Genomic DNA, 44,013 nt, shown 5'->3' on the forward strand with positions numbered 1-44,013 from the left:
CTCTTGGCTTCCTGCTCGGCGAAGAGGCAGGCGGTCTGGGTTGCGATGGCCGTAGCCCCTACGCCGCCGACGCTCCCGATCACCGATACGGTCTTGCCGTCGCACTGCCTGGCGTCGCGCGCCGCATCCAGATCCTTTCGAAGCTGCGCGAAAAGTGCGGTCAGATCGTCGGCCGCGAGCGGCAGCGCGACCACATCCTTCACCCCTTCCCGCAGCAGCGTCCTGATCTGCGCGAGCGATGGCTCGCGGATCGCAGCGACCACCAATGGACGCCCGGGCAGCTGCGCCGCCGTGGCGAGCCGACCGACCGACGGCGTGCAATCAGGGTCGACTTCCAGCACGATCACCGCCACCTCGCCAAAGCGGTCGCGGTCGACAGGCGCCCGGACGTCGCCCGCCGCCAGCGCGATCGTGAAGCCGGCGATCTGCGGCTCGGGAAGAGCCGTTCTCTGCGCTTCCTCCGATGACAGCAGGATGATGGCCTTCTCGCCCGGCACGGTGCGAAGCCCAGGAGAAAATCTTCCGCCTTTCACGTCCATAATACCCACGCCAAATGCCCCTTCACTAATTCGAGGTGCTTCCGCTGCTGTCTTCCATCGTCAGTGCCGCGCTGAAATCCGGCAGGGTGAGCGATGCGAACATCGCTGCGAACCCCGGGGCAAACGTCATGTCGCGCAGTCGCACGGTGACCAGGGGTGAAATGTCCGGGCCGTTGGGATCGCCCGCGTAACCGAGCCCGACAGGCTGATATATGACCTGAACATTGGCGGGCTGGATTTCAGGCATGAACGCCTGCATGCGCTGCACGATGTTGTTGAACGCCGTCGCGTCATAGCCATAGCCGCTGCAACCGCCGCTCTGGCAGGTGATCTGGGTGCTGAAAGCGCAGGAGCCGGCGCTGCTCACCGGAATATTTGCTCCCTGCGCGCAATTATAGGGCGAACTCATGAAGTTGATGGCTGCCAGGCCGGACGGCACGAGATCGGTGACCACGGCGAAGCGGACGCCCATCTGCGTCGCCTTTTCGGCCCGGTTAAAGGTCCACATCAACGCGCCGGCATAGATGATGCCGATCAGGAACAGCAGCAGCAGCGGCAGGACCAGCGCGAATTCGGCGGCGGTCGCGGCGTTGGTCGACCGCGCGAACCGGGTGAGGAAGGCGTTCATATCCCCATCACCGCGCTTTCGGAGCTGGCGCTGAGCGCCAGTCCCGTCGTATCGAACCCCACCAGGCCGAACAGCGAAACATAGGGCACAGTGGCGCTGACCGTCACCACCGGCGCGCCCATCGCGACACCGTCATAGATGCCCTTATACGTGCCGCTGGTGTCGCAGGCGACGCTGACCGTGACGGTGGCCGGGCTGGTCCAGTAGCCCAGCCGGGGTGTCGTCCCGCCGAGCACGCCTGTCCGCGTAATGTCGCGGATGGCCTGTTGAGCGCCCGCCGAGGCCGTCGCGCAGGTGAAATCCGCGAAATTGAGACGGCCCGCGAAGCGCGCGCCGTCCCGAACCGCCTTCACCACGACATGCTCGTCGAGAAAATAGCGGGCCAGCTCGAAGCTGCCGAACATCAATATCATCAGCAGCGGCGTGACGAGCGCCATCTCGGCAGCCGCCACTCCGCGCCGATCGGTCCAGAAGCGGGAAAGGAAGCGGGGAGCGCCCATCATTCACTCCACCAGATAGGGCTTGTCGCGGCTGACGAACTGGGGCTGGTTATCGCCGCCGGTGGTCGTCTTGCCGACAACCTCGATATAGACTTGGTCCGTCGAGGTGCGGGTGCGCGCTATCGACGGTTCGACAAGGAAAACCTCGATCCAATCCTTGACCTTTACGTCCTTCGACGCGCCGTTGACGCCTTCGGCCTTGCAGTTGATGACGGCCACGGCAGCCCTGCGGCGGTCGGCATATGCGGGCGGACCGACGCCGCCGGCCGGGTCACAGACCGGAGCCTTGTACGAGGCAAGCGCCCCGACGGCCCGCTTGGCAAGATGCCCGCTCGAAATTTCCCAGTCATAGGTTTCGGCTCGGGTCGGATTGGTCATGCCCGTCGCTGCCTGCCACGCAGCCCTGGTGGCATAGCCGTGATTGACCTTGAAATAGATATCCCGGTCCCAGTTGCCGTCACCGATGACGCCCTGGGGGCAATCGCCATTGGCGCTCACCGCATGGCAGATGTCCCGCGGATGCCCCATTGTCGTGACGGTTGTGTCCTTGCGGGTGATCGGATCCGGCAGATAACGCTGCGATGAATCGACTTCCCGCCAGCCCGAGCCGGACAGGTTGCAGCTGTTGTTGCTGGCCGGAGCGTCAGGCCGGACGAGATCCTTCACCGTGTTCAGGGCCGGAGGACAGCCGGCCGGGCCGCAATTTCTCGCCCAGCCATTTTCGTAGATGTCGAAGCGCGTGTTGATGGCGTCCGAAACCGAGCTCATGTCGCCCGGCGCGGTATTGACACCCGTTCCCTTCACGCAGTCGAACGACGTATCGACATGTCCGAACACGTCGCGCAGATTGTTCGCGCTCGGGCTTGCGCCGACCTCCAGGAATCCGAAGTTCCCCGGGGCCCAGGCGCCCCCCCCGCCGGATTTCGCCACTATCCCCTTTCCAACATAGTCATCGACGTTGAAATCGGTGTTGAGGGCCGTTTCCGCGGGATTGCACATCATCAGCGGCGGCACCTTGCAGATCGCCGATTCCAGGCCCGCGACCGCCGTGGCGTTGATGCTGCCGGAATTGAGCGCGCCCACAATTGGGGTAAGCGCATAGACCGCCTGTCGCGCGTCGACGGTCACGCTCACGAAGCGGGCGTCGGTACTGCTCGCTGCGGGCGTGAAGGTCGTTTCATTCGTGTAGGATTGATAGAAACGGATCTTGCCGGTTGCGTCGCAGGCGGGCTCAGCGGTGATGGTGACGGCCGGCCCCTTCGCGTCATTGGCAAAGCGCGTGTCATTGGCGACGAACGAGACGGCCGCGGCGCTCGCACGGCCGCACTGGTCCGGCGCGCCATCCAGCTGCGTCGCCGCCGCCAGCGCGGCCTGGTCCGCCGCGCCCTGAAGCTCGCTGTCCATCGTGGCGAGCCGCGCATAGTCGAAGGCGAGGCCGCCAGCCGCGATCAGGGCGGTCATCGACAGGGCGATGGTCGGCGCGACCGCGCCGCTCGTCTCCATCGCCCACCGCTTGCATCTACGCAGCACCATCGTACTTGCTCCTTTGAGCCGTTTCTCAGCGGGTGCTGCCTCCGGCGGACCCGACGCTGGACGTCTTGACCGACACAAGCTCTTTCACCTTGCCTTCGCGGTAGCGCTGGACGGCGGCCGCGGCGCGCTGGCCATCACCACCTTCCACAAGCTCGGTCGTCGCCACGGGATCGGGATTGATGACCTGGGCGACCTTGTAGCGATGGACGGACTCGCCAAAGCCGGGGTCGACGGGTGCACAGCCTGTGGCGATCAGCCCGGCGGTGGCGATGAGGAAAAGGGTCGCGCGCATGGTGATCACCTCACAATATATCCGGTTTCGCCGTCGATTCCGGTCTGCTTCTGGTCGGGTGCAGCCGGCTTGGGCGCGGCCTGGGCCGACGAGGCAAGCGGGTTGTTCTTCATCGCGCTGTCGGTGCGCCCGGCGAGGAACAGCTCCAGCTCATGCGGCTCGCCCACCCTCTCGGTTGGTAGCGACGCCACCTGATCGCCCGACATCGGTCTCACCAGCCGGGGCGTGACGATGATCACCAGCTCGGTTTCCTCCTTCTGGAAGCCGGTCGAGCGGAACAGCGCGCCGATGATCGGGATCGACCCGAGTACCGGGAATTGCCGCACGGTATCCTGGAAATCCTTGCGCAGCAGCCCGGCGATCGCGAAGGACTGTCCGTCGCGCAGCTCGAGCGTGGTCTTCGCGCGCCGCGTCTGCAGGCCGGGGATCAGCAAGCCGTCGAGGTTGATCGAGGCCGACGGATCGATCGAGCTGACCTCGGGCGCCACCAGAAGATTGATGATGCCGTCTTCCAGCACGGTGGGGGTGAAGGCGAGGCTGACCCCGAACGGCTTGAACTCGATCGTGATCGTCCGGCCGCCGTTCCCGTTTTCACCGTTCTGCGCCACCGGGATCGGGAATTCGCCGCCCGCGAGGAAGGATGCCGTGTCGCCCGAAAGCGCGATCAGGTTTGGCTCGGCCAGGGTCCTGACGACGCCTTTCTCCTCGAGCGCATCAAGCACGCCGGTGATATCGAGCGAACCGATGCTGAACTTGCCGGCGACGATGCCGAAGGTGTCGAGGATATGGCCGAGATCGACTGTCGGACGGCCATTGGCGTCGGTGAGCAGGCTGGTGGAAACCGCGCTGCCGCCCGTGCCGCCGAGGAACTTGCCGTTGTTGCTGCGGAATGCCGAGTTGAGACCGATCTGCTTTGCGGCCGATCGCTTCATCTCGGAAAAGCGCACTTCCAGCATCACCTGCTGCGATGCGCCGACGGCCAGCATGTTGACGACCTTGTCGGGCGCATAGGTCGCCGCGATCCGGTTCGCGCGATCCGCAGCGGCCGCCGAGGTGACGACCCCGGACAGCACCACCGCGTCGTTGGAAACGCGCGCACCGATCGTCTCGCGGGGCATCAGCTCCGATAGCTGGCGGCGCAGGCCGATCACGTCCGGGCCGACGACGATGTCGACCACCGCGATCAGCGTCTTGTTGCGATCGTAGATCGACAGGCTGGTCGTGCCGAGCTTCTTGCCCAGGACGTAGAGCGACCGGTTGGTGAGCGGCAGCACATCGGCGATCTCCGGATTGCCGATCAGCGCCTGGACATAGGGCTGGTCGATGCGGAGGACCTGGCTCTTGTTGACCGGCACGTCGAGCTGGCCACCGTGCAGATCAGCGCTGCTCATGATCGACGCCGCCGGCGGCACCGCCGCCATGCCGGGGGCCGTGATGGCTGCTCCCGCCAGCGTCGCGAGCAGCAAATTGCGAATGCGCGTGCTCATTGTACGTCCCCCTTGTCGTTATATCCAACCTTGATGTCTGAGCCGGTGTAGCCGGCGACGTGATAGCTGCTCGACTGGAAGCCCCGCACGATCTCCACCGCGTTCCCGGCCGGCTTGCGCGCGGCAGCGCGGACGACCCGGCGGGTGCGATTATGGGCGACCGGCAGGGCCTTCGGACCCGGTTCGGCACCGGCGCGCAGATCGTTCAGGCTGACCGTCGTGACCGGTGCTTGCGTGCTGTCGCCGATCTTGCGCAGCACCAGGCTGAGCGTGCCGACATTCTGGGCCAGCGCGAGCTTTTGCGCCTCGACCTGGGTCACCTCGAGCGTCGCGGACTTGCCGACAGTGGGTTTTTCGCTGGTGCCATTGGCGTCCTGGTCGATTCCGATCACGCGGATATTCTGGAGGAGCACATCGGTGATCTGCCGTTCCTGATCGGCCTTGCCGACCTGGCGGGTGACCAGCACGTCGACCATGTCGCCGGGGAGCGCGAAGCCGCCCACGCCCGACACGTCATTGGTGCGCACCGTGGCGGCGCGCTTGTCCGGCGCGATCAACCCGGAGATGGTAGCACGGCCGCCGACGCCAGAAAGCTTGGCCGCCAGGACCGGTTCGTTGATCTCCATCGGTCGCAACACGATGCGCGGATCGGCCGCATTGGCGGCGTCCGCGATGTTGAGGAAGGCGCCCGGCGGCACCGAGTTGGATGGCCAATCGACCATTCGGATATTGTCGGCCGTGACCTTCGTGCCGAATGCCAGCGGCATCCGCGCGACGGCGAGTTGCACCGACCTTGGCTTGTTGGCCATGTCGGGCGCCGCTCCGCTGCCGAGAAACATGTTCGCGAGGAAAACGGCCATCAGGCCGATCAGGATCGCGACGCCCAGAATGATAAACGATTGTACACGCGGCATGACTCGTCCTCCCCCGTGAAGATATCTCCAAATCAATCGGCAGATGGATCGGAGACATTCTTCCCAGTTCTCACAAGCTGGCCAGGTTGACCCGGCCAGCTTGTGAGATATTGGTGTTAGCAGCCTACACCCTTGTTGGTGATGCAGGTCGCGGCACTGCCGATGGAAGTGCTGACCGCGGTTCCCAAAAGGATCGATGCCGCCGCAATTGCCGTTCCGACGATCGCCAGGATGAGTGCATACTCCGCCGCAGCTGCACCCGATTGGTCAGCCCAGTAGTTCTTCAGAAAGTTTGTCATGTTGAACCCCGTTCTCTTTGGCGCGAGACAGCCCCACACCTACGGATCGGCGGCGAATTTTGGCTGGGAAAACTGAAAATCGCGGATAGACCGCCAGCTTCCATTGCACCGCTTCGGCAGACAATTGCAGAAATTGGCGGACGTGGAAGCCGACAATGGGGAGTAGACTTATATGGTCATTTCCCGGGAGAAACGAACGCCGCTGGCGCATCCGAATTATGTACCAATGGCAAGAGCCCGACGGCTGGCGCTGCGAGGTCAAAGCCCAGGTGCCGCCGATCAGATAATTTTAAGGAGAGATTCCATGCCCCTAGATGAGCCCGCAATATGATCGTGATCGCATTCGACGTCACCGCAAGCGGAGAGCACGACTAAAAGGGGGTATTCCGGCGACTATCAACGGAAGGGGTGGCATCGGCGCGTGCCCTCCAAATCAAGCGCAAGGAAATAAATGGTCGGATGATGGCACCCCACGCTGCCGCTGGCGGTTTGCTTTCCAGCGGAATAGGATTGGCCCGATGCATAGTGGCGACCAGGATCTCAAGCGGAAGGCGCGCGCGGTGAGTCGACTCCAGCGCAATCTCGTGCGGGTGATGTTCGGCTGGACGATCGCGGCGAGCTGCGCCTGTGGCCTGCGCGTGGCATTCGCCGCGACGCCGATCATCGATTCCGCCCAGATGCTCCTGGTGGCCACGCCCTATATCCTCGTGGTCGCCGCCCCGATCCTGTCCGGATACCTGGCGCTGCGCTGGTTCAAGCCCGGGACGGAAATGGACCAGCCGCGCATTCGTCTCGCGCGGGTGAGCCGCTGGCGAACCATATCCGGCGCGGAGGCGCGGACGATGCGCTATTATGGGGCCAGTGGCCTCATGTACTCGCTGATGCTTGGCATCTTGCTCAACGTGCCGGTGCGGACCACCGAATTCCTCTTCGCCATCCCCGCCGCCGGCGCCGCACCCAGTTGGTATGGGCCGCTATTCGCCCTGATGCTGGCCGATGTCGTGCTGTTCTCTAGCCTTTATGTGGTCGCGTTCGTCGCGGCGTTGCGCCATGTGCCGCTCTTCCCGCGCCTGCTCGTGACGATCTGGGCAGTCGACCTGGTGATGCAACTCGGCATCGCGCGGATCATGGGCGACACACCGGGCCTGCCCGGCAGCGTAGGCGGCGCGCTCGTCGGCCTGCTCGATGGCAACATCAAGAAGATCTTGATTGGGGTCGTGCTATGGGGCCCCTATCTGCTGCTGTCCCGCCGCGTGAATCTGACCTATCGACACCGTATCCCGGCGTAAGATGCGGCTCTCGCGCTCGTTACCGGGGCAGTGATCAGTCAATCATCGCCATCAGCAGCTTGTGCGGGCGCGCGATTACAAGGCCTTCTTGAACACGCACTGCCAGCCCTTGAGCGTTGCAGATCGAATCGGTTGCTCCAGATGAGAAGTAACCACGGCCATGTTCGCACCTGATCCACTTACCTCGGTTGAGCCGCCGACTCTTACGGCTCTTGATACACTGCCGAAACCGTCCCTGAAGACGATCTGGACAGTATAATTGCAGGCATATACGGCCTGCTCCGACTGGCTGGCAATGATAGTGAAGCCTCTATCCTGTTGGGATATCGACGCTTTTGTTTCCGCCAATGCGGGATTTGCGATGAGACATATACCGATTATGGCGATATTGGTGGTTATTCGCATCACCCCCTCCACATCAAAGGTGATGATCTAATTACCACTCAGCATCGGTAAATTCAGAAAGGCATGGGGACTACACCCTATACTCTGTCCATCAGCCATATTTCGCGATGCGGGCGCCGCGCATAGGAGCGCAATGGCGGAGCGGATGATCGCAGCATCCCTGGTACTTGGCTGCCCCGCTTGATCAAGGTCGCATCGAAGGAGCCAATGGTGCGCGGGGGCGCAGCTTGGCCTTCGACACACACTTCGCCTAGCTCAGCGGCTGCTCAGGATGAGCGGATGATGCAACCTGAATACCGCATGCTGCGATTATACGGCTGCGTCTCAGCCGACAACCCGCAGCGGATCGCTGCCGTCCCAGGTGCGGGCGGCGTCGCGCATCATGTCGAACAGACCTTCCGAGCCGGCCATCGGCTGGAGCAGCTCGATGACGTGACCGGGGCCTCCGCCGGCATCGACATAGATCACCTCGCCGCTGTCGCCGACCTTGCCCTCGATCAGGACCTCCGCACCGGCTTCGGCGCAGGCGCGACGCGCGTCGGCGATCGAGTCGACGAAGATGCAGATGTGGTGCAGCCGGTCTTTCACGGCATATTCGCCGCTATAGATCGATGGCGCGTCATTTTCCGGACGGATCAGCTCGATCTGGATATTGCCCCAATAGGCGATCGCGATCGAGAAGATCGCCTCGGTCGGCACGCCGCGATATCGCATCTCGCCCAGCCGGACATTCTCGATCAGGAAGAATGGGCCGACGCCCATCGTCTCCGTCCAATATGTCACCGCCGCGTCGAAATCCTCGGGCAGGTAGGCAAGCTGGATGATGTCGCCCAGTGCCTTGATCGAGCCGGGATTGGTCATGTCTGATCCTTTCAGGCGAAAAGTCCTTCGGGGGCTTCGATCAGGTCCTTCAGCGTCGTGAGGAAGGCGGCGCCCGCGGCCCCGTCGATGGCGCGGTGATCGACCGACAAGGTCAGCGCGATCCGGGTTTCGAACTGGACGCCCCCGCTCGCCGCTTCCACCGGCTGGCGGGCGGCCGCGCCGACGGCGAGGATAGCGCCCTGGGGCGGGTTGATGATCGCGTCGAACTGCTCGACGCCCATCATGCCGAGATTGGAGACGGAGAATGTGCCGCCGTCCATGTCGTCGAACGACAGCCTGCCCGCCGCCGCCCTGTCGATCAGCGCGCGCGTGGCGGCGGCGATCTGGTCTATCCGCAGAAGATCGGCACGACGGACGACCGGCGTGACAAGCCCCTTGGGGCTGGCCACCGCAATCGCGACATCGGCGTGGGGAAAGCGGTGCAGCTCATCGCCATGCACCTGCACATTGACGTCCGGATGGCGGGCGAGCGCGTTGGCGACCGCCTTGACGATGTAATCGTTGACCGACGCCTTGCAGCCGAGCACCGCATTTGCGGTCTTGCGCATCGCCAGCAGCGCGTCGGCGCGGACGGATATCCGCAGGTAGAAGTGCGGGATCTGCTGCTTGGCCTCGGTCAGCCGCCGCGCCACGATCTTGCGAATCCGGTCGAACGGAACGATCTCGGCCTGGTTGGCAACCGCCGCCAGGTCCGGCGCAGCGGTAACCGCCTTCGCTGGCGCCGGCGCTGGCACCAGCGCCAGGACATCGGCCTTCGAGATGCGGCCGCGCCGGCCGGTGCCGGTGACGCCCGCAAGGGCGATGCCGTGCCGGGCGGCGATCCGCAGCGCCAGCGGCGAGGCGAAGGCCTTGCCGTCCTCGACGACCAGCGCCGCCGCGCCGTGCAGGACCGGATCGGCTTTCGGGAGCGATGCCTGCTGGACATCCTGATAGGTGATCCGGCCGCCGCGCCCCGATCCTTCGAGATCGGCGATATCGACGCCTTCGGCCTGGGCCAGCTTGAGCGCCTCGGGGCTGATCGGCCGGTTGGTCATGATCTTCGTCGGCGCAGCGGTCGCGGCGGCGGCGGCAGGCGCGGCGGCGGGCTTGCGCGCCGCGACCTGGGTGTCGGCCGGTCGGAAGCCGTCGATGAAAGCGTCGATCTCCGCGTCGGTCGCCGCAGCATCGGCGAAGACCGCCAGCAGCGTGCCGACCGGCTGCGCCCCACTGCCGGCCGGAACCAGCACGCGCCGCGCGACGGCATCATATTCGGCCTCGACCTCGTTGGTGATCTTGGCCGTCTCGATGAGGCATAAAGTCTGGCCGCGCGTGATGCTTTCGCCTTCCTGCACCATCCATTCGGCGATGGTGCCCTCGGTCATCTCGATGCCCCATTTCGGCATGCAGAACGGGCGGATGTCGGCCATGTCAGTTCCCTCGGCGCCAGGCGAGGAGCTTGCGCACCGCGGCTTCGATCCGGTCGACCGACGGCAGATAGGCGCTTTCCAGTTCGCGCGCGAAGGGGATCGGCGTGTGCGGCGGCGTGATGGCCTGCGGCGGCGCCTTCAGGCTTGCGAACGCCTTGTTCGCAACCAGCGCGCAGATATCGGCCGCCAGCCCGCAGCGCGGCGGGGCCTCGTCGACGATCAGGAAGCGTCCGGTCACCTCGACCGAGTCGAGGATGGTTTCCTCGTCCAGCGGACTGGTGCTGCGCAGGTCGATCACGTCGCAGCCGATGCCCTCGGCGAGCAGCTTGTCGGCGACCGCCTCGCAGAAGCCGAGCAGCAGCCCCGACGACACGATGGTGACATCCTGGCCGGCGCGGGAGAGCCGGGCGTGGCCGAAGGGAATGGCGAAATCGGGGTCGTCCGGTACTTCGCCGCTGATCCCGTAGAGCGCCTTGTGCTCGAGGAAGATCACCGGATCGTCGTCGCGTATGGCGGTGCGCAGCAGGCCCTTCACGTCGGCGGGAGTGCTCGGCATGATCACCTTGAGACCCGGCATGCCGGTGAGGATCTGGTGAACCGACTGGCTGTGCTGGGCCGCGGCGTTGTAGCCGGCGCCATAGGCCATGCGGATCACCGCCGGACATTTGGTCTTGCCGCCGAACATGTAGTGGAATTTGGCGAGCTGGTTCCAGATCTGATCGAGCGATACGCCGATGAAGTCGGCGAACATCAATTCGGCCACCGGGCGCTTGCCCGACAAGGCGAGGCCGCCCGCCGCGCCGATGATCGCGCTTTCGGAGATAGGCGTGTCGATGACGCGATCCGCCCCGAACTTGCCGAACAGGCCGGCGGAAGTCGACCAGATGCCGCCGATCGCCTCGGGGCCGCCGGCGGTGCCCATGCCGCCGACCACGTCTTCGCCCAGCACCACCACATTGGGGTCTCGGGCCATCTCCTCGGCGATCGTCGTGACAACGGCGTCGCGGTACATCATCTGTGGCATGGGGTGCGCTCCGCCGTTCAGTAAGAAGTATAGACGTCGACGAGGACGTCCGCCGCGGTGGGACGGTCGCCGGCACGCGCCGCGGCAACCGCGGCTTCGATCGTGGCCAGCACGTCCTGGTCGACGCCATCCAGATCCGCGTCGGTAAGCAGGCTCGCGCCGGTCACGCTCGCGCGGAACGACTTGAGGCAATCCCTCGTCTCGCGGATGCGATCCAGCTCGCCCTTGCCCCGATAGCGTTGGGGGTCACCCTCGAAATGGCCGAAGAACCGTTCGGTATCGAACTCCACCGACGCCGGGCCGTTGCCGGCGCGGACATATTCCAGCAATTCGCGCATGGTTTCGTACACGGCGAAAAAGTCGGTCCCGTCCGCTCGCCAGACCTTCATGCCGAAGGCCTCGGCGCGGCTGGCGATGTCGGCCTGGGTTCCGACCGCATAGTCGACCCCGGTATGCTCGGAATAATGGTTGTTCTCATAGACGAAGATGCAGGGCGCCTTGGTGACGACCGCCATGTTCATCGCCTCGAAGGTGGTGCCCTGGTTACAGGCGCCGTCGCCCGAGAAGGCGATGGCAACCTTGCCCTTGCCATCCAGCTTGGCGGCAAGCGCCGCGCCGACGGCGATGGGCGCGCCCGCCCCGACGATGCCGTTGGCGCCCAGCATGCCCTTGTCGATGTCGGCGATGTGCATCGATCCGCCCTTGCCCTTGCAGAGGCCGTCGCGGCTGCCCCAGATCTCCTTCATCATGCCGTCCACGTCGCAGCCCTTGGCAAGGCAGTGGCCATGGCCGCGATGGGTCGAGACGATCTTGTCATCGTCGCCCAGCAGCTCGCAAACTCCCACGGCGACCGCTTCCTGGCCGCTATAGAGGTGGGTGAAACCGGCGATCTCACCGGTCTGGATCTCCACATGCAGGCGTTCCTCGAACTCGCGGATCACCTTCATCTGGCGGTAGGCGCGCAACAGCGCTTCGCGGCTCAATTGCATCCCTGTTCCTCGTCCCGTTCTAGAGGCCCAATACGGACCGCGCTATGATGTTGGCTTGAACTTCGTTCGTGCCGCCGAAGATGCTCCACGCCCGGCTGTTGAGATAGCGCGGCGCAGCCAGCTGCGCTTCGCGGGAGTGGAGCGGGCGGGGCGCATCGGCACCATATAGCGGGCGCGTCTGCTCCAGCTGGAGGCCGGCGGTACCGAACAGGTCGACCGCCAGGAAATCGATGTCCTGCCGCAGGTTCGATGCCAGGAGCTTGGTCAGCGACGTCTGGGGGCCCGGCAAGCGGCCCTTGGCCACTTCGGATATGATCTTCAGCTCGATCATCTCGAGCGCCTGCACTCCCAGCCGGATCCGCGCGAGCTTGCGCAGCCATTGGGGATCCTCGGCCATCGATCCGCCGCGCCCGTCGCTTTCGCCGCGCGCGGCGGCCTCGATGCGGTCCAGATCATAGCTGAGCTTCGGCGCGTGGCAGGATCCGCCACGCTCGTTTTCGAGGAGGAACTTGGCGATCTGCCAGCCCTGGCCTTCGGCCCCGACCAGATCGTCCGCGGCCACGACGACATCTTCGAGGAAGACCTGATTGACTTCATGATCGCCGGCCGCGGTCAGGATCGGGCGGACCGAGACACCCGGCTGTTTCATGTCGACCAGCAGGAAGCTGATGCCCGCCTGCTTGCGCGTCTCGACGCTGGTGCGAGCCAGGCAGAACATGCGGTTGGCGTGATGGGCGTGGGTCGTCCAGATCTTCGACCCGTTGAGCACATATTGATCGCCCTGGCGCACCGCCCGGCACTGGAGCGACGCGAGATCGGAGCCGCTGCCGGGCTCCGAAAAGCCCTGGCACCAATAATCCTCGCCGGACAGGATGCGCGGCAGGTACAGCGCCTTCTGCGCCTCCGATCCGAAGGTCCAGATCACCGGCGCGACCAGCTTCAGGCCCAGCACCGTCAGGTTGGGCGCGCCGGCGAGGGCGCATTCCTTCTCGAACAGATAGCGGCGCAGCGGGCTCCAGCCGGTACCGCCATGCGCGGCAGGCCAGTTATAGCCCAGCCAGCCCTTGGCGTGCAGGATGGCGTTCCAGGCCTGGCCTATTTCAGGCTCGACGAACACCGATGGCGACGCCGCCGCGTCGGAGGCGATGCCGGCGGGAAGGCACTCGCGCAGGAAGCTTCGGATGTCTTCGCGGAAAGCGAGATCTTCGGGGGACAGATCGATATCCATCAGCGTTCCAGTATCGCCACGGCCGAAACGCCGGGCGCGCCGTACACATGGCTATATGCCGTCTTCGGGTTGCCGGGGACCTGACGGCCACCGCCGTCGCCGCGCAGCTGCACGACATTTTCATAGACCTGCCGCAGACCCGAAGCGCCGATCGGCTCGCCACAGGCGAGGCAGCCGCCATCGGTGTTGACGGGGAGCTTGCCGCCGATCTCGCTCCACCCTTCAGCCAGCCATTGCTCCTGATCGCCATCCTTGCAGAAACCGTTTTCGGCCATGTGCATCACCTCGGCACCGGCCTCGGTATCCTGAAGCTGGGCAACCGCGATGTCTTCGGGTCCGATTCCGGCAAGACGGAAGGCATCGGCCGACGCGATCATCGTCGAGGATCCGCCGCGGACGATGTCGATCGAAGGCGCGAACACCTCGAACGATCCGGCGGGACGGGTCCGCATCGCGGCGGCCTTGAGCCGGATCAGCGGCCTTCCCAGCTCGCGCGCCTTCTTCTCGCTCGCCAGGATCAGCGCGACGCCGCCTTCGGCAGGCGAGCAGAACATGAATTTGGTATAGGGATCGCTCACCAGCGGTGCATCGAGGATGGCATCGAGCGCAACCGGCTCGCGCCGCCAGGCGTGGGGGGCATGGACGCCGTTGCGAAACGCCTTTTCCGAAACGCGGCCCAGCGTCGCCCGGCTGATGCCATGCTCATGCATATAGCGGGTGATCTTCGCGCCGAAGAACTGGGTCGTGATCATGTAGCCGGCTTCGCCATACCAGTCGGGCAGGTTATATTCGGCCGGCATCGCATTGAACGCGCCGCGCGGATGCTTGTCGAAGCCGACGGCAAGCCCCAGCTCGAACTCGCCCGACTTAATCGCCATCTGGGCGGAGAACAGCGCCGATCCTCCCGCCGCGCAGCCGTTCTTCACATTGATGAACTGGACACCGGTAAGGCCGAGCCGTTCGACCATGGTGTCCGGATTGCCGGCCGATTCCGAACCGCCATAGGCGAACTGGATGTCGCTCCACATTACCCCGGCATCGGCCAGAGCCGCGCGCACGGCGGCGACGCCCTGATCGAGCCCGGACAGGCCGTCCGTGCGCCCGAAGGGGTGGATGCCGATGCCGACGATGCAGACGTCACTCATGCCGACTTCCCCTGGTCCGAAGCCAACGGCCGGAAAGCGTGCGTCAGCACCGGATCGGCGGCAGCGGGATCGAGCGGGACGAGCGTCAGCTCCAGCTTCATGCCGATGCGGATGGCATCCAGCTCGACATCGGCCAGCCGCGCCTCGACGATGGTCTCGCCGGGCAGTTCGACATAGGCCACGGCCCAAGGCCGGAAATCATCGGGGCCGGCATAGGGCGGCGATTTGGGGCGGTAGCGCTGGACGGTGTAGGACCATAAAGTCCCCTGCCGCGCGAGCGGCCAGGGTTCATAGTCGGCATTCGGCGGACAGGGAAATAGGATCCGCCCGGTCGCCCGATTGCGTCCGCCCACCAGCCTTGGCGGCACTTCATCGGTAAACAGCCCTTCGGCAATGGCGCGCATGTCGATCCTCTCCCGGCAACGAATCCGGTCCCTTGCCTTTACCTCCGATGTCGCGCCGCAATGACTCGTCAAAACGCTAGGGTAGCGGCCGCACCCCGATGTGGCACCTTGGCGGAGAAGGAGAGACCATGGCCGAGGCATGGGATTATGTCATCGTCGGCGCCGGTTCGGCCGGCTGCGTCATGGCCGAACGGCTGAGCGCCGACGGCAGCGCGACCGTGCTGGTGCTGGAGGCGGGCGGCGAAAATGACAGCTTCTGGGTCACCCTGCCAAAGGGCGTGGCCAAGCTCGTGACCAAGCCCGCGCATATGTGGACCTATGCCGTCACCCAGCCGCGCGAGGAGGGCGGTCCGGCCAACGAGTTCTGGATTCGCGGCAAGGGGCTCGGCGGCTCGTCGTCGATCAACGGCATGATCTGGAGCCGCGGCGAGCCGGCCGACTATGACGGCTGGGAAGCGCTCGGGGCGACCGGCTGGAACGGTGCGGCCATGACCGAAGCCTTTCTGGCGCTGGAGGACCATGCCGCGGGGCCCGGCCCGATGCGCGGCAGCGGCGGGCGGGTGCGGATCGACCCCGCGATCTTCCGCTATCCGCTCGCCGAGCGGATGATCGAGGCGGGCGAAGCGCTGGGCCTGCGCCGGGTCGACGACCTGAACGGCGCAACCGGCCCGCGCGTCGGCCTCTACAGTCATAATATCCGCAACGGCCGGCGCGACAGCTCGGCGCGCACCTTCCTTGCGCCGGCACGCCGCCGGCGCAATGTCGAGGTGGTAACCGGCGCGCTGGCCGAACGAGTCCTCTTCGAAGCCGGGCGCGCCGTCGCCGTCGAAGCCATCGTCGACGGCCAGCGGCGGCGTTTCGCCTGCCGCGGGGAAATCGTCGTTTCCGCCGGCGCCATGGAAAGTCCGCTGCTGCTGCAACGCTCCGGAATCGGCGATTCCGGGCGACTGAAGGATGTCGGCATCGATGTCGTCGCCCATTCGCCCGACGTCGGCGAGCGCATGTTCGAGCATCTCGCCATCTCGATGCCCTATCGCCTCGAAAAGGGAGTCGGCACCCATCGCAACTTCTTCGGGATCGGCGCGGCGATGGCGATGGCACGATATCTGTTGCGGCACGACGGCATCATGGCCACCGGCCCGTTCGAAGTCGGGGCCTTCCTGAATGTCGCGCATCCCGACGGGCGGACCGACGCGCAATTCTATCTGGGCGGCTATACGTTCAAGGTGGAGGACGACAATAATCCCGTCCCGCTCGACAAGATCGATCCGCGACCCGGCGTGACGATCTACGGCCAGCTGCTGCGCCTGACGAGCGAGGCTTCGCTGCGGGTGAGCGGTCCCGCGGCCGGCGACGCGCCGCATATCCTGCCCAACTGGCTCAGCACCGAGCATGACCGGATATCGGCGGTGCGGCTGATGCGGGCGATGCGCGCCTATATGGCCGCGCCGCCCTTGGGCGACATGCTGGGTGCGGAAATGCTTCCCGGTCCGGCGGTGCAAAGCGACGAGGATCTGCTTGCGGCGTTCCGGCGGCTGTCGACCTGCGGCCTGCATGCCACGGGCTCATGCCGCATGGGCAGCGATCCCGCCGCGGTGGTCGATCCGCGCCTGCGCGTGAACGGCGTTCAAGGTCTGCGCGTGGTCGACTGCTCGGTGATCCCGGGCCACGTCACCGGCAACACCAACGCGCCGGCGATGGCCATCGGCTGGCGAGCGGCAGACATGATCATCGCGGATCGCAGGAGCCCGCCTTCGGGCTGAAATCCTGTCAGGAACTGCCCAGCGAGATGAAGCCGAGCTGTGCGGCCTTGAACACCGTCTGGCTGCGGTTGACGGCGTTCAGCTTCGTCGAGGCGTTGTGGATGTGGAATCGCACCGTGGCGCGGCTGCGCGACATGATCATGCTGATTTCGAGATCGGTCTTGCCGATGGCGGCCCAGCGAAGACACTCCACCTCCCGTTTCGAAAGACGCGACTGGGGCGGCAGCGCCTGCACCGATCCCATGACATGGACATAGCTGGCGATGAAGGTCCGGCCATAAAGGCCGAGAGCATCCCCATAGAGCCGGAAATCCTCGGCCAGGTCGGTGTGGTTGCGGTCCAGCGGATTGAAGCTGACCGCACCGATCTGCCCGAAAGGCAGATGCACCGGCACCGCGATGGCCGCCCGGGTCATCGCGCGGGTCTCGAAATTGCCCAGGGCGATGGAGTTGAGATAGGGGCTCGGCTGGCTGGTGTGAAATCCCTCCGCGTTGACCCAGAAGGGCTGGCTCTCGAACCTGCAGGCCATGGTCAGCGGCGAATCGAGCGCGATCCGCGAATTGCGCCACCACACACGCTCGCTGTCCGGCCAGCCGAAGATGTCGCTGGCGAGCAGAACCCCATCGGCATCGACGGGGGTGCGCTTGCCGGCAATGTCATGCGCCGGAGCTGCCCGCATGCCCCAGCCCATTGCGATCTCGTGCAGGGCCGTGGCCGCACGCCGGATGTCCTCCGGCGCAGTTATCCTCACCGAATCTATCTTCTCTTGGCTCAGCAGCGACATTTATCTCTCCGTCCCCCACTTTAGACTGTGCCGCAGTGCCAGACAATCACGGCGTAGTCGTGCGGGCGCCGCACATGCAATCCTAACCTTTTGCGCAGCGTAGCCGCGCCGCCGAAGATGATAGAGCGATCTCCGCACAAGGGGATTGTTCGTGAATTTCGATCTGAGCGAAGACGAGGAGATGCTGAAGGCCCTGGCGGAGCGCTTCGTCAGCGATCGCTACGACATGGAGCGACGCGGAGCCTACCAGGCCGAGCGCAATGGCTTCAGCGCCGCCAACTGGGCGCTGCTGGGCGAGATCGGCCTGATCTCCGCGCCTGTCGCGGCGGAAGATGGCGGGATGGGCCTTGATGCAACTGCCATCGCCACGGTTTTCGAAACCCTCGGCCGCGGCCTTGTCGTAGAGCCGCTGGTGGAGAATGTCGTGCTGGCGACCCGCCTGTTGGCCGCTGCCGCGCCGGAACCGCTGCGCAGCCAATGGATGCCTCGGCTGCTTTCCGGCGAAGCGCGCCTCGCGCTGGCGCATGGCGAAGCCGCGGGACGGCCCGGACGGCTCTGGATCGAGACACGAGCCAGCGCCGGCCCGGCAGGCGTGCGGCTCAACGGGGCGAAGGCCTATGTGCCTGCGGGCGCCGGGGTGGACGGCTATATCGTCAGCGCCCGCCTCTCGGGGGCGCCGGGCGAGGCCCAGGGGGTCAGCCTGTTCCTTGTCCGCGCCGATGCCGAAGGTCTCGCACGCGAAACCTGGCGGATGGCTGATGGCAGCGTCGCCGTTTCACTGACCCTCGACGATGTCGGCGCGGAACCCGGTTTCTCGCCAACCGACGGGATTGCCAGGATCGAAGCGGCAGACGCGCTCGCCAGCCTTGCCCGATCAGCCGAGGCGCTCGGCATCATGGAGCGGATGTTTGCCGAGACGCAGGAATATCTGCGCACGCGCGAGCAGTTCGGCGCGATGCTTGGAAGTTTCCAGGCGATCCAGCACCGGATGGTCACCCAATATGCCGCGATCGAGCAGAGCCGGGCGCTGATGAACCTCGCCATCGTATCCTGGGAAACCGACGGTTTCGGCAAGGCCGTGGCGGGCCTTCGCGCCTTCCTGGCGCCCGCCTCGGTCACGCTCGGGCATGAGATGATCCAGTTCCACGGCGGGATGGGCGTGACCGACGAACTATCGATCGGCCATGCCCATAAACGCCTGCTGGTGCTGTCACGCTGGCCCGACGAACCGGAGGCGGCGCTCGACCGCTTCGCCGGGATCGCCGTTTAGAGCATCGAGCTTTACTCTGACGCACCCGACTCCGCTCATCCTTGAGGAGGGACTGAGCCTGGCGAAGGCCTGTCTCGAAGGATCCTTCGAGCCGCCATTTCGACTTCGCTCAATGGCTCCTTAGGATGAGCGGGTCAGATTATACGCTCGATGCTCCAGGAACGAAGCCGGCGGGGACGGTTGTCGCCCCCTTTCCCGCCATCCCGGCCGTTCGACTGCCTGCAAGGCAAGGCGATCAGGATAAACTTCAGCCGCGGGCCGAAGGCCTGGATGACGAACCTACAGCGCTTCGCGATCCTTGATCCAGTCGATGCCCCGCCGCAACAGGCCGTAGAACACCGGCAAGTCCCAGGCGCAGCGGTCGACCGTAGGCCACCAGTCGAGCATGGGCTGGAGGTCATAATGCCCGCGGCAGTGCCCCAGGGTCAGGTAAAGGACCGCGCCGGCACCGTGGCGCTTGATGTAGAAGACCGGGTACCGGCCGGGCGCATCCTCGGCTTCGACGAAGCCGGTGCCGGGTTCGGTGCATTCGGTGTCGAGCAGGACGTGCAGGTCGCCATGGCATTCGAGATGATAGAGCTCGTCGGTCGTTTCGAACGGCTCGACTCCATCGACAAGCGGGTGCGACGGATCCGCCACCATCACCTTGTACGGCGTGATCGGCGGATGCGAGAGGAACTGGCTGCCCAGCAGATCCATGAACATCGGCGCCCAGCGCGGCGCATCCCACAATCCGTTGTCGAGCATGCGCAGCACGGAATTCGTGCCGTGCAGCGCATACCAGCGACCGCCCCGCGCCAGCCAGTCGCGCAGCACTTCCTGCGCCTTGAGGGATGGCGTCACGTCGCAGGTATAGGTGATGATGATGTCGGCAGCGGCCAGCGCCTCGACATTTTCATAATCCTCGAACACCCGGGTCCGCACCCGCGGGTCTTCGGAGAGCAGCTTCAGCAGCTCCAGCCGTGCGAAATCCATGTCATGCCAGACGCCCCCACAGATCAGTACGCAGTCGATGCGCGGCGGCCGGGCCTCGGCTGGCCCATCGCTCATGCCCGGGCTCCGGCTTCACCCATGACATATTTGTCCATCGTGCGGTGGAACTGGCGAATGCGGATTTCCTGATAGTCGGCCAATTGGATCTTCCCCGTCTTGGAGCAGTGCAGCCCATCCTGGACGAATGGCAGATTGGCCATGTCCTGTTCCAGCACGTCGCCCAGCCCGCCCAGTTCGGGCGCATCCGTCCAGGGCTGGTCGAGACGAAGGAAATGCATCGGCACGCCGCGCGGGATCGGTTCGCCCTTCTTGCTGCGGGCGAGCACCCGGACTTCCATCAGGCATGTGTCCGCGGTCTTGCCCGGCCGCCAGCGATAGACGATGTTCGGCATATATCCGCCCCACGGCGCGAAATTCGGAAAGACATTATAGACGAGCGCGTCGAGCAGCTCGGCATCGGTCGCCTGCTCATGATCGTAGCCGCTCTGCTCGGCATAGGATCTGCGCAGCGCCGCGCCCAGCGCCGCGCGTGCGCTTTCGCCCTCGGGCACCTCGACCGCATAGGGATCGGCCGAAGGATCATAATTGTCGGACGAACGGCCGTTGAACTTGATGAACTCGTCGACGATCCACTGCTCGGTCTTGCCCTCGGGATCCACATGCGGGCTCAGGATGCCGAACGGGACGAGGTTCACGTTCACATTGTCGCCCCAATACCAGTAGGCGCTGTTGCAATCGCCGGTGAAGGGCAGCAGCTGGGGGTGGGTGACGACGGTGTGCCAGGCTTCCATGAAGGCTTCGGCAGTGACTTTCCAGTTGGCGGCGACTTCCTTCCCCACCCACACCACGGTGGTGCATTCCTCGTGGCGCCAGCGCTTGAAATGGTCGGGCAACGGATCGAGATATTCTTCCAGGGTCGGGCCGCCCGCTTCCTCCCGCACGAAGATATAACCGCCCCAGCGGCCGACTTCGGCTTCGGGAAGCGCCATGGCGCCATCCTGGAGATGGGGGAAATCCCACCGGCAGGGCATGCCCGCGAACGATCCGTCCTTATTCCAGGAGAAGCCATGGAAGGGACAGGTAATCTTGTCCGCGGTGCCGTCCTCGGTGCGCAGCTTGCGACCGCGATGCAGGCAGACATTGTGCAGCGCCTTGACCGAGCCATCGTCCTGGCGCGTGATCAGGAACGAGCGGCCGGCATTTTCGAACACGGCATAGTCACCGGCTTCCGGCAGATCCTCGTCGCGCGCGGCGAATTGCCAGACATGAGGCCACATCTTCTCCCGCTCGAGCCGGGCGAACGCCTCGCTGGTGTAGCGCGAGGCCTCGATCGGCTCGGAGCCGAGATATTCATAATGCTCTTCGGTCAGGCAAGCCGGTGCGGGCCGGGAATCGCTGGCCATGAGCTCCAACCAGCTGATCCCGGGACTGCGCGCCCTCGCGCCCGGAATCCGTGGATCATCCTGTGCCATGTGCGAATCCTCATGCCCGTTCGACTGTTATCCGGTGTTTGTGCCCAGTCGGCAGGCCGCCGTCACCTTATCGAAAGCATAGGTTGCAGCCGCCCGATAATGCGGCACACCACGCAGCAGAAACCCCCGTCCATCGGGAATCAGTCTGGGAGGATGCCGTGAGCAGACGGCTTGAAGGCAAGGTGGCGCTGGTGACCGGCGGCACGTCGGGGATCGGTGCCGCCACGGTCCGTCGGCTGGCGGCGGAGGGCGCCGACGTCGTCTTCACCGGCTCCAACCGCGCGGCGGCGGAAGCGCTGTGCGCGGCGACAGGCGCGACATTCCACGCGCACGACGTTTGCGATGTCGCAAGCTGGGCCGGACTGGTGGACAATATCCAGGATCGCTTCGCCAGGCTGGACATCGCCTTTGCCAATGCCGGCACCGAAGCGGGCGACGCCAGCGTCGAGGATATCACCATCGAGGGCTGGAATAGGGTCATCGGCATCAACCAGACCGGTGCGATGCTGACCGTGCAGCATGCGATCCGCGCGATGAAGCGCAATCCCGACGGTCCGGCCGGTTCGATCATCGTCAACTCCTCGATGAACGCGCACCGCGCGATGGGCAATTTCGTCGCCTATTCGGTATCAAAGGCCGCGGTCGTCGCCCTGGTGAAATCGGCCGCCGTGCACTGTGGCAATCGCGGCTATCGCATTCGGGTCAACGCCATCCTTCCCGGCGTGGTCGAAACCGCGCTGATCCTCGGGCTGATCGAGCAGGCGCCCGATCCGGGGGCTGCGCGCACCGCCTATGAAAGCATGTCGCCGCTCAAGCGGATGGCGAAAGTGGATGAGGTGGCAGGGCTGGTCGCCTGGCTGGGTTCGGATGAATCCACCTTCGTGTCCGGCAGCGAATATGTGATCGATGGCGCAACGACAGCCGGGATGATGGGCGTATGAACGAGCTCGGCGCGCAGCGGCTGACCGGCAGGGTCGCGTTCATCTCCGGCGGGTTGCGGGGTATCGGCCTTGCCTGCGTAGAGCGTTTCCTGGCCGAAGGCGCACAGGTCGTGCTGTCCGACCTCGACGCGCCGGACAGCGAGATGGCGGCAGCCACGATGGCGCGACTGGGCCAGGCGGCGAGCTATGTGCAGGCCAATGTCACGATCGAGGACGACTGGCTGCGAGCCTGCGAATGGGTTCGCGCGCGCCACGGCAAGCTCCATGCGCTGGTCAACAATGCCGGCATCGACCTGACCGGCCCGGTCGAGAGCCTGACGATGGAAAGCTGGCGGCGCATCATGGCCATCAACACCGATGGCGTCTTCCTGGGCGTCAAGACGTTCGTCCCCATGATGGCGGAGAGCGGCGCAGATGTGCGCGGCGGCGCTTCGATCATCAATGTCAGCTCGATCATGGGGCTCGTCGGCTACACCGACACCTCCGCCTACAACGCAAGCAAGGGCGCGGTACGGCTGTTCACCAAGTCGATCGCCGTCGAATTCGCCGCCAAGCGGATGCCGATCCGCGCGAACTCGCTGCACCCCGGCTTCGTCGTCACCCCGTTGCTGCACGAAGGCTTTCAGCGCTGGGTGGACAAGGGCGTGGCGGAAAAGCCGCAGGATCTGATCGATTCGGTCGCCGCCCAAACGCCGATGGGTCGGCTCGCGGCGCCCGAGGAATTGGCAAGCGGGGCGTTTTTCCTCGCCAGCGCCGACAGCGCGTACATGACCGGGGCCGAACTCGTCATGGATGGCGGGTGGACCGCACAATGAGGAGCACGAGACGGTGACAATCGCATTGGATGAGGTCGTGGCCGTGGTCACGGGCGCGGCCGGCGGCATCGGCCGCGAGGTGGTCAAGGCGATGAAGGCGGCCGGCGCCATCGTCATCGCCACCGATCTGCCCGACAGCGCAGATGTCGGCGCCGATCATTATCTCCGCCACGACGTGACCAGCGAGACCGACTGGCGCGCCGTCGCGGCGCTGGTCCAGCGGGACTATGGCCGGCTCGACGCCCTGGTGAACATCGCTGCGGTCTCGGTGGTCGGCAAGATCGAGAGCACGCCGCTCGCCGAGTGGCATAGGATCAATGCGATCAATGTCGATTCGGTGATCATCGGCACACAGATATTGCTGCCGCTGCTGAAGGCGGGGGGCCAGGCGCGCAAGGGCGGCGCATCGATCGTCAATTTCTCCAGCGTAGGCGGGCTGCGCGGCGCGGCATTCAACGCGGCCTATTGCACCAGCAAGGCGGCGGTGAAGATGCTGTCCAAATGCATGGGGGCGGAGTTCGCCGCGCTCGGCTACAACATCCGCTGCAACAGCGTGCATCCCGGCGGCATCGACACCGGCATGCTGACCAGCATCATGGACAGCTATGTCGAGCTCGGCGCGGCGCCTTCCCGCGAGGCGGCGCTGCAGGCCGTGATCGCCGATCACCCGATCGGCCGCATGGGCCGACCCGACGAGATGGGTGGCGGCGTGGTCTATCTTTGCTCCGACGCGGCAAGCTTCGTCACCTGCTCGGAGTTTCTCATGGACGGCGGGTTCAGCCAGGTCTGACGCCGGGAGATTTGCTATGACGGAACAGACGTTCGACGTGGCCATATTGGGATCGGGTGCGGCGGGCCTCACCGCCGCGCTGACGGCGGCCGAGTTCGGCGCCAGCGTGCTCCTGGTGGAAAAGGGCGAGAAGATCGGCGGCACGTCCGCCTGGTCCGGCGGGCAGATCTGGATTCCCTGCAACCCCCATATGAAGGCATTCGGCAAGCAGGACAGCCGCGAGCAGGCCCTGACCTATCTCGCCTCGATGTCGAACGGGCTGATCGATCCCGATCTGGCCGCCGCCTATGTCGATACCGGCCCGGAGATGGTCGACTTCCTCGAAAAGCGGACGCCGGTGCAGTTCATGGTGGTGCCGCACTTCCCCGACTATCATCCCGAGCAGCCGGGCGCCGCCGCGCGCGGCGGCCGGACGCTGGAATGCCCGGTCTATCCCTATGGCGAATTGGGCGAATGGCGCGACCGGGTCGAGACCTCGCCTTATTACTGGCCGCACGTCTATTTCACCGTCGGCGAAACCTCGCTGGCGCAGGCCGTTCCCGACCCGCTCGATCCCGCCGAGGCGCAGCGCCGCGCCGACAATGACGAGCGGGGCCTTGGCCATTCGCTGGTGGGTAGATTGCTGCGCGGCTGCCTCGATCGCGGCGTCGCCATCGAACTGGGCACCGGCGCGGAGGAACTGATCCTCGAAGACGGCGCCATTGCGGGCGTGGTGCTGGCGGACGGCCGACGGATCGCCGCGGGCAATGTCGTCATCGCCACCGGCGGCTTCGAGCATAATGAGGCTTTCAAGAGGGCCTTCCTGCGGGGTCCGCTGCAGAATGCGGTGTCGATCCGCACCAATACCGGCGACGGGCTCAAGATGGCCATGAAGGCCGGGGCCATGCTGGGAACGATGCGCGAGGCATGGTGGATGCCGGTGGTGGAAGCCCCGGTGAACGCGATGGGCGTCAATCTGTTCACGGGCGAGCGTACGCTGCCGGGCTCGATCATGATCAACAGGGCGGGCCGACGCTTCACCAACGAAGCCGCGAACTACAACGCCTTCGGGGCGGCATTCCACGAGCAGGACCAGAACAGCTGTTCGTTCAGAAACCTGCCGGCCTGGTGTCTCTTCAACCAGGATTTCTATGATAAATGGGGCTTTTGCGACAGCCTGCTGATGGGCAGGACGGAAGGCCGGCGACAACCCGCCGACTGGATCGCGCGCGGCGAAACGCTGGAGGAGCTCGCCGCCGCGATCGGCGTGCCGGGCGGTGCCCTGGCGGCTACGGTGGCCCACTGGAACGAGATGGTCGAGCGCGGCGCGGACGAGGATTTCGGCCGTGGCAACAGCTATTATGACCTTTACTGGGGCGACCCCAGCCACAAGGGCGAGAAAGCCGCGACGCTTGGCAAGATCGAAGGCGGCCCCTTCTATGCGGCCGAAGTAAAGAGCGGTGCGCTGGGCACGAAGGGCGGCCCCCAGACCGACAGGCTGGGACGCGTCGTCGACCTGGACTTCAAGCCTATCGAAGGGCTCTATGCCGCCGGCAACGCCATGGCATCGATCATGGGCATGACCTATGGCGGCGGCGGCGGCACATTGGGGCCGGGCATGGTGTTCGGCTATCTCGCAGGCAAGCACGCGGCACAGCGCAACGCCACGCAGCGGGGCCGCACCGCATCAGCATAGGGGCTGGCGGTCACGACCCCTCCCAAGGAAGCGCGAGTGGTGAAGCGAGGGCGCCGTGGAAGCGGCCGGGTCAGTCCTTGCCGCAGACCATATCGTTCAGAAGCTCGTGGAAGCGCTGCACGCGTTTTTCCTGTCTCGGCAGGATGCAGCCCTTGAAGCCGCGCGAGTTCAGCCCCTGCTGCTGGCTGGTGCCGATCGACAGATCCTGATCGGCCACATAGCCGAGCGACTGGCCGTCGCCATAAACCGAATGACGATGCTCGGCATGCTCCAGCGGCACCATGCCGATCGGCGTTTCGACCTCGGTCATCCCCGCGACGTCCGGCACCAGGATCCAATGCTGGAAGACGCATTTCTCGGGATCGCTCGGATGCGGCTCGGTGCGCAGGATCTGGCATTGCTCGGGCGACATGGTCAGCGTCAGGTTGGGGAACAGCGTGCAATGGAAATAGTCGACCAGCTGCTGGTCGGACATGCTGGCATAATTCACATATCCCCGCTCGGGCCCCAGCCGGCGCTTGGCTTCTATGACGGCCTGCCGGATGTCGCCGGTGCGGCCCGTGTACGCGCCGGAATCGATCCCCCAGGCGCGGGCGACCGCGTCCAGCGGAGCCGGCACCTCGCCGCTGTGAAAATCCTGGCGCGTGGTGGCCTGGTGGCCCTTCATCCACATCGAATTGTGGCCGCTCGGATACATTTCGAACAGCGTGTCCGGCAGCCCGTCGTTGATGAAGGTCGAAAGCTCCGGGTGAATGGTCGGAAGATGGTAGCTTTCGTTGAAATTGTCGCGGATGATCTTCCAGTTGAAATCGCAGTCCGCCGACAGGTCGAGCACCCGCACCCAGCTTTCGAGGCCATAGCCGGCCAGCCGCTCGGGAAAAGGCGAGAGCCATTCGTGAAGCGGCGCGACGTCATCGTCCATGCACCAGAACACGAACGGCCCCCATGTCTCGCACCGCAGCGGCGTAAGCGTGACCTTGCCGCACGGGCTGCCGCCGGCGAAGTCGTCAGGATCCTGGACATGGATGAGCGTACCGTCGGTATCGAACTGCCAGCCGTGATAGGCGCAGGTGATGCGCGGGACGCTGCCGGAATCGACCTGCATCAGGCGGTTACCGCGATGCGGGCAGCTATTGTAGAAAGCCTTGATCGAGCCATCGGCCTGGCGGATCATGATGACCGATTCCTTGCCGAAATTGTGGCGGATGAAATCGCCTTCTTCCTCCAGCTCCGCCAGCACGCCGCCGAGGTGCCACACCTTCGGCCAGAGATGCCTCTTCTCCAGCTCCATCCATTCGCGGGTGGTGTAGCGCTCGCCGGTGATCCGGTCTCCCCGAACCGGCGGATCGAATTCCTGGGAATAGCGGGAGAGCATCGGCCCGGCGTTCATTGCAGCATCCTCCATTCGCTTTTATTCCCACCATCAGGCAGTTGCCGGCTGAAGCTGACTCGGTCTTTGTCCGATGGTGATAGACTTGCCCACGGCCATGCTCCACCTCGCCATTGTAACAGTAAGCTTGCGACCGGTGGCGGCCAGCGACCTCGCACACTGGCAGGACAGACAGTTTACCGGGCCGCCACAGTGTAGCAGTCGGGAATGAACCACAGGCGAGAAGGAAGGATGCATATGGCTAATGTTGCAATTACCGGCGCGGCGCGCGGGATCGGCCTCGAACTGGCGCGGCAGCATGTGGTGGCAGGAGACCATGTGTTCGCGCTGGCGCGGAACCCCTCGACGGCAGATCGGCTGAACGCGCTGGCAGCCGCATCCGGCGGGCTGATGACGGTTCATGCCATGGACGTGGGGGACGATGCCTCGGTCAAGGCGGGGGCCAAGGCGACCGGCGATGGCCGCATCGACCTGCTCTACAATGTCGCGGGCGTGGGCGGCGTGGTGAAACCCGAACTCGACGGCGTCGACTGGGATTCGTGGGACAATGTCTTCAACATCACGGTCAAGGGGCCGCTGCGTGTCCTCCAGGCCTTTCTGCCGCGGCTCGAGCCAGGCTCGAAGGTGATCAACTTCTCCAGCCAGGTGGGCGCATCGCCATGGCCCTATGGCGGCTTCTACGCCTATGCGGCAGCGAAGGCCGCGCTGGGCCGGCTAATGCGATCAGTCGCGGTAGACCTGAAGCCACGCGGCATCATCGTCGGCATCATCCATCCGGGCCATGTGCAGACCGACATGGGCGGGCCGGGGGGGGAGATCACGCCGGAAGAAAGCGCCACCGGCGTGCGCGCCGTCGCGGCCGGCTGGACGCTCGAACAATCGGGCGATTTCTACAAGTGGAACGGCGAACCCCATTCCTGGTGAGACCCATCGCTGAAGCGAGGTGACGTCGGTGGCGATCAGGCGTGGGCTTCGAGCCAGCGCCTGGTCGCCGCGGCTACCGCCCGGGCCCGCAGCACCGGATCGCCGAACGCTTCGCGCAGTGCGCGCGAACGCAATTCGATCGACAGCGGAATGTCGGCCGGTAGCGCGGCGAGCAAGGCCGTGAGCGGCAGCCCGCCTTCGCCGCATTGCTCGCGCAGGTCGACCGCGTCGATGATCACGGCCCCGAAGTCCGCCGGATCGGGCCGCGCGGTGCGCGCATCGCAGAACTGGGCATAGGGCAGCAGGGCCGGATCGACGGCGGCGATTTCGTCGAGCGAACTGCCCGAGCGGTCGACATGGATCGGATCGATCAGCAGCGCGCGCAGCGGATGCGCGACCCGGTCGAGCACCGCCAATGCGCTGCGCAGATCTTTCACTTCGGTGAAGACGCCGAACTCCAGCGCCACGCGCATTCCCGACGGCTCGGCATGCCGGCACAATTCGGCGAGCCGCGCGGCGGTACGGCCATGATCCGAATCCGAAGACACGCACAGCACATTGGCCGCCCCGAGTTCCATTCCGATGTCGATGACCCTGCGATGCTCGTCCATCGCGCTGTCGGGCTTGAGCCAGATGACCTCGACATCCAGCACCGGCAGCCCGGCATCGTCCTTCGCCGCCCGCGCCTCGCGCACGAGCGCCGGCGTCCAATCTCCCGGTTCGATCCACAGCCCGACCGCATCGAACCCGGCCGCCGCCGCCGCGCGGATCGTCTCAAGCGGGCCGGACTCCGGCAGGACGCCGGAGGCAAGTGCGATCGGACGCCCGGCCGAGCCGGTCACATCACGGGCTCTGCCGCCGAGGCATCGTCTTCCAGATACCAGTTCAGCCACTCATGGAAGTACTGGTTGGCGCGCTCGTTGCGGCCGAACACCAGATGGTCATGGGCGCCGGCTTCCAGGCCCTTCTGTATCTCGAGGCCGATCACATAGTCCTCGGTATAGGTCACATCGCGGAAGAAGTTCATCGCCGCCTCGGCCTTGAGGCGGTCTTCCTCATCACGGATCGGCTCGCGGCGCAAATAGCTGAGCACGGTCCGGTTGCGATCGGGCGTCGGTCCTGGGAAAATCTGGGCGACCTGGGTTATTTCCGGGGCGACGAAGACCGACACGTTGGGAAAGAAGATCCGCACGAAATCGAAGCCGTTATTTTCCTGAAGACCCCACTGCTCGCGCGGGAGCGGCCGCAGCGCCTCGGCGATCCGGCGCTGCGGAAAGCCGATGCGGATGTTGGGGCCGAAGCCTTCGTAATGCATGCAGTTGGATGGCGTGCGCGGCGCGATGGTTTCCGGATGAAGCGAGGCGAAATGATAGCCTTCGAGATAGCCGTCGAACGCGATTTTCCAGTTCGCCCCTTCGATCGTCCGCGAGCCGAGATAGGTCCAGTCGGCGAAGTCGAGCGCTTCGAAATCCTCCAGGAACCCGCGGAAATGACGATCCAGATCGAGCAGGCCGTTGGGCGTCAGGCATGCGAAGATCATGCCCGCGCGTTCCTCGCAGGGCAGTTCGCGCAAGCCGCGATGTGGCTTGTCCACCTCGCCGAAGGTGCCCGCCTCGGCCACGGCGAGGAGCCTTCCATCCTGTCCGTAGGTCCAGCCATGATATTTGCAGGTGAAGCGCGGGCAGTTGCCATGGCCCTCGCTCGCGACCGGCGCGCCGCGGTGCGCGCAGACATTGAGGAATGTCCGCACCTTGCCCGCCTTGTCGCGGTTGATCAGCAACGGCAGGCCGACCGCTTCCATCGCCTTGTAGTCGCCAGGCTTGGGCAGCTCCGCGGAGAAGGCCAGCATCAGCGGCGCCCGCTTGAAGACCAGTTCCATCTCGGCGAGCCACTGGTCGCGGTCCGTGTAGCTGGCCGTGGGAACCTCCAGCGTCGTGGCGCCCTGATGGGTCTTTCTGTTCTCGACATAGTCGAGCATGATCTCGGCAACCTCGCCGACGCGCTGGATGCGGTCCACTATCTTCTCCCGATATTATTTGCCGAAGCGGATTTCAGCAGAGCATGGACAGTCCGACAAGCTGGGACAGGTGACAGGTACGAGCCGGCATCGCCAGCTTGCCTTTTGGCCAGTTGGCAGGGCGGGCCAGACGGAGCAGCCAGACGCCATGGAAGAGAGGAACACCCCACCCTGGGCCTGGCTGAGCATCCCGGCGCCACATCAAGCCGCCTATGCCGGCACCGCATTGTGGGATGAACGCACGATCGCTGAGCAGGCTTTCGCACTGGCCGACGAGGACCCCGATTTCGTCGCCATCATCGATGGCGAGGCGCAGCTTAGCCGTGCCGAACTGATCACGGATGCCGAAGCATTGGCGGCCGGGCTGTATCGTCGGGGCCTGCGCAGCGGCGATGTCGTCGCCTTCCAGATCCCCAACTGGCGAGAGGCCGCGGTCATCAATCTGGCAGCGGCGATGTCCAACCTGATCGTCAACCCGATCGTGCCGATCTACCGCGATCACGAAGTCACATCGATGCTCGGCGACTGCCGCGCACGGGCGTTCTTCGTTGCCGACCGTTTTCGCGGTTTCGACTTCGCGGCGATGGCGCAACGTGTACAGGCGGACCTGCCCGATCTGGCGCATATGTTCACCGTGCGCGGCGAAGGGGCGGACGATTATGCCGCGCTGCTGGCCGAAGGACAGGGGGTGGCGTTCGCGCGGCCACGGGTCGATCCGCTTGGCGTCAAGCTGATCCTCTACACGTCGGGCACGACAGGACGACCCAAAGGCGTGCTGCACAGCCATGTGACGCTGGGTCGCATCTTGCGGACCAGCGCCGCGCATTGGGGGCTGGCACCTGGCGCCGGAACGCTGATGCCATCGCCTGTCACCCATGTTTCGGGCTATGCCAATGGGCTGGAGGCGCCCCTCATGTGCGGGACGCGCGCCGTCCTGATGGAAAGCTGGAATGCGGGCGAGGCGGTCACGCTGATCGACCGGCACCAGCTGGTCGGGACGGTTGCGGCAACACCGTTCCTGGTCGAGCTCGCCGCCGCTGCGCGGGACAGCGGCAATCGCCTGCCGTCGTTCCGCTTCTTCGCATGCGGCGGCGCGGCCGTGCCCGACGACCTTATTCCTGCTGCCAACACCGCCTTCGCCAATGCTCGCGCCTTTCGGGTCTACGGTGCCTCGGAAGTTCCGCTCGTCAGCTTCGGCTGGCCGCATGACGAGGTGCTGGCCGCGACCACCGATGGCGAGATCGTCGACTATCAGTTGCGCATCGTCGACCATGACGAGCATGACTTGCCCGACGGCGAGGAGGGCGAAATCCTCGCGCGCGGGCCTGGCATGTTCATGGGCTATGCCGATGCCGAACAGACGGCGGAGGCGATCACGCCCAACGGCTTCTTCCGCACCGGGGACCTGGGCGTCCGCAGCCCCGAAGGCGCGATCACCATCACCGGGCGCAAGAAGGATCTGATCATCCGCGGCGGCGAGAACATCTCGGCCAGGGAGATCGAACAGGTGCTGCACCGGCATGGCGATGTGCGGGAAGCCTGTGTCGTCGCCATGCCCCATGCCCGGCTGGGGGAAGGCGTCTGCGCCTTCGTCATCCTTCGCCAGGGCGCCGCTGCGGACGGTGCTGCGCTCGCGGCGCATGTCGCGGCGAGCGGCCTGGCCAGGCAGAAGATTCCCGAACGCTTCGAGTTCGTGGAGGACTTCCCGCGCACCGCCTCGGGCAAGGTCCGCAAGGATCAGCTGCGCGCCGAGATAAAGGAGCGGCTTGCCGGCTGCTGAGTCCAGCCCGGCCCTGATCAAAAGGCGAGTGGTGCAGGCAGGGGCCGCCAGCGACAACCGACGCCACCGAAAAAATGGACGAGAGGTGCATCGTGGATCTGGGACTCAAGGGCAAGAAGGTCATCCTGACCGGCGGCAGCCGCGGCATCGGGCGCGCAGCGGTGGAAATCTTCGCGGAAGAAGGGTGCGATATCGCGTTCTTCTCGCGCAATCCCGAAGGGGTGGCGCAGACCGTCGAGTCCCTATCGCGCCATGGCGGCAAGATCATCGGCGAAGCGCTCGATATGGCCGATCATGAAGCCTATACCACCTGGCTGAAATCGGCGGCGGACCGGCTGGGCGGCTGCGACATCTTCGTGCCGGGCGCCAGCGCGTCCGGCTCGGGCGCGACCGGCGACTGGGATATGTGCTTCAATGCCGACGTCAAGGGTACGGTGATCGGCTGCGAGACGCTCGAGCCCTATCTCGAAAAGTCGGGCTCCGGCTCGATCGTCATCATGTCCAGCACCGCGGCGTTCGAGAATTTCATAGTCCCGCAAGCTTTCAACGCGCTGAAGGCGGCGTTGCTCACCTATTCCTCGCAGCTCGGCCAGGCGCTTGGTCCGAAGGGCATCCGCGTCAATGCGGTGTCGCCTGGTCCGATCGCCTTTCCCGGCGGCAACTGGGAAGCGATCAAGGCGGCGGCGCCCGAACTCTACCAGGCCACCGAGGCAGGCTTTGCCCTCGGCCGCTGGGGGGGGCCGGACGAGGTGGCGAGGACCATCGTGTTTCTCGCGAGCCCCGCCGCATCCTACACGACCGGCACCAATGTCGTGATCGACGGCGGCTATACCAAGCGGGTCCAGTTCTGACGATCGGCGGCGCGATCCCGACCCGGGCAACGTATTGCCTGTTTCGTTAAGCTAACCCGCTCATCCAGAGTAGGGGCTGAGCCTGGCGAAGCATGTCCTGAGCGCCTGCCTTGGCAGGCAGTCGAAGGGCCCCGTATCGAAGGACGATCCTTCGATACGCCATTTCGACTTCGCTCAATGGCTACTCTGGATGAGCGGTATCTTGTTCAGCTTAAATGAACAGGCTCTATTGCCGGGTCATCGCGCCGCCATCGACGAAGAAGCCCTGCCCCGTCATGAACCGCGCGTCGTCGGATGCAAGGAAGGCGATGACATCCGCGATGTCATCAGCCTGTCCGAGCCGGCCGAGCGGCGCCTTGTTCTCCCAATATGTCCTGAACTCCGGCATCTGGCTGAAAGCCGGCGCCGTCATGGGGGTATCGATGGCGCCGGGCTGCAGGCAGTTGGCAGTGATCCCAAACGGGCCCAGCTCGCATGCAACCGATCGGGTCATTCCCAGCACGGCATGCTTCGATGCGCCATAGGCGACCAGCCCGGCGTCGCCGAACCGCGCCAGCGTTGAACCGATCGTGATGATGCGGCCATGGCGGGACCGTTTCAACGCCGGCACGGCATCCCTGATCAGGCGAAAAACCGCGGTGAGGTTGACCGCCAGAACGAGATCGAAATAGGCGTCGTCATGCCCTTCCAGCGGATGGAAGGCGCTGACGCCGGCACAAGGCACCAATATGTCCAGCCCGCCATGCCGCTCGATCGTCTCGGCGACCAGCCGTGCGTTGATGCCCGCTGCGGTCACGTCGGCATGGCAATCGACATCGCCCTTCAGATCCACCGAATAGACCCGCGCGCCAGCGGCGGCGAGGCGCTTTGCCGTGGCTGCACCGATCCCCGAGGCCGCACCGGTCACCAGGGCTATGCGTCCATCGAGGCGGCGATCCGCGGGCGCAGGCATCATGCGACCTTCAATACCAGCTTGCCGGTATTGGCACCCGTGAACAGGCGCATGAAGGCGGAAAGGGCGTTCTCCAGCCCCTCCTGCACATCCTCGTCCATGCGGAGCTTGCCTTCGGCAATCCACTGCGCCATCTGCGCCCCGCCTTCGCCGAACCGGTCGACATAGGCCGCAATCAGGAAACCATGGATCGTGGCTTGCTTGACCAGAACCTGCCACAGATTGCGGATGCCGACCTTCTCGGGCGAATTATATTCACTGATCAGCCCGCACAGGACCACGCGGGCGCGGGGCGCGAGGTTCATCAGTTCGGCATCCATCACTAGGCCGCCAACATTCTCGAAGACGATGTCCGCGCCAGCGGGCGCCGCAGCGGCGATTTCGGCGGTCAGCTGGTCGACGGTCTTTCCCTTGTAATCGATCGCCGCATCGAAGCCGAACGCGTCGATCAGCCTCCGGCATTTCTCGCCGCCGCCGGCAATGCCTATCACCCGGCAGCCCATAATCTTGCCGATCTGGCCCACCGCCGATCCCACAGCTCCGGCCGCGCCCGAGATCAGCAGGGTTTCCCCTGCTTTCGGCCGGGCCGCGTCCAGCAGTCCGAAATAGGCGGTCAGCCCCACCGCGCCCATGGCGGACAGGAAGCTTGCCGGGCTCGGAGCGTGGGAGATGTCGATGCGGCTGGTGAACCCACCTGGGGCTACTACCGAATAGTCCTCCACGGCGTTGAGGCCCATCACCCAGTCGCCCGGCTGGAAGTCAGGGTTCGCCGAGGCATGGACGACGCCGACGGTGGTGGCCCGCACCGGATCGCCCAGCGCGATCGGCGGCATGTAGCTCGGCGCATCGTCCATCCAGCCGCGCTGCGCAGGATCCAGGGAAATATAGTGGTTGCGGACGACGAAGCTGCCCGCCGCAGGCTGCGGCACGGGCTCCTTGGCAAGCCGGAAATCCTCCGGCACGGGCATGCCATGCGGACGGCGGACCAATAGAAACCGTCGGTTCATCAGCATCTCACTCTCCCATCCAGCGCTTGTCTGCGATGTCGCCGAAACGAGTCACCTGTAACAAATCCCAGTAGGGCCTCCCGGGTCCAGCCGGTAGAAGCATCGGACAGATAACCGCCCAGAAGCGATGCAACCAAAGGTGAGGAAAATCATGCGATCCAAATTGGCGCACCCAGCTCTTCTCTCGGCACTCGTCACCACTTCACTGGCGAGCTACTCGGTACCTGCTTTCGCGCAGACCGCCGCCGAAACCCCTGCTGCGGCAGAGGCGACCGATGCGAACGAGATCATCGTTTCCGCCCGTCGCCGCTCCGAAACACTGCAGGAAACCCCCGTCGCGATTACCGCAATAAATGCGGCGATGATGGAGAACAAGGCATCGACCAACATCGGCGACCTGCAGGGGGCCGCGCCGAACCTGTTGATCACCCAGCAGAACTCCGGGGCGCAAGCCGCCAACCTTTCGATCCGCGGCCTCACCTATGCCGACATCGAAAAATCGCAGGAGCCGACTGTCGGCGTCGTGATCGACGGCGTGTTCATCGGCACCAATACCGGCCAGTTGCTCGACTTCTTCGATATCGAGCAGATCGAAGTGCTTCGCGGTCCCCAGGGAACGCTGTTCGGCCGTAACACCATCGGCGGCGTGATCAATATCCAGCGCACCCGGCCGACGATGACGGCAGGCGGCAGGTTCGAGGCGTCCTACGGCAAGTTCGGAACATGGGCGACGCGGGCGGTGGCCAATATCGGCGATGGCGAGACGATCGGCCTGAAGGGCTTCTTCTTCCATAATGAATCGGATGGCTATTACCGTAACGCGGTGACCGGCAAGCGCACCGGCGGCGCCAACAACGACAATTACGGCGCTTCGCTGCTGTTCAAGCCGCGCGAGAGCAGCTTCGACGCGCTGCTGACGCTCGAGAAGCAGAATCAGACGTTCGACGTGGTCAACAGCAACATCGCCCGGACCGGCGAAGTATTCTGTGGGTTCGAGCCGGCGGAACAGTGCAACCGCAACACCAGGGGCGATCTCTACACCGTGTTCAACAGCCCGGCCTCGAGCAAATACAGCGCGCCTGCCGGTACTCTGGAAATGAACCTCGATGCCGGTGCGGTCAAACTGACCTCCATTACCGGATATCGCAAATCCAGGGAGACACAGACGCAGGATTTCGATGCGTCGACCGCCGATCTTTATTATGTGTATCGGAAACAGCATTATCGGCAGTTCAGCCAGGAGCTGCGGGCTTCGGGCAAGGTCGGTTCGTCGTTCGACTATGTGGTCGGCGGCTTTTATTTCAACTCCCGCTACGACCTGACCCAGTGGACGCGCCTGTTCGGCTTCAACACGGCGATCGATCCCAGGGTCGCCGACCTCAACCCGCAGACCGTTATCGGCCACACCAAATCCTATGCGGTCTTCGGTGACTTCAACTGGGCCTTCGCGGATCGCTGGCGCCTGTCCTTCGGCGGTCGCTATACCCATGACAAGAAGGAGCTGACCAACAGCTTCGCCCAGACCGGGACCGTCGGTAACGGCAAGGGAAGCTTCAACAAGTTCACGCCGAAGGTCGGCGTCGACTTCCGCCCCAATGATGATGTCATGGTCTATGCCAGCTGGTCGCGCGGATATCGCTCAGGCGGTTTCAGCCCGCGTGCGGCGACGGCAATCACGGCCGGCACGCCCTACGCGCCCGAGACGGTCGACAGCTATGAAACCGGCGCAAAGCTGAACATGCTCGACCGCAAGCTGCAGTTCAATATTGCCGCCTTCGTGTCGAAATATAAGGACCTTCAGCAGAACACGACGATCCCCGGCGGACCGACCGGAAACCAGACCATCACGTCGAACGTCGGCTCTGCGACGATCAAGGGCATCGAGTTGGATGTCACGCTGCGTCCGGTCGAAGGGCTTCGCTTGACGGGGACGATGGGTTTCCTCGATACCAAGTTCAAGAACTTCATCGTAGGCAATATCGCGCCGGTGGGCGGGGCGATCGTCCCGTTCGACTATTCGGCCAACAATCCGATCTACAGCCCGAAATTCTCCGGCTCGGTGGGCGCGGAATATACGATGCCGACCTCGTTCGGCAAAGTCGTGACATCGGTCGGCCTGCGCCACATCAGCCCCTATGACCAGCAGATCTCGCTGGGCACGCTGAGCGGCAACCTCACCACCGGTCCGGTCATCGTCAACGGCAATGATCCGCGTGTTCGCACCGATACGCAGAACCTGCTCGACGCCAGCATCACCGCCAATTTCACGCTGGGCAATACCGATGCCTATCTGACGCTGTTCGGTCGCAACCTGCTCGACGACAGGGGCACGACCGCCGCCTTCACGGTGGCTGGCCTGTGGTCCTTCGCCTCGGCGCGCGAGCCGCGGACCTATGGCGCGACCGTCGGCGTGAAGTTCTGATCTCCGTCGATTGACAACCTTGGAGGCGCGGGCGGAATGCCCGCGCCTCCGATCTTTGCAGGACATGCCATGAACCGTCTCGCAGGCAAGATTGCGCTCGTAACAGGCGGCGCCTCGGTCCCCGGTCTCGGCAGCGCGACCGCGCGCTGCTTCGCGCAGGAAGGGGCGACCGTCTATGTCACCGACCGCGATGGCGCCGGCGCGGAGGCGGTGGCACAATCGATCCGCGACGCCGGCGGCAAGGCCCGCGCGCTCGCGCATGATGTGACCAGCGAAGCGGACTGGGATGCCGTCATGGCGGCGATCCAGGCGGAGGAGGGCCGCCTCGACGTACTGATCAACAATGCCGGCATAGCCGTGCTCGGCCCGCTGGAAGGCGTGACCACCAATGATTGGCGTCGCCAGCTCAACGTCAATCTGGACAGCGTATTTTTCGGCTGCCAACGGGCCGTTGCGGCGATGCGCGCGTCGGGTCGCGGCGGTTCCATCGTGAACATCTCGTCGGTCCTCGGCCTCATCGGCGTGCCGGGCTGCACGGCCTATGCGGCGGCGAAGGGCGGCGTCCGCCTGATGACCAAGACGATCGCGCTCGAATGCGCGACCGACGCGATCCGGGTGAACTCGGTCCATCCCGGCATGATCGCGACCAATATCCAGGGGGACGCTCTCGCGGACAATGCCGAGAATTACGACGCGACGATCGCGCTCATCCCGATGCGGCGCATGGGTGCGCCCGAGGACGTCGCCTACATGAACCTGTTCCTCGCCAGCGACGAATCCAACTATGTGACCGGCGCCGAGTTCGTGGTCGATGGCGGCATGGTCGTCGGATAAGGACCGCGCTCAGCCGGGCAGGCACACGATGACCTTGCCGATGTGACGGCCAGCGAGCATCGCGCCATAAGCTTCCAGCGTGTTTTCAATGCCGACATATTCCGCAAAGCGCATTGCAAGCCGGCCCTCCTCCAGCCACTGCTGCAGCCTGGGCATGAACTCCCCACCGCGCTGGAGGAAATCGGGGATGAAGAAGCCCTCGATCCGCAAGCGCCGCATCAGCACCTGATCGAACCGCGCCGGGCCGGGAAGCGGCGCGTCATTGTCGTAGGCGGCGACCATGCCGCACACCGCGACACGGCCATAGAGCGCCATGTTGGGCAGGACGGCGTCGAGCAGCGGCCCGCCGACATTGTCGAAAAAGCCATGCACGCCGCCATCGATCCTGGCGAGTTCGCGCGCGACATCCTGGTTGCGGTAATCGATCGCGATCTCGGCCCCGATCTCGTCGCGAAGATAGCGGCATTTCTGCGGTCCGCCGGCAATCCCGATCACGCGGGCGCCGAGGTTGCGGCCGATCTGACAGGCCAGGCTACCCGTCGCGCCGGCAGCGGCCGAGACCGCCAGCCATTCCCCCGGCCTGATCCGGGCCACTTCGGCCACCCCGACATAGGCCGTCCAGGCGTTCAGTCCCAACGCCCCGAAATGCTGGCGAGGATCGGCAACGCCGTCGTCCACCACCTCCAATCCGGCAGCGTCGGGCCGCACCGTCGAATATTCCGACCATTGGCCGAATCCCCGCACCAGCGCCCCCTCGGCGAAGCGGGGATCGCGGCTCTCCGACACCCGTCCGAGGCACAGCCCGACCATGCGGCTGCCGAGCGGCAAGGGCGGCTGGTATCCGTCGGTGCGCGGGCTCATCCACATCCGCGTTCCGGCGTCCATCGATAACCACTGCGCCGCAACCCTTACCTCGCCCGCCGCCAGCGGCGGCAGGATTTCGTTCCGCAGACTGAGCGCCGCAGCGAAATCCTGGCCGTGGGGATGACGATCGAGCTGCCAGAAGCGATTGCTAGCCATGGCGGCGCGCGACCGCCGGAACGGTGCCGGTCCGCACGGCTTCAAACCCCTTTGGGAGCGTGTTGGCGATGGATATTGCGGAACGACCGGCTGCTGAACAGCCAGCGGCCGTCGACCTTGACGCACGCATCTTCATATGTGCCGCGGTCGCGCATGGTGACGTCGCCCTGATCATAAACTTCCGACGTATAGCTGCGCATCGTCGCACGATCTCCGTCGACCTCGATGGCGCCGGGCCAGGCTTGAAACGTGATGCCGGGATAGGCCTTCATCGCCTCGGTCCACATCGCGACGATGGCGTCCCGGCCGCGCGTGACGCCAATCTCCGGGTAATCGGGCAGCGACCATTCAGCGTCTTCGGCCCAGGTGGCGGCCCAGGCGATGGGATCGCAGCGGGTTACCGCATCGGCATAGCTTTCCAGCAATTCGCGTATCGCGAGACGGTCTTCGGCGGGACCGGTAAAGGGCATGACAGACTCTCCCAAAGCTCGTTTTTCGATCAGATCAGGACCAGGGTCTTGCCGATGGTCCTGCCCGACATCAGGTCAATGAACGCCTGCGGCAGCGTTTCGAATCCGGATCGGACATTGGCGAGCGGCTTCAGCAGGCCATCGGCGACCCAGCCGTCCAGTTCGCGCTGTGCCTCTTCCAGGACGTCAGGATAATCATAGGTGATGAAGCCCTCCATGCGGATGCGGTTGACCACCAGCCGCCACAGGGTCGTCACGCCATGGGGTCGATCGGCATCATTATACTGACCGATCATCCCGCACACTGCCACGCGGCCATGCAGCCGCATCAACGGCAGGATCGCTTCGAGCGTCTCCCCGCCGACATTGTCGAAATAGACGTCGACCCCTTCGGGCGCGGCACGCGCGATTTCCGAGGCGATATCGGGCGTGGCGCGATAATCGATCGCGGCATCGAAGCCGAGATCGCGGATGACCCGTGCCTTCTCCGGCGATCCGACGAGGCCCACGACCTTGCAGCCGCGCGCCTTCGCGATCTGGCCGACCGTCGACCCGGTCGCGCCGGCGGCCGCGCTGACCACCACCGTCTCGCCAGGCTTCGCCTGCCCCACCGCGAACAGGCCGACCCAGGCCGTCAGCCCGACCGGGCCGAGCGCGCCCATATAATGATGCAGCTCCGCACCGGGACGCGGATTGACCGCTTCCAGCCCCAGCGCATCGGCCCCGATCACATAATGATCCGACCAGGTCGCGAAGGCGCGCAGCACGGTACCGACCGGCCAGGCCGGATTGTTCGACTGCACCACCTCGCCCAGCGACATGCCCTTGATCGGCGCGCCGAGCGCGACGGGTGGCAGATAGCTCGGCCGATCGTCGAGAAAGCCGCGGATCGCCGGATCGACCGAGCCGACCCGCATCTTCACCAGCATTTCGCCGGGGCCGGGTTCGGGCATCGGCGCTTCGACCAAGGCGAAGTCATCCACCACGGGGATGCCGACGGGCCGGCGGACGAGAATGATCTGACGAATGCCGTTCATGGCGAGGATCCTAGCCGCAAAGCTGCCGCCGCAAGGCTAGCCATATCGCTAGGTTCACGGCGCGGCGCATTGGCGGAGAAATGACCATGAGGAAAATACGGCAGCGCGCAGGAGAAGAACATGGTCATGTCGGCCTCGGAGATGCTTCAACTCGTCGATGATCTCTACGCAGCCTCCGGCGCGGGGGACTGGGACAGGGCAGCGTCCCTGCTGACAGAGGATTTCTTCATCACCGAAGCGGACGGGTTGCCCATGGCTGGCGTCTACCGCGGACGGAACGCCCTTCGCGATCTCTATTCAAAGGTCATGGGCATGATGGACGTCGCGGCACTGGAGCGGGTGCAGACGACCGTCGGCGGCGACATCGTGGTGGCCGTCCTGGCGTTCAGGTTCGCCGATCCAGCGCTGGCGCCCGCCGAACTGTGCGAACTGTTCCGCTTTCGGGACGGGAAATGCTGCGAGATAAAGCCTTATTATTTCGATCCGGAAACCATCATCGCGGCCTGCCGCGCGAAAAAATAGGCCTGCCCTTGCCCAGCTTCAGGGTTTTGCGTCCGCCTTCTCCTCTGCCCCACGCTCGCTCGGATCGGGTTTCAGCGGTCGCATGAACCACAACGTCGCCATGGTGAAGATCGCCAGCATCACCGCCACGTCGTAGCTGCCGAGCCCGGCCGCGACACCGATTGCTCCGGTCACCCACAGGCTGGCGGCAGTCGCCGTGCCCTTGACGGAATTGCGCTGCTGCAGGATCGCGCCGCCGCCAAGGAAGCCGATGCCGCCGATCACCCCCTCGAGCACGCGCGCCATCGCACCGGCATCGTCGGCGGTCAGCACTTCGACCGCCTGGACGAATCCGCAGCTGGCTACCGCCACCAGCGGGAAGGTGCGGACGCCGGCGCTGCGCTCTTCCTTCTCGCGGTTCCAGCCGATCGGCAGCGCCAGAAGATAGGCGATGCTGAGCGCCAGCAAATGGGGGAGGAGATCGAAATGGTCTGTCATCCGCGCACCTGGCAAGACGCGCCCGTCCACACAGACGCACCGGTCAACGCATTATCGGGGACATCGCTCCGACGCTGCGCGCCCTTCTCCGGCACATCGCGTTGAAGGCAGCGAGGAGACTGACATGGCGAATTTACCCGAGCCACCCGAAGATCCCGTGGAACCCGATCCTGCGCCTGACGACGCGATAACCGTCGACCCGATTGTCGAGGAGATCGAGGAGAGCGGCGAGCCGTCCGGCGGCAACTTCGCCTGATCGCCTCGATTCGCCGACCAAGGACGGCATTGACGCGCGGCGCGGCGCGGCACAGTGCTGCAGCATGGCCGACGGCGACAGCTTCACGATCACGAGCGAGGTCTGGTTGTGGAAGCCGACATCGCGGCCATCCGGCGCGGGCTGGCATTTCCTGACGATCGATGGCCAGACCGCCGCCGAGATCCGCTTCGCCGCGCTCGGGAGGACCGGCGGCTTCGGCTCGATCAAGGTCGAGGCGCGGATCGGCGGCACGTCCTGGAAGACGTCGATCTTCCCCCAGCGCGACAGCGGCGGCTTCATCCTGCCGATCAAGGCCGATGTCCGGAAGCGCGAAGCGCTCGGCGCGGGTGACGTGGCGACCGTGGAGATCAGGGTCTAGACTCAATCCCGTTCAGATTGAACCAGATCGAGTCTAGAGCCATCTTCGCGTCGGCTCGCGTCCAAACCTCGGGCGAAAACGCCAGCTTTCGCCGATTGCTCCCTGAGGCATCATCCGAGTGGGCTATGGGTCGTTTCACGCCAATCTGCCGTCGGGTACCAAGTGTGTGATTTTGGCGACTAGATACCTGTACGGACTCGAAATGGACGGCCGTCACATCAGCGCGCATTGCAACACCAGCCATTGATGGCGGAAAGCGCACACGCTAGGACTTCAATCGCATTCGACTTAAATAGCGCGTAACATGTAATGCTGTATGCATACCACAATGCAACGACACAGTACTCGTAATAATTACTTAACAGACTTGCGATACTTTTCAGGGGCCATTCCCATTGATGCATAAAAAGCGCGGCGAAACGAAGCTGCATCATGATATTGGCTGCGTAGTGCTATTTCCGTTACGGAGATGTTCGTTTCTGCTAGTAAACGAGAAGCCAAGCCTATCTGGCAACTTTTGCGAATCGTGCGGAGGGAGGCGCCCTCGGCTGCCAAGCGTCGGCGAAATGTCGGGACAGTTAGCGTGAATATCCTGGCAAGGGCAGGCATTGTTGGAATAGGGGAGTTGAAATCCAAAGCGGCATGGATTGCCCGCTGGACCTTATCATTCAGACTTGGTGCACCGTCTTGTGAGCGGATCATATCGAATGGAAGAATTTCGAGGATCTCCGGCAGCTCTCGATATGTTCTTTTGACAGTGTAGTTCAAATAGGATTCAGGGAATATAATAGCGCTACGCGGTTGGCTAAATTTTGGGCGGAAGCCGATGAGGGCATTGAATGCCGTTTGTTCAACGCCCGCCGGAAAATCCAGCGACATGTCTGTCAGCGGAATATCTTCCCGGATCAGCCATCCGAAAAGCCGATAAAAGTAGGCAAGCGCGTACATGGTAACCAACAGATTGGGAACATCGCGATCGCGATTACCCAAATCGAGCATCAGAGTCGCCATGCCTTCCGAAAGCGTCAGGCGCAGATGCCCCCGGTTCGCAAGCATCATCTCCTGAAACCCGGACGCAACCGTAATCGCCGTTCTTAGGCAAGGGCAGGATAGGACCGAGTGCGCGAGGAAGGTGAAATAGCTCGCCGGCAGCGGTCTGACACCGTCACGTCCACATGCCCGATTGTGAAAGATGACCACGCAATGTCCGGACAATCGAGAGAAGCGTTCCCATGTGATTTCCGCTTCCCCTCCCCGCCAGAGCATTGGCCTGAGATCGAGCAGGCCCGCGCTGCTTAGTGCTTCCTCGATGTTACCGCCCGTGGCTTCCAGCACTTCCAGAAGTGCTTCGACAGCTGACAAGGACACCACTCCAGCGCCGCTTTGCGCATTGATCCTCACAGTCGGCGCCTCCGCAAAATCGCGAGCAATTGTGACGCGTTATATGAGCAAACATGTCCTGCTCAAGTCAAGCCAGCGAGATCAAAACGGGGCGTTTCCTGAACAGGGTGCCCGGAACTCGGCTCCCGGCGTCATGGCACTGCGCCGAGTGGAGCCACGGCACCCGAATGGAACGACCGTCCCAGCAGGCGGGCGATGCAAGGAAGGAATCTCGAAGACATGGTCGAAAGGCAAGATGCGGCGTCACCTCTGGCCGATATCATCAAGAGATATCAGGAGGAACGGGAAATACGGGTGCGCACAGACAGTGCTGGTCAGTATTTGCGGCTAAAGGACCCAGCAGCAGATATTACCGACAGCCATCAAGCGGGCAATAACTCGCGCAATCTCGTCAACGAGGATGTGGAAGTAGTAATTGTCGGTTGCGGATGGGGCGGCATAGTCGCGGGCGTGGAATTGCGCAAGGCTGGCGTTGAGAACATCCGAATGATTGACAAGGCTTCGGGATTTGGTGGCGTATGGTCTTGGAACCGCTATCCCGGTGTTGCCTGCGACACCGACGCTTACATCTACATGCCGTTACTCGAAGAAATGGGGGTCATGCCCACAGCGAATTATGTGAGCGGCGATGAAATTCTTGCCCATGCGACCAGGGTTGCCCACCGGTTCGACCTCGATCAAAATGCGTTATTCGAAACTGGTGTTACCGAAGCTCGATGGGATGAAGATGCGGGTCGCTGGGCGGTCTGCACGGACCGTGGCGATGTGCTGCGCGCGCGATTTCTCATGATGGCGCCTGGTTCGCTC

45 protein-coding genes (1 of these 45 running past the window's edge) are annotated in these 44,013 nt (G+C 64.5%); 16 read left to right on the forward strand and 29 right to left on the reverse strand.

The features are described from left to right. From AC1DPF_RS13915 to AC1DPF_RS13950, 8 genes are all read right to left on the reverse strand, one after another. On the reverse strand, nt 1–539 hold the 5' end (the start) of the coding sequence (locus AC1DPF_RS13915; protein ID WP_477961951.1) for a CpaE/TadZ family protein. 676 nt of this gene lie to the left of the window's left edge; the window shows 539 of its 1,215 coding nt (coding positions 1–539); it begins with the start codon at nt 537–539; the stop codon falls past the left edge of the window. Between the two features lie 25 nt (nt 540–564). Then, on the reverse strand, nt 565–1,167 hold the full coding sequence (locus AC1DPF_RS13920; protein WP_477872383.1) for a TadE/TadG family type IV pilus assembly protein: 603 nt from the start codon (nt 1,165–1,167) through the stop codon (nt 565–567). After that, nucleotides 1,164–1,670, reverse strand: coding sequence for a TadE/TadG family type IV pilus assembly protein (locus tag AC1DPF_RS13925; RefSeq protein WP_477961953.1), 507 nt, complete (start codon nt 1,668–1,670; stop codon nt 1,164–1,166). The genes AC1DPF_RS13920 and AC1DPF_RS13925 overlap by 4 nt, the downstream gene beginning before the upstream one ends. Beyond that, on the reverse strand, nt 1,671–3,200 hold the full coding sequence (locus AC1DPF_RS13930; protein ID WP_477961955.1) for a pilus assembly protein TadG-related protein: 1,530 nt from the start codon (nt 3,198–3,200) through the stop codon (nt 1,671–1,673). It abuts the gene before it with no gap. A gap of 25 nt (nt 3,201–3,225) precedes the next feature. Further along, a complete protein-coding gene (locus AC1DPF_RS13935) occupies nt 3,226–3,492 on the reverse strand; it encodes a hypothetical protein (protein ID WP_477872377.1) in 267 nt (88 codons plus the stop codon). 5 nt (nt 3,493–3,497) lie between these two features. Continuing rightward, a complete protein-coding gene (locus AC1DPF_RS13940; RefSeq protein WP_477961957.1) occupies nt 3,498–4,979 on the reverse strand; it encodes a type II and III secretion system protein family protein in 1,482 nt (493 codons plus the stop codon). Continuing rightward, the gene (cpaB, locus tag AC1DPF_RS13945; protein ID WP_477872373.1) at nt 4,976–5,893 is read right to left on the reverse strand and encodes a Flp pilus assembly protein CpaB; all 918 of its coding nucleotides are present in this window, start codon (nt 5,891–5,893) and stop codon (nt 4,976–4,978) included. Before cpaB ends, AC1DPF_RS13940 begins: the two co-directional genes overlap by 4 nt. Before the next feature lie 116 nt (nt 5,894–6,009). Continuing rightward, entirely contained in the window at nt 6,010–6,192 is a 183-nt protein-coding gene (locus tag AC1DPF_RS13950) for a Flp family type IVb pilin (protein WP_477872371.1), read from the reverse strand. A gap of 518 nt (nt 6,193–6,710) precedes the next feature. Here AC1DPF_RS13950 and AC1DPF_RS13955 point away from each other — a divergent pair. Next, a complete protein-coding gene (locus tag AC1DPF_RS13955) occupies nt 6,711–7,481 on the forward strand; it encodes a DUF2569 domain-containing protein (protein ID WP_477872369.1) in 771 nt (256 codons plus the stop codon). A gap of 75 nt (nt 7,482–7,556) precedes the next feature. Here AC1DPF_RS13955 and AC1DPF_RS13960 read toward each other — a convergent pair whose 3' ends face one another. The 8 genes from AC1DPF_RS13960 to AC1DPF_RS13995 all read right to left on the reverse strand — a co-directional run bounded on the left by AC1DPF_RS13960 (nt 7,557) and on the right by AC1DPF_RS13995 (nt 14,964). After that, entirely contained in the window at nt 7,557–7,886 is a 330-nt protein-coding gene (locus AC1DPF_RS13960) for a hypothetical protein (protein WP_477961959.1), read from the reverse strand. A gap of 324 nt (nt 7,887–8,210) precedes the next feature. Next, nucleotides 8,211–8,747 (reverse strand): VOC family protein, encoded by a 537-nt coding sequence (locus AC1DPF_RS13965; protein ID WP_477872365.1) that lies wholly within the window; start codon nt 8,745–8,747, stop codon nt 8,211–8,213. Between the two features lie 11 nt (nt 8,748–8,758). Further along, complete coding sequence (locus AC1DPF_RS13970; protein WP_477961961.1) at nt 8,759–10,174, reverse strand: dihydrolipoamide acetyltransferase family protein; 1,416 nt, start codon at nt 10,172–10,174, stop codon at nt 8,759–8,761. Nucleotide 10,175: 1 nt separating this feature from the next. Beyond that, nucleotides 10,176–11,198 carry an alpha-ketoacid dehydrogenase subunit beta gene (locus AC1DPF_RS13975; RefSeq protein WP_477872361.1) on the reverse strand — a complete coding sequence of 341 codons (1,023 nt, stop codon included), beginning with the start codon at nt 11,196–11,198 and terminating at the stop codon, nt 10,176–10,178. A 17-nt stretch (nt 11,199–11,215) separates the two neighbouring features. After that, nucleotides 11,216–12,187, reverse strand: a complete 972-nt coding sequence (locus AC1DPF_RS13980; RefSeq protein ID WP_477961963.1) for a thiamine pyrophosphate-dependent dehydrogenase E1 component subunit alpha — start codon at nt 12,185–12,187, stop codon at nt 11,216–11,218. Nucleotides 12,188–12,206: 19 nt separating this feature from the next. Beyond that, on the reverse strand, nt 12,207–13,415 hold the full coding sequence (locus tag AC1DPF_RS13985; protein WP_477872357.1) for an acyl-CoA dehydrogenase family protein: 1,209 nt from the start codon (nt 13,413–13,415) through the stop codon (nt 12,207–12,209). Continuing rightward, the gene (locus AC1DPF_RS13990) at nt 13,415–14,560 is read right to left on the reverse strand and encodes a thiolase family protein (protein ID WP_477961965.1); all 1,146 of its coding nucleotides are present in this window, start codon (nt 14,558–14,560) and stop codon (nt 13,415–13,417) included. The genes AC1DPF_RS13985 and AC1DPF_RS13990 overlap by 1 nt, the downstream gene beginning before the upstream one ends. Continuing rightward, complete coding sequence (locus tag AC1DPF_RS13995; protein WP_477872353.1) at nt 14,557–14,964, reverse strand: Zn-ribbon domain-containing OB-fold protein; 408 nt, start codon at nt 14,962–14,964, stop codon at nt 14,557–14,559. Before AC1DPF_RS13995 ends, AC1DPF_RS13990 begins: the two co-directional genes overlap by 4 nt. A gap of 128 nt (nt 14,965–15,092) precedes the next feature. Here AC1DPF_RS13995 and AC1DPF_RS14000 point away from each other — a divergent pair, with 128 nt between their 5' ends. Next, a complete protein-coding gene (locus AC1DPF_RS14000; RefSeq protein WP_477961967.1) occupies nt 15,093–16,727 on the forward strand; it encodes a GMC family oxidoreductase in 1,635 nt (544 codons plus the stop codon). A gap of 7 nt (nt 16,728–16,734) precedes the next feature. Here AC1DPF_RS14000 and AC1DPF_RS14005 read toward each other — a convergent pair whose 3' ends face one another. Continuing rightward, nucleotides 16,735–17,511, reverse strand: coding sequence for a helix-turn-helix transcriptional regulator (locus AC1DPF_RS14005; RefSeq protein WP_477872349.1), 777 nt, complete (start codon nt 17,509–17,511; stop codon nt 16,735–16,737). A 151-nt stretch (nt 17,512–17,662) separates the two neighbouring features. Here AC1DPF_RS14005 and AC1DPF_RS14010 point away from each other — a divergent pair, with 151 nt between their 5' ends. Then, nucleotides 17,663–18,781: an acyl-CoA dehydrogenase family protein gene (locus AC1DPF_RS14010; RefSeq protein WP_477961969.1), complete on the forward strand. Its 1,119-nt coding sequence runs from the start codon at nt 17,663–17,665 to the stop codon at nt 18,779–18,781. A 279-nt stretch (nt 18,782–19,060) separates the two neighbouring features. Here the strand turns inward: AC1DPF_RS14010 and AC1DPF_RS14015 are convergent, their stop codons facing one another. Together AC1DPF_RS14015 and AC1DPF_RS14020 are read right to left on the reverse strand one after the other, a co-directional pair. Further along, nucleotides 19,061–19,831 carry a ThuA domain-containing protein gene (locus AC1DPF_RS14015; RefSeq protein ID WP_477872345.1) on the reverse strand — a complete coding sequence of 257 codons (771 nt, stop codon included), beginning with the start codon at nt 19,829–19,831 and terminating at the stop codon, nt 19,061–19,063. Beyond that, nucleotides 19,828–21,246, reverse strand: coding sequence for an aromatic ring-hydroxylating oxygenase subunit alpha (locus AC1DPF_RS14020; RefSeq protein WP_477872343.1), 1,419 nt, complete (start codon nt 21,244–21,246; stop codon nt 19,828–19,830). Before AC1DPF_RS14020 ends, AC1DPF_RS14015 begins: the two co-directional genes overlap by 4 nt. A gap of 158 nt (nt 21,247–21,404) precedes the next feature. Between AC1DPF_RS14020 and AC1DPF_RS14025 the strand changes: the two genes are divergently transcribed. From AC1DPF_RS14025 to AC1DPF_RS14040, 4 genes are read left to right on the forward strand one after another with little or no spacing between them, the layout of a single operon-like run. Further along, entirely contained in the window at nt 21,405–22,187 is a 783-nt protein-coding gene (locus AC1DPF_RS14025; RefSeq protein WP_477961971.1) for an SDR family NAD(P)-dependent oxidoreductase, read from the forward strand. Further along, the gene (locus tag AC1DPF_RS14030) at nt 22,184–23,002 is read left to right on the forward strand and encodes an SDR family oxidoreductase (protein WP_477961973.1); all 819 of its coding nucleotides are present in this window, start codon (nt 22,184–22,186) and stop codon (nt 23,000–23,002) included. The genes AC1DPF_RS14025 and AC1DPF_RS14030 overlap by 4 nt, the downstream gene beginning before the upstream one ends. 13 nt (nt 23,003–23,015) lie before the next feature. Then, entirely contained in the window at nt 23,016–23,792 is a 777-nt protein-coding gene (locus AC1DPF_RS14035) for an SDR family oxidoreductase (RefSeq protein WP_477872337.1), read from the forward strand. Between the two features lie 16 nt (nt 23,793–23,808). Beyond that, on the forward strand, nt 23,809–25,467 hold the full coding sequence (locus tag AC1DPF_RS14040) for an FAD-dependent oxidoreductase (RefSeq protein ID WP_477961975.1): 1,659 nt from the start codon (nt 23,809–23,811) through the stop codon (nt 25,465–25,467). A 70-nt stretch (nt 25,468–25,537) separates the two neighbouring features. On the opposite strand, the gene AC1DPF_RS14045 is transcribed toward AC1DPF_RS14040, so the two are convergent. Further along, on the reverse strand, nt 25,538–26,857 hold the full coding sequence (locus AC1DPF_RS14045) for an aromatic ring-hydroxylating oxygenase subunit alpha (RefSeq protein WP_477961977.1): 1,320 nt from the start codon (nt 26,855–26,857) through the stop codon (nt 25,538–25,540). Nucleotides 26,858–27,094: 237 nt separating this feature from the next. On the opposite strand from AC1DPF_RS14045, the gene AC1DPF_RS14050 reads away from it, so the two are divergent. Then, nucleotides 27,095–27,781, forward strand: a complete 687-nt coding sequence (locus AC1DPF_RS14050; protein WP_477872331.1) for an SDR family NAD(P)-dependent oxidoreductase — start codon at nt 27,095–27,097, stop codon at nt 27,779–27,781. A gap of 35 nt (nt 27,782–27,816) precedes the next feature. On the opposite strand, the gene AC1DPF_RS14055 is transcribed toward AC1DPF_RS14050, so the two are convergent. After that, nucleotides 27,817–28,623, reverse strand: a complete 807-nt coding sequence (locus AC1DPF_RS14055; RefSeq protein WP_477961979.1) for a sugar phosphate isomerase/epimerase family protein — start codon at nt 28,621–28,623, stop codon at nt 27,817–27,819. Beyond that, entirely contained in the window at nt 28,620–29,798 is a 1,179-nt protein-coding gene (locus tag AC1DPF_RS14060) for an aromatic ring-hydroxylating oxygenase subunit alpha (RefSeq protein ID WP_477872327.1), read from the reverse strand. The genes AC1DPF_RS14055 and AC1DPF_RS14060 overlap by 4 nt, the downstream gene beginning before the upstream one ends. 148 nt (nt 29,799–29,946) lie before the next feature. Here AC1DPF_RS14060 and AC1DPF_RS14065 point away from each other — a divergent pair, with 148 nt between their 5' ends. After that, a complete protein-coding gene (locus AC1DPF_RS14065) occupies nt 29,947–31,578 on the forward strand; it encodes an AMP-binding protein (RefSeq protein WP_477961981.1) in 1,632 nt (543 codons plus the stop codon). Nucleotides 31,579–31,670: 92 nt separating this feature from the next. Then, nucleotides 31,671–32,429, forward strand: a complete 759-nt coding sequence (locus AC1DPF_RS14070) for an SDR family NAD(P)-dependent oxidoreductase (RefSeq protein WP_477872323.1) — start codon at nt 31,671–31,673, stop codon at nt 32,427–32,429. A gap of 226 nt (nt 32,430–32,655) precedes the next feature. Here the strand turns inward: AC1DPF_RS14070 and AC1DPF_RS14075 are convergent, their stop codons facing one another. Together AC1DPF_RS14075 and AC1DPF_RS14080 are read right to left on the reverse strand one after the other, a co-directional pair. Further along, nucleotides 32,656–33,384 (reverse strand): SDR family NAD(P)-dependent oxidoreductase, encoded by a 729-nt coding sequence (locus AC1DPF_RS14075; RefSeq protein ID WP_477872322.1) that lies wholly within the window; start codon nt 33,382–33,384, stop codon nt 32,656–32,658. Beyond that, entirely contained in the window at nt 33,381–34,394 is a 1,014-nt protein-coding gene (locus AC1DPF_RS14080) for an NADP-dependent oxidoreductase (protein WP_477961983.1), read from the reverse strand. Before AC1DPF_RS14080 ends, AC1DPF_RS14075 begins: the two co-directional genes overlap by 4 nt. A 145-nt stretch (nt 34,395–34,539) precedes the next feature. On the opposite strand from AC1DPF_RS14080, the gene AC1DPF_RS14085 reads away from it, so the two are divergent. Both AC1DPF_RS14085 and AC1DPF_RS14090 read left to right on the forward strand, forming a co-directional pair. Further along, a complete protein-coding gene (locus AC1DPF_RS14085; RefSeq protein ID WP_477961985.1) occupies nt 34,540–36,810 on the forward strand; it encodes a TonB-dependent receptor in 2,271 nt (756 codons plus the stop codon). Nucleotides 36,811–36,879: 69 nt separating this feature from the next. Continuing rightward, the gene (locus tag AC1DPF_RS14090; protein WP_477961987.1) at nt 36,880–37,644 is read left to right on the forward strand and encodes an SDR family NAD(P)-dependent oxidoreductase; all 765 of its coding nucleotides are present in this window, start codon (nt 36,880–36,882) and stop codon (nt 37,642–37,644) included. Nucleotides 37,645–37,653: 9 nt separating this feature from the next. Here AC1DPF_RS14090 and AC1DPF_RS14095 read toward each other — a convergent pair whose 3' ends face one another. Genes AC1DPF_RS14095 through AC1DPF_RS14105 form a run of 3 tightly spaced genes read right to left on the reverse strand, consistent with a single transcriptional unit; the run spans nt 37,654 to nt 40,171 of the window. Beyond that, nucleotides 37,654–38,664, reverse strand: a complete 1,011-nt coding sequence (locus AC1DPF_RS14095; RefSeq protein ID WP_477961989.1) for an NADP-dependent oxidoreductase — start codon at nt 38,662–38,664, stop codon at nt 37,654–37,656. 41 nt (nt 38,665–38,705) lie between these two features. Beyond that, on the reverse strand, nt 38,706–39,134 hold the full coding sequence (locus AC1DPF_RS14100; protein ID WP_477961991.1) for a nuclear transport factor 2 family protein: 429 nt from the start codon (nt 39,132–39,134) through the stop codon (nt 38,706–38,708). A gap of 29 nt (nt 39,135–39,163) precedes the next feature. Next, nucleotides 39,164–40,171 (reverse strand): NADP-dependent oxidoreductase, encoded by a 1,008-nt coding sequence (locus AC1DPF_RS14105; protein WP_477961993.1) that lies wholly within the window; start codon nt 40,169–40,171, stop codon nt 39,164–39,166. A 120-nt stretch (nt 40,172–40,291) separates the two neighbouring features. On the opposite strand from AC1DPF_RS14105, the gene AC1DPF_RS14110 reads away from it, so the two are divergent. Further along, the gene (locus tag AC1DPF_RS14110) at nt 40,292–40,693 is read left to right on the forward strand and encodes a nuclear transport factor 2 family protein (RefSeq protein ID WP_477961995.1); all 402 of its coding nucleotides are present in this window, start codon (nt 40,292–40,294) and stop codon (nt 40,691–40,693) included. A gap of 18 nt (nt 40,694–40,711) precedes the next feature. Here the strand turns inward: AC1DPF_RS14110 and AC1DPF_RS14115 are convergent, their stop codons facing one another. Further along, nucleotides 40,712–41,170, reverse strand: coding sequence for an MgtC/SapB family protein (locus AC1DPF_RS14115; RefSeq protein WP_477872308.1), 459 nt, complete (start codon nt 41,168–41,170; stop codon nt 40,712–40,714). Between the two features lie 124 nt (nt 41,171–41,294). Here AC1DPF_RS14115 and AC1DPF_RS14120 point away from each other — a divergent pair, with 124 nt between their 5' ends. Beyond that, entirely contained in the window at nt 41,295–41,426 is a 132-nt protein-coding gene (locus AC1DPF_RS14120) for a hypothetical protein (protein WP_477872306.1), read from the forward strand. A gap of 64 nt (nt 41,427–41,490) precedes the next feature. Further along, nucleotides 41,491–41,805, forward strand: coding sequence for a DUF1905 domain-containing protein (locus AC1DPF_RS14125; protein WP_477961997.1), 315 nt, complete (start codon nt 41,491–41,493; stop codon nt 41,803–41,805). A gap of 354 nt (nt 41,806–42,159) precedes the next feature. Here AC1DPF_RS14125 and AC1DPF_RS14130 read toward each other — a convergent pair whose 3' ends face one another. After that, on the reverse strand, nt 42,160–43,206 hold the full coding sequence (locus AC1DPF_RS14130) for a helix-turn-helix transcriptional regulator (protein ID WP_477961999.1): 1,047 nt from the start codon (nt 43,204–43,206) through the stop codon (nt 42,160–42,162). A 219-nt stretch (nt 43,207–43,425) separates the two neighbouring features. On the opposite strand from AC1DPF_RS14130, the gene AC1DPF_RS14135 reads away from it, so the two are divergent. Continuing rightward, nucleotides 43,426–44,013, forward strand: a 588-nt coding sequence (locus AC1DPF_RS14135) for an NAD(P)-binding protein (protein ID WP_477962001.1), incomplete at its 3' end; no start/stop codon positions are given.

It is taken from the genome of Rhizorhabdus sp. P4_G6 (genome assembly GCF_056401045.1).

What these genes read in the sequence shown, in the direction of transcription:
- AC1DPF_RS13920 (WP_477872383.1), bottom strand. Translation starts at nt 1,167, where the DNA reads ATGAACGCCTTCCTCACCCGGTTCGCGCGGTCGACCAACGCCGCGACC.
- AC1DPF_RS13925 (WP_477961953.1), bottom strand. Translation starts at nt 1,670, where the DNA reads ATGATGGGCGCTCCCCGCTTCCTTTCCCGCTTCTGGACCGATCGGCGC.
- AC1DPF_RS13930 (WP_477961955.1), bottom strand. Translation starts at nt 3,200, where the DNA reads ATGGTGCTGCGTAGATGCAAGCGGTGGGCGATGGAGACGAGCGGCGCG.
- AC1DPF_RS13935 (WP_477872377.1), bottom strand. Translation starts at nt 3,492, where the DNA reads ATGCGCGCGACCCTTTTCCTCATCGCCACCGCCGGGCTGATCGCCACA.
- AC1DPF_RS13940 (WP_477961957.1), bottom strand. Translation starts at nt 4,979, where the DNA reads ATGAGCACGCGCATTCGCAATTTGCTGCTCGCGACGCTGGCGGGAGCA.
- cpaB (WP_477872373.1), bottom strand. Translation starts at nt 5,893, where the DNA reads ATGCCGCGTGTACAATCGTTTATCATTCTGGGCGTCGCGATCCTGATC.
- AC1DPF_RS13950 (WP_477872371.1), bottom strand. Translation starts at nt 6,192, where the DNA reads ATGACAAACTTTCTGAAGAACTACTGGGCTGACCAATCGGGTGCAGCT.
- AC1DPF_RS13955 (WP_477872369.1), top strand. Translation starts at nt 6,711, where the DNA reads ATGCATAGTGGCGACCAGGATCTCAAGCGGAAGGCGCGCGCGGTGAGT.
- AC1DPF_RS13960 (WP_477961959.1), bottom strand. Translation starts at nt 7,886, where the DNA reads ATGCGAATAACCACCAATATCGCCATAATCGGTATATGTCTCATCGCA.
- AC1DPF_RS13965 (WP_477872365.1), bottom strand. Translation starts at nt 8,747, where the DNA reads ATGACCAATCCCGGCTCGATCAAGGCACTGGGCGACATCATCCAGCTT.
- AC1DPF_RS13970 (WP_477961961.1), bottom strand. Translation starts at nt 10,174, where the DNA reads ATGGCCGACATCCGCCCGTTCTGCATGCCGAAATGGGGCATCGAGATG.
- AC1DPF_RS13975 (WP_477872361.1), bottom strand. Translation starts at nt 11,198, where the DNA reads ATGCCACAGATGATGTACCGCGACGCCGTTGTCACGACGATCGCCGAG.
- AC1DPF_RS13980 (WP_477961963.1), bottom strand. Translation starts at nt 12,187, where the DNA reads ATGCAATTGAGCCGCGAAGCGCTGTTGCGCGCCTACCGCCAGATGAAG.
- AC1DPF_RS13985 (WP_477872357.1), bottom strand. Translation starts at nt 13,415, where the DNA reads ATGGATATCGATCTGTCCCCCGAAGATCTCGCTTTCCGCGAAGACATC.
- AC1DPF_RS13990 (WP_477961965.1), bottom strand. Translation starts at nt 14,560, where the DNA reads ATGAGTGACGTCTGCATCGTCGGCATCGGCATCCACCCCTTCGGGCGC.
- AC1DPF_RS13995 (WP_477872353.1), bottom strand. Translation starts at nt 14,964, where the DNA reads ATGCGCGCCATTGCCGAAGGGCTGTTTACCGATGAAGTGCCGCCAAGG.
- AC1DPF_RS14000 (WP_477961967.1), top strand. Translation starts at nt 15,093, where the DNA reads ATGGCCGAGGCATGGGATTATGTCATCGTCGGCGCCGGTTCGGCCGGC.
- AC1DPF_RS14005 (WP_477872349.1), bottom strand. Translation starts at nt 17,511, where the DNA reads ATGTCGCTGCTGAGCCAAGAGAAGATAGATTCGGTGAGGATAACTGCG.
- AC1DPF_RS14015 (WP_477872345.1), bottom strand. Translation starts at nt 19,831, where the DNA reads ATGAGCGATGGGCCAGCCGAGGCCCGGCCGCCGCGCATCGACTGCGTA.
- AC1DPF_RS14020 (WP_477872343.1), bottom strand. Translation starts at nt 21,246, where the DNA reads ATGGCACAGGATGATCCACGGATTCCGGGCGCGAGGGCGCGCAGTCCC.
- AC1DPF_RS14030 (WP_477961973.1), top strand. Translation starts at nt 22,184, where the DNA reads ATGAACGAGCTCGGCGCGCAGCGGCTGACCGGCAGGGTCGCGTTCATC.
- AC1DPF_RS14040 (WP_477961975.1), top strand. Translation starts at nt 23,809, where the DNA reads ATGACGGAACAGACGTTCGACGTGGCCATATTGGGATCGGGTGCGGCG.
- AC1DPF_RS14045 (WP_477961977.1), bottom strand. Translation starts at nt 26,857, where the DNA reads ATGAACGCCGGGCCGATGCTCTCCCGCTATTCCCAGGAATTCGATCCG.
- AC1DPF_RS14050 (WP_477872331.1), top strand. Translation starts at nt 27,095, where the DNA reads ATGGCTAATGTTGCAATTACCGGCGCGGCGCGCGGGATCGGCCTCGAA.
- AC1DPF_RS14065 (WP_477961981.1), top strand. Translation starts at nt 29,947, where the DNA reads ATGGAAGAGAGGAACACCCCACCCTGGGCCTGGCTGAGCATCCCGGCG.
- AC1DPF_RS14075 (WP_477872322.1), bottom strand. Translation starts at nt 33,384, where the DNA reads ATGATGCCTGCGCCCGCGGATCGCCGCCTCGATGGACGCATAGCCCTG.
- AC1DPF_RS14080 (WP_477961983.1), bottom strand. Translation starts at nt 34,394, where the DNA reads ATGCTGATGAACCGACGGTTTCTATTGGTCCGCCGTCCGCATGGCATG.
- AC1DPF_RS14085 (WP_477961985.1), top strand. Translation starts at nt 34,540, where the DNA reads ATGCGATCCAAATTGGCGCACCCAGCTCTTCTCTCGGCACTCGTCACC.
- AC1DPF_RS14090 (WP_477961987.1), top strand. Translation starts at nt 36,880, where the DNA reads ATGAACCGTCTCGCAGGCAAGATTGCGCTCGTAACAGGCGGCGCCTCG.
- AC1DPF_RS14095 (WP_477961989.1), bottom strand. Translation starts at nt 38,664, where the DNA reads ATGGCTAGCAATCGCTTCTGGCAGCTCGATCGTCATCCCCACGGCCAG.
- AC1DPF_RS14100 (WP_477961991.1), bottom strand. Translation starts at nt 39,134, where the DNA reads ATGCCCTTTACCGGTCCCGCCGAAGACCGTCTCGCGATACGCGAATTG.
- AC1DPF_RS14105 (WP_477961993.1), bottom strand. Translation starts at nt 40,171, where the DNA reads ATGAACGGCATTCGTCAGATCATTCTCGTCCGCCGGCCCGTCGGCATC.
- AC1DPF_RS14110 (WP_477961995.1), top strand. Translation starts at nt 40,292, where the DNA reads ATGGTCATGTCGGCCTCGGAGATGCTTCAACTCGTCGATGATCTCTAC.
- AC1DPF_RS14115 (WP_477872308.1), bottom strand. Translation starts at nt 41,170, where the DNA reads ATGACAGACCATTTCGATCTCCTCCCCCATTTGCTGGCGCTCAGCATC.
- AC1DPF_RS14120 (WP_477872306.1), top strand. Translation starts at nt 41,295, where the DNA reads ATGGCGAATTTACCCGAGCCACCCGAAGATCCCGTGGAACCCGATCCT.
- AC1DPF_RS14125 (WP_477961997.1), top strand. Translation starts at nt 41,491, where the DNA reads ATGGCCGACGGCGACAGCTTCACGATCACGAGCGAGGTCTGGTTGTGG.